This is a genomic window from Bifidobacterium myosotis (genome assembly GCF_002259745.1).
Taxonomy (GTDB): Bacteria; Actinomycetota; Actinomycetes; order Actinomycetales; family Bifidobacteriaceae; genus Bifidobacterium; species Bifidobacterium myosotis.
In genome coordinates, this window is sequence record NZ_MWWW01000011.1 from 57,672 (window position 1) to 109,408 (window position 51,737).

Sequence of the window (51,737 nt, forward strand, 5' to 3'; positions counted from 1 at the left end):
AGCCCGCTGGACATGACCGTGCTCTTCGAGCTCGGCGGCGTTGACCGTCCGGACCTCAAGTTCCGCCCGTTCGTGCCGACCACGAACCGTCAGATCGCCGAGGTCGAGTCGAGCCGCGCACAGGATATCTTCGCCGCGATCCGCGAGCGAGACATCCTGCTGCACCACCCCTACGACTCCTTCTCCACCTCCGTCCAGGCCTTTCTGGCACAGGCTGCTGCGGATCCTAAGGTTCTGGCCATCAAGCAGACGCTCTACCGAACCAGCTCCAACTCGCCGATCATCGACGCACTGATCGACGCCGCCCACGCGGGCAAGCAGGTGCTGGCCCTGGTGGAGATCAAGGCCCGCTTCGACGAGGACGCCAACATCGCCTGGGCCCGTAAGCTCGAGCGCGCCGGCGTGCATGTGGTGTACGGCATCGTGGGCCTCAAGACCCACTGCAAGCTCATCGAGGTGGTGCGTCAGGAGGCCGACGGCCTGCGTCGCTACTGCCATGTGGGCACCGGTAACTACAACCCGAAGACCGCCCGCGTCTACACCGACCTCGGTCTGCTCACCTGCGACCCGGTGGTCGGCCAGGACCTCACCCGCCTGTTCAACCAGCTGTCGGGCTACGCGCCGAAGTCCAGCTTCCACCGTCTGCTCGTGGCGCCGCGCACCGTGCGCTCCGGCCTCATCCAGCGCATCCGCCGCGAGGAGGACGCCGCCCGCGCCGGCAAGGAGGCCTGGATCAAGATCAAGGCCAACTCCATTGTGGATGAGAAGACGATCGACGCCCTGTACCGCGCTTCTCAGGCCGGCGTGAAGATCGACATCGTCGAGCGCGGCATCTGCGCCCTGAAGCCGGGCGTGCCGGGTCTGTCGGAGAACATCCGCGTGCGTTCGATCCTCGGCCGCTTCCTCGAGCACTCCCGCATCTACGCCTTCTGCAACGCGGACGGCCCGCAGATCGGCGAGGGCCCGGCCTCCGGCCCCGAGGTCTACATCGGTTCCGCCGACCTCATGCACCGCAACCTTGACCGTCGTGTCGAGGCTCTGGTGCGCGTGACCGCCCCGGAGCAGATCGACGAGCTCATCAAGTATGTGGATCTGCAGATGGCCGACTCCACCGTGAGCTGGCACATGCAGCCGGACGGCACCTACGTGCTGCACACCAAGGACGACGAAGGCCGTCCGCTGGTGGACAGCCAGGAGTACCTGATCCGCAAGCACCAGCGTCGCCCCAGCTCGCACAACTGATCGACGCGACTCAGCCGGCTACCGACCATGTGAACGCTCACGAGCGAACACTGCTACAGTGGTAACGGACAGAAACATGATGATGCCCGGTCTCCCGCCCAACCGCGGGGCCGGGCATCGTCGTTTTCAGGAATGAAACTACGTAGCGGCAGTGGGTTTTGCCCTACAATGACCAGTGATGGGTAGTCAACACATGAGACATGTCATAGAAGCCGCCGGCGGCCTGCTGTACCGGCGGAAGGCCGACGACGGCCGAAACGCACAATGGAACAGCCATCTCGATTCCCAATCCCCCTCCAACACCCCGAACACCCCCTCCAACGCATCCGCCACCCACACGAACCCCACTGCCACCAACACCTTCGCACCCCACGACGTCACGCCGACCTCCCCCTCCGGCACGGCTTCCCCCTCGCACGGCTGCACCGAAGCAGCCGACAACGTACTGAACCACATCGAACTGTGCATCGTGCATCGGCCGAAATACGACGACTGGAGCTGGCCGAAGGGCAAACTCGACCCGAACGAATCCGCGCGACACGCCGCGGTACGCGAGATCGGCGAGGAGACCGGCCTGCCGGTGGCGCTCGGCCCCTATCTGGGCGACGTGGAGTATCCACAGGCCGAGGAAGGCAGCAAACAGCGTCATACCAAGGATCTGAGCTCGGACACCAAGCGTGTGCAGTTTTGGATGGCCACGGCCATCAGTCCGATTGATAACCTCAAGCGCACGCAGGCGTTTGGTCCGGTGCATCGGGCCGACGTCGGCGAGATCGACGAGCTTGTCTGGCTCACCCCGGCCGAGGCGCGCAGGAAGCTCACCCATTCCACGGACCGCGACATCCTGGCCCTGTTCGTGGATCGCGTCGAGGAGGGGGCGTTGGACGCCTTGCCGTTCCTCCTCGTGCGGCACGGCAAGGCCGAGGCCCGGAAGCTGTGGAAGGGCACGGATGCCAACCGCCCGATCACGCCGCGCGGGGCCGCGGCGGCCTTCGCGCTCAACTATGAGCTCGCCTGCTTCAACCCCGTGCGCCTGACCACCTCGCCGTGGATTCGCTGCATGGAGACATTGCAGACGTTCTCCTGGCAGACCGGCCGACCCATGATCACCCTCGACCAGCTCACCGAGGACTCGTTCGCGCAGAACCCCGACGCGGCATGGGATTGCCTGTTCGGCGAGATCACCTACATGCTCGAGCGGCGCGAACCGACCGCTATCTGCATGCATCGGCCGGTGATTGGTGGTATGTTCGAGCATCTGCGGTCCTTGTGCGCCTCGCCCGCGCTGGGCAAACGCCTGATCGCCAAAACCCCATACATGCCGACCGGCACGGCGCTGGCACTGTTCGTCATCCCCACGCCGGACGGCCCGAAGATCATCGACATCCAGAAGGTTCATCCACTTGTCTACTAGACCGGCTTTCCCCGATTCCTCCAATTCCTCGGCCGCCGCGGCCGCAGCCCACGCCTCGCATGGCTCCGGACTCGGTCCGGGGTTCGGCTCATTGCGCTCCGCCGGCGCCGCGTTCAGCCCGGCGCGCATGGGCTCGATGCGCCCGTCGCGGCCGGCCCAGCTCGATCCGGCAGTGGCCGACGGGTTGGCCGGCGGCATGGACCCGCAGGCCATCAGCGAGATGAGTCATCTTTCGGCCGCGGCCCTGCTGGACCGCGTGCGGCACAGCGAGGACCCGGAAGTGGTACGACGGGTGCTGACGTTGGTGGAGACGGTCGGCGTGGATGAGATCGCCGAATTATGGAGCGACGCCGAGCCGGATTCGCTGCCCGGCGTGCTGTGGCGGCTGTACATGCTGCGTACGTGGATGAGGTTGAACCGTGACGCCATCGCACGGCTGTGGCGCGTGGGCGAACCGGTGGCCACCACGGCCTCCGCCATCGCCGGCGTCGATCAGGCGCCTACCGAGGATGACATCGCTCGTCTGGCCGATTCGATTCTGTCAGGCGCGTTCGTGGGCGACTTCGCGGTGGCGATGGAGCGCGCAGCGGCGTTCACCGATGTGGTGGCGTTGGGCCTGCGCGTGGAGGCACGACGGGTTGTCGAGCGGTCCACGGCGAATGGCGGGGTCTCGCCGGCCGATGAAAAGGCCGCGCGCGCCCAGGCCGCCAAGCTGTTGCACACCGGCGCGAACCTCATGTCCACCGCCCGCGCGTTCGAGCACGGGGCAAATCTGTGGCGCCGGGGCAAGCTGGAGTAACGGTTGCGACTGGCGGACCAATCCCGCTGATCTGTCGGCGGATTTCCTATACATTCCCGTACATTCCCGCCTACTGCCGCCTACAATCCGCCGTCCACCACTGGCGCACAGACAGCACGGCGGGTCCTCCGGAAGCAAAGCTCGCGAGAATGCTGTGTTCTGGACCATTTTCCTGCTGGAATCCGACCCAGACAGGCAGCGGCGAGGAACGTACGGCCCGTATAGCCCTCTAGAATGTCCCAATCATCAGTCAGAAGTCGCAACTATTCATGGCCGGCGAGCCGAACTCCCATCACGATCCGACATCAGACCGTCGAGTTTCGATGCCATCCTTGCCCGGCGAGCCCCGAAGAGGCAGCCGCTATACTGGTGAGTCGCGTCGGACCGTGCTTAAGCCCCGGGCTCCATTTATTGCCGCTGCGAGCGGCCCTTGCGCCGACAGGCGCTTTCGCGGTTCGGCGCTTTTCTTACTTCTTGATACGGTTTTCGACCTTGCGATGTGGGATATGCGCTTGATCATGCCCTTCTAGTCCGGGCCCCACGCGTATCCCTTTCTCTTCACGTCGCCACGCGGCCAGTCGTTGGCTCGCCAGCGATGCCACTAATGCTCAGCGTCACCGCGCGGCCACTTCATGGCCCGTCAGCAACGCCGAATGACATTCAGCGTCGCCACGCGGCCAGTCGTTGGCAGAGTTCCGACGCTGAGAAGCCTCCCAGCGTTGGAAATTCGCCAGTGCTTGGCTTCGCAGCGACGGTAAGGCCCGCAATCGTCATCGCGGAGCCAAGTAATGGCACGGCGACGACGGTAAGCAATCCCCCACCAACATGAACCAGCACCAAACGAATCGGCACCGCCACACCGCCACACCGCCACACCGCAACACCGCAACCCGCACAGCAACACCGCAACCCGCACAGCGGCACCGGCACCGGCTCGGATCGGAACCCAACCAGCAGGCGACACCGAATCCCGCGTAGCGGCAACAGTCTCACTTGCGGCATGCGGCATTCCGATGCGGTGTGCCGCATGCCGCAGTCAGATGCGACATGCAACGGACAACAGACGGATAACAGACGGACAATAGTCACTCGATTCCCAGATAGGCCATGGCATCAATGAGAGCTTCATCACAAAACCGCCGGTTTTCAGCGGACTTTCAGCCAGCATTAACGAGCACGTCAGACTGGGCCGGTTAGGCTCGGGGTATCAGAGGTTTCTTCAACGCCGTGCGGTGTTTCGGCGGCACGATTTCAAATACTTCACATCAGATATTTCAGGTATATCGAGGGGACAACCATGAAAACAATCACTCGTGCGGTCATCGCCGCGGTGGCGGGACTGGCCATCATCGGCGACGCATTCCTGCTGTTCGTCAAACCGCATCTGGCGCAGCAAGCGGCCTCCGGTAGCGGACTGTCTCTGGCCAGCGGCAACGACGCATCGGCTTCCGGCGGCAATGAATCGGGCAGCGCCTCCGGCAACTCCGGCAGCACCGGCACCGATTCCGGCTCAGGCGACAGCTCAAACGCCGGCACGAGCTCGGATTCCGCCGATTCGTCAAGTAGCTCCGCAGACACCGACGCAGACGCCAACAACAACACCGGCAACACCCTCAAGGACGGCACCTACACCAGCGTGGCCAGCCCGAACGCCTATGGCGAAATCCAGCTGCAGGTCAAGGTGGAAGGCGGCAAAATCACCACCATCACCACGGTAAAGGCACCGACCCACGGCCGCTCGCAGTCCGTCAACGCCCAGGCCATCCCGGAACTCACCGACCGCGCAATCAGTGCGCAAAGTTCGGACATCCAGTTCGTCTCCGGAGCCACCGAGACCTCCACGGCCTTCGTCAACTCGCTGCAGGACGCCATCAATCAGGCGCAGAACGCCGGCAACTGAGCAGCCCCGACAACAACCGACCGGCATCGTCCACGAATCCAACGAATCCGGCAATCCGCATCATCATGGCAACCATCCAAGCCCGAGTCATCCACGCGATGACCATCCCGTTCACCGTCCAGCTCGTCAGCGAGCGCCGCGACGCCACATACCTCGCCACGCTCATCGACGAGGTGACGCCGCAGATCGGCGCGTTCCTGCAGCATGTGGACGCCACGTTCTCCCCGTTCCGGCATGATTCGCAGGTCAGCGCCGCCCGCCGCGGCGATTGGTCCGGACTGCTGCGCGGCACACACAACGCACACGGCACCCAAGACACACGCGGCACCCGCCATCACGGCACCACAATCTCCCCCGACGGCGCCCGCCGGCCGCAATCCGAATTCGCCGAGGTCTACGCGCTGGCCCAACAGGCCAAGCAGCTCACCCACGGCCATTTCGACCCGATGCACGCAGGCGTCTACGACCCGACCGGCATCGTCAAGGGTTGGGCCATCGAGCGCGCACACGAACGGTTCCTCATGCCGCTCATCCGCTCCGGCCGGTGTGACGCGGCCGCGCTGGGCGGTGGTGGGGACATCCAGACCGCCGTGGCCGATGACAGCGACTTCACATGGCGCATCGGCGTGCAGAACCCGGACGACCCACGCAGCACGCTACGCACCGTCACCATGCGCAACGGCGGCATCGCAACCTCCGGCACCAGCCAGCGCGGCGAGCACATCACCCGCACCGCACACGACCTCAAACAGGCCACCGTCATCGATGATCACCTGACGTTCGCGGACATGTGGGCCACGGCCGCCGCCAGCGCCGGTGAGGCCGCCTTCCGCAACATCGTGGCGGGCAGTCCCACGGCACATGCCAAGTCCACAGCACAAGCCAAGCCCGCGACACTGCCCCATCCCACAGCCCAGTCCAATCTCATGGCCGTGTTCGTGCGGGCCGATGGCACCGTCACCGAACTGCATCCGAGCCAGACAGGACTATCATGACCATCCGGACCGTCAATCATCGGCCGGCCGGCTACTCCCGGCGCACCGGAACCCCGGTCAGCCCGCCGAAGAGCGCGCGACGGCACCCATCACACGATAACGGCGATGACTAACGGCCAGCACCCGCAACCGAAACCCCGTCATCGTGTAATCGCATGACAGCCCGTCACACGCCCGCCACGCACCCAGCCCGCCCGATTGCGACCGTGCCGCCGGTCGGCGGGCCGCATCACCGCTTTCCGATTCCACACCACACTGATAAAGACCGATAAAGGACCATCAATCATGAAACGCATAACCTCGAACATCGCCTTGGCATGGGCCGTGGTGCTGTTCATCATCCCGCTGCCGTTCCTGGCCACCCTCGTCGCCGGGTTCCCCTCGCTGTACAGCGATGCGTTGTTCGGCGCCGAGCTGGGCGTCGTCGCGTACACCTGGATGCTGGCCGCCGTCTATCTCGCGTGCCGCCCGCGCTGGGTGGACCGCACGGTCGGTCTGCCGCACATGTACATGATTCACGGCGTGCTGGCGATTCTGGCCATCATCCTCGCCTTCCTGCATCAGTCGCTGCTGCCGGGCGCGGGCGCGCTCATCGGGCTGACCGGCCATGCGGGCCTCTACCTATTCATGGCCGTGGCGGTGTGGTCACTGGTGTTCATGGCCAGCTGGCTCACCGCCAAGTTCCCGCTGCTCGCCCGCATCAAGCGCGGGCTGGAGCGGGTGTTCCGCCATGAGATGAGCGTCTGGCTGCACCGGCTTAATCTGGTGGCCATCGCGCTGATCGTGCTCCATGTGCACGTCATCGACTACATCGCCTCCATCAAGCCGTTCATCTTCCTGTTCGACGCCGCGACCATCGCCGTGTTCGCCTATTACGTGTGGAGTTCGGTGAACCGCCGCGCCTTCGCGCTGCGCGGCTGGGTGGCGTCGGTCCGTCCGCTCGCCGATAGGGTCACCGAGCTGCGCGTGACGTTCGGCAGCGGCGACCGCGAGCAGATCCGCTGGAATCCCGGTGATTTCGCGTTCATCGCCTTCCCCGGCAAGCGCGGCATGCACGAGTTCCACCCGTTCTCGCTGACGAACGCCTATCCCTCGCCGAACAGCACGTCGTTCGCCGCCGCGCGCACGCCCGGACCGATGGCCGCGAACACCTCCGCCGCGAACGGCACTGTCCTCACCACGCCGCATCCGGATGCTCCGGTGATGTCGTTCGCCATCCGCGCCGACGGTGATTTCACCGCACGCATCGCCTCGCTCAAACCGGGCGACGTCGTGCTCGTGGTGCCGCCGTACGGCCGGTACGCCGAATTCATCAGGGAGCATGACCGCACGCACGGCAATACGCATGGCACGGTTCCGCTGGTGCTCATCGGCGGCGGCATCGGCATCACGCCGCTGCTCGGCGTGCTCACCACGTACGCCGACGGTGCCCGGCCCGTCGACTTCCTATACACCGCCCGGTCGGAGAGGGACTTCATCTACCGCGACGAGCTCGAACAGTTCGGCCGCACCACGCCGTCCACGCGCATCCGTCTGATGGCGCAGCGACCGGACGAGGCGATTATCGCGCCGATGATTCGACCGCACGCCATCTACCTCATCGCCGGCCCGCAACCGATGATGGAGGCCGTGCGCGCCATCCTGTTCAGTCATGGCGTGGCCGCGGACGATATCTATTACGAGCCATTTGCGATGTAGGGGTTGTGGGCGCTAGGAGGTTGCGGACTCGCCTTCGTTTGGCTTCTGTTAGGGTTCCCCTCGGCCCCATTCCATCCTGCCTATGCTCCCCTCAGGAGGGGAGCCTTCTGGAACTGAGCCGGTCAGCTTAGGCTTTGGTGATGTGCAGGCCTTGGGCGAGTGGTGAGGCGGCGGGAGTACCGGCGCCGGTCGCAGCTCCCGACTCCGTCCCCGCGCCCGGCTCCAAGCCGAGCAATAGTGCGAGTACGGACACGGACGAGGCGGCGGACCAGGCTTGCGGATGGCACGCGGCCGGGTAGGGCGCCGGACCGGACTCCCCCTCGTCACCGGAATACAGCTCCGGAATCTGGTAACCGAACGTATCGGCCGCGCGGACCAGGCCCTCAGCCACGCGCAACGCCTCGGCCTCGTAGCCTTCGGCGCGCAGGCCGTTCATGACGATGGCGCTGTCGTGCGCCCAGACCGAGCCGCAGTGGTAGCTTTCCGGCCAGTATCCGCCGGCGAGCGCGCTCATCGTGCGCACGCCGTAGCCGGAGAGCATGTCGCTGCCGGAGAGCCGCTTGACCACGTCCGCGACACCGTCCGCATCCAGGATGCCGGTGCCGAGCAGATGGCCGATGTTGCTCGTGAGCGAGTCCACGGGACGCTTGTGCTTGTCGAGCGCGATGGCCGGGTATCGCCCGCGGCCGTCGTCCACCCAGAATTGTTCGTTGAAGCGGGTCTTGAGCTGCGCGGCCCAGTCGCGCCATTCGTCGGCGCCCGACCGGCCGAAACGGTCCAGCAGGTCGGCGCCGAGCACGGCGGCCTGATAGGCGTATCCCTGCACCTCGCACAGGGCGATGGGCCCTTCGGCAATGCTGCCGTCATTCCAGCGCACAGAGTCGCCGGAATCCTTCCAGCCCTGATTGCTCAGGCCGTGGCCGGTGCGGTCGATGTATTCGAGGAAGCCGTCGCCGTCGCAATCGCCCCAATCGCGCAGCCATGCGAGCGCGGCCTCGAGGTTGGGCAGCAGCGCGCGCACCTCGTCTTCGGGCGCTCCCCAACGCAGCGCCTCAGCGAGCAGGATAATCCACAGCGGCGTGGCATCGATGGTGCCGTAATAGAGCGGCGGCAGGTGCATGCCGTTGTCGAACGCGCCGCTTTGCACCAGCGGTTCCGCACGCAGTTCGTGCATAATCTTGCCGGGGTCGGCGTTGGTCTCCGGGTCGGATTCGGTGGCCTGGAAGTGCGCGAGCGTGCGCAGCGTGCCCATCGCGGTGCGCGTGGTCAGCGGCAGCATGAACCGGGCGGCCCACAGCGAGTCGCGGCCGAACAATGTGAAGAACCAGGGCGCGCCGGCGGCGAGGAACTCGTCGTGCGGCAGGGCGGGGATGGCCATGCGCAGACCGGCGAGATCGCGCAGCGACGTGTTGACCCAGTCGGCCACACGACTGTCCGCGGCGGTGACGGTGACGGCGCTCCACGGGCAGTCGGCGGTGGCCGCCGTGACGGCATTGGCTGCGGTGCTCACGGAGATCGTGAGGCCCACGGCGCTCCGGCCGCGCGCCGGCACGGTCAGATGCCAGGTGAACGTGCCGTTGAGCCCATTCGCGCTGACGATCGGGGCCAGAGCCGAATCGGGCATCACATCCACTGTGATGCCGCCGTAGGTGACGTGGAGCGCGGAAGGCGCATGCGCAGCACCGGGGATAGTACCGGTGGAAGCGGGAGCGGGAGTTGCGCCAACGCCAGCATTGTTCTCAGCACCATTAGTGCCATTGTCGCCACCAGCGACATCGGCGACATCATCGCTGGCGGCATGCTGGCCGCCGCCATGCGATACGGCGAGGACGACCTGACCGCTGCCGGCCGCCGCGGACGGCGACCCGCCCTTGATCTCCTGCATCGTGGCCATATCGAACCGCAGCGTCACAGCGAGATCGAGCTCGACGGGTTCGTCGATCACGCTGGCGATCTCGAACCGTTCGACGAGCGCGTCGGGCGTAAGCTCGCGGGTTTCGGTCACGCGCACGGACGGGTCCACGGTCGGCCCGTCGATATTGCGGGCGACCAGCGAGGTGACACTGCGGCCCTTGGCCGGTGAGGACCATGCGATCGGCGTCGGCACCTCGCCGTCGATGGCCGTGACGATGCGGGACAAGATGCGGGTATCGCCCACGTAGTAGCCGGCGAGGTTGGCTGCGCCCGCGTGGGGGCGCTCGGCGTCCACCGTACCGTCGGCCTCGGCCCACAGCTGGGCGGGCGCGGCGATTATCGGACGCATGTCGTGCATCCACGGCTGGCGGATCTGCTGGGATGTGGTCATAGTTGTTCTCCAAAAATCGAAAGTGGGATTGGTGGCGGGCGCGGCCGGAATAATTGGGGGGTTATTCCTTGACTGAGCCTTCTGAGCTGTTCATGATCTGCTTTTGGAAGATGAAGAACAGCACGGCCACGGGGATGGTCATCACGACGGCCGCCGCGAGCTTGACCGGGTACTGGTTGCCTGCGGACAGCTGGCCGCTGGCGAGCGAGGCGACGCCCTTAGTCAGCGTGGTCAGCGACGAGGACTGCGTGGAGACGATGAAGTGCGACAGCTCGTTCCACGATCCCTGGAAGGACAGGATCGAGATGGTCACCAGCGCCGGGCGGGCCATCGGCAGCACGATCGACCAGAAGATGCGGAAGGTGCCCGCGCGGTCGATCATCGCCTGCTCCTCCACGGACCGGGGAATCGATTCGAAGAAGTTCTTCATGATGAACACGCCGGCCGCGTCGATGAGCAGCGGCAGAATCATGCCCGCGTAGCTGTCGTAGATGCCCAGGCTCTTGATGATGAGGAACTTGGGGATGAGCAGCACCACCATGGGCACGCTCATCACGGCGAGCAGCATGCTGAAGATGAAGTTGCGGCCGCGGAAGTCGATGCGGGCGAGCGCGTAGCCGGCCAGCGAGTCGAAGAACACGCGGCCCAGCGTCACCACGATGGTCACGATGAACGAGTTCTTGAACCAGACCGGGAAGTCGGAGTTGAGGAACAGCTTGCGATAGGCGGCGGTCGTCCAAATCTCCGGCACGAGCGAGACGGGGTTGGCCGTGGCGTCGGCGTCGGTTTTGAACGAGGTGGCCACCTGCGTGATGAACGGCATGATGTAAATCAGCGCGATCACGGCGAGGATGAGGTACAGGATGACGCCGCTGTCGCGGAATCGCTTGAACCAGGAGACGTTCTTGGTGTCCGTGTTCATGTCAGCGGTCCTTTCCTGTGGTGGTGGCTGTGGTGGCGGCAACTGTGCTGCTGGCGGTGGCGGCGGCGGAATCGGCAGTGGGGCCAACACCGGACCCGGCAACGGCACCTGCGGTGGAGCCGGTGCCGACAGTGCCGGCGATACCTGCGGACGAGGTCGCGGCAGTCCCGGCCCTGGCCTTGCGGCTCACGCCCAGCGACATGATCTCGGCCTTGGTCATGGACCGGGCCTCCGCCTTCATGGCCTCGTAGTCGGCGCGCCTGCGACGGGACATCTTCTTGTCCTTCATCACCCAGCGCTGAATCCAGGTCATCACGATGATGATGACGAACAGGATGAAGGAGATCGCGGCGCCACGGCCCCACTCCTGACTGTTGAACGCCGCGCTGTACGAGAGGTACGCGGTGGTCAGCGTGGTCTTGGCCGGGCCGCCCTGGGTACCGGTGTAGATCTGGTCGAACACCTGCCAGGTGCCGATGATGCCGAGCGTGACGACGGTGAAGATCGTAGGCTTGAGCTGCGGCACGGTGACCTGCCACATCCGCTGCCACGGGGTGGCGCCGTCCATGATGGCCGCCTCCTCGGTGGCCTCGCCGATGCTCTGCAGCGCGGCGATGAACATAAGCATGAAGGTGCCGGAGGTGGTGAAGATGACCATGAGGATGATGGCGAACATCGCCACCGACGGGCCGGCCAGCCAGTCCCAGGCGCTCACGCCGAGGAAGCTGTGCTCGGTGAGCACGGCCGGGCCGTTCTTGATGCCGAACGCGCCGAGCAGAATGTGGATGATGCCCTGCGGGTCGTTGAACCAGTTCGGCCCCTTGACGCCGAACCACTTGAGCATGGCGTTGATCGGACCGGCGGCGTTGAACAGGAAGAGCCACAGCACGGTGATGGCCACTGAGCTGGTGACCGAGGGGAAGTAGAACGCGGTGCGGAAGAATCCGCGCGCCTTGAGGATCTTGCGGTTGAGCATCACCGCGAGCGCCAGCGAAAGCAGCGTCTGCAACGGCACCACGATGAGCGTGTACCAGGCGTTGTTGCGCAACGCCGTGCCGAAGTCACTCTGGGCGAGGCCCGGCGTGGTGAGCACGTCCGCGTAGTTTTCGGCGCCCACGAAGTTCACGTTGCCGCCGAACGGGGTGCCGCGGCCGGTCCAGTCGGACACGCTCACCCACAGGGCCATGAGAATCGGGACGAACAGGAAGACGCCGAGGATCACGATCATCGGCAGGCAGAACAGCCAGCCGGAGATCTCCTGGCCTTTACGGTCGATATGCTGGCGGGGTATCCTGCGCGCGCTCCCCTTGCGCGGCCGTCCTGCCTGTGATGCGGACATGCTTCAACTCCTTCGTTGATTGGCGTCTGGTCTAGGTCTAGGTTTTGGCTCTGGCCATTGCGGCGTCCCCGGCTTTCCCCTCTTCCCTCCGCCCGCTTTGGCGGAAGCGGAGAAAAGGAAAGCCGGGGACGTGGGCTACTCGCGGATTACTTCAGGATGGCCTCGAGGTTGGTCTGCGTCTTGTCGAGGATGGCCTTGGGATCGCCGGTCTTCAGGCCCTCGAGCTGGGCGTTGAGATCGGTGATTACGTCGGCCGCGCCCTTGGCGGTCGGCACGGTCACGGAGTACTCGAGACCGTCCATGAAGGCGCCGAGCTCGGGGAACTCGCCCTTCCAGGTGTCTGCGAGGGTCTTGGTGGCGGGCATGATGCCGAACGCCTTGGCGAAGTCCATCACCACGTCGTCGCTGGTCAGGTATTCGACCAGATCGATGGCGCCCTTCTGGTTCTTGCTGTCGGCCGCGATGCCCCAGCCGTTGGTGAAGTGCATGGTGCCCTGGCCGGCCGGGCCTTCGGGCAGCGGTACGACCTTGTACTTGACGTCCGGGTAGTCGGCGGAGAGGCCGCCGGTGATCCAGTTGCCTTCGATGGTCATGGCGGCCTTCTTGGAGCCGAAGGCCTCGCCGCCCCAACCGGTACCGAGGTCGGCGGCGTAGGCGACCGTGCCGGTGTCGAGCAGGTTCTTGACCTCGGTCAGGCCCTGGACGCTCGCGTCATCGCTGGCGATGGCCTTGGTGCCGTCGTCGGAGACCAGGCCGCCGCCCGCCTGCTTGAGGAACACGCCGACTCGGGCGTACTCGCCGTTGAAGGCCAGACCAACGTGGTCGTCGGCGGTGAGCTTCTTGGCCACCTCAGCCAGCTCATCCCAGGTCTTCGGGTAATCGGCGTCGGTCAGGCCGGCCGCGGACCACATGTCAGTGTTGATGACCAACTGCAGCGTGGAGACGTCCTTCGGGGCCGCGTACAGCTTGCCGTCGTAGGTGAAGGTCTGCAACAGGTTGTCGTAGAAGTCGCTCTTGTTCTCGAGCTGGTCGCCGTAGGCCAGCAGCGAGCCGTTGGAGGCGTAGCCGGCCAGCTGCTCGGGGGCCAGGTAGAACACGTCGGCAGGGTCGCCGCCGGCGAAGCCCTGCGAGAGCTGCTGGGCCATATCGTTGGCCACCTGCACGGTCGCCTTGGTGCCGGACTTCTCGGACCACGCCGCCACGGCATCCTTGACGGCCTTGGTCTCGGTGTCTCCGGAGGAGCCGATCAGCACGGTGAGCTCCTGCGAGCTGTCGCTGGTGGGGTTGTCGGAGCTGGCGGTGTCGTCGAAGCCGCTGCCGCCGCCGCAGCCGGCGAGCAGGGTCAGTACGGCCACCGAGGCCGCGGTCAGTACCGTGAGCTTGTTCCTGTTCCTCATCGTCGAGTTCCTTTCTGTTCGGGCGGGCGCCCGTTCATGTCTCCATTGCCACGTTGCCACTGAATCGTCATCGCGGTGTGCGCGGTCATGCAATCGCACGTTTGTCTGGCGCTCTGCCACCGTGATGGGCGACCGCCGTGACCCGCAATCGCCGGTATTCAGTTGTATTCACTTTATTAGAACGTTCAAAATTATTCCCATGCCGTCATTACGAGCCGATTACGCCCGCGCGTAGTGACCTGCAGTGACTTATGGGAGTCCGGAAGACCGCTCGCCGTCGCGCATCGCCTTCCGGAATTGTTACGTTCTAATCAGTGGTTACATCATAAACGACAACGCCGAAGTCTGTCAACTCAAGCATGTTTCAGGTACCATCATTAGAACGAACCAAATCACCGCAACGCACGGCAGGCACCGACGCCCGCCGGATGAAGGGACACGCCATGGTCAGCATCAAAGACGTCGCCCGGGACGCCGGTGTCTCGCCGCAGACCGTATCCAACTGCATCAACAACCCCTCCATCGTCAAACCGGCCACGCGCAAGGTGGTTCAGGCGTCGATCGCGCGGCTCAACTACACTCCCAACGCCTCGGCGCGGCGTCTGCGCACCCAACGCAGCAACACCATCGGCATCGGCATCGCGCCGGTCAGCTATTCCCAGGTCTACGACCGGTTCCTGCACGCGCTAGTCACCGAGGCGGACGCAAATGGCATCCGCGTGCTGCTGTACAAAACCGACTCGCAGCAGGACGAGATCCGCCAATTCGCGGCCCTCGCCGCCCGTGGCGACGTCGATTCCTTCGTCCTGACCGACACCACGCACGACGACCCGCGACTGGCCTGGCTGCACGAGCATCACCAGCCGTTCGTCCTGTTCGGACGGCCGTGGGGCTGCGGCGCGATGGACGATCCGTCGACACCGTGGGTGGACGTGGACGGCCATTACGGCATCGCCGAAATGACCCGGCATCTCATCCTGCACGGGCGCAAGCACATCGGATTCATCGGCTGGCCGGGCGTGTCGGGCACCGGCACGGATCGCTATCAAGGCTGGCGCGACACGATGCTCGACGCGCGGATGGTCAGCGGCGACGAACTCGGGCAACTGTATGAGGAGGCCAGCAACGACATCATCGCAGGACAGACCGCCTGCATCGCGCTGCTGGACCGGCGCCCCGACCTCGACGCCATCATTTGCGTGAGCGACACGCTCGCCGTGGGCGCCGCGACCGCGCTGCCCAACGACACGGACATCGTCATCACCGGTTTCGACGACACGGTCTCCTCCCGCTCGATGGGGCTGTCCAGCATCGCTCAGCCGCTCACCGAGAGCGCGCGCCACATCATCCGCATCACCCAGGAGCAGCTTGACGCGCCTGCGGCGGCCTTCACCGGAACGAATGACGGCGGCGGCGCGGCATCGACCGCCGACAGTCATTCGACCGGCGCTCCGGAGATAGTCGCGGGCGCGTATACCGGTAGCGGCTCGGACGGTGGCGGGCGTGGCGCATCCTCCACCTCGCCCGTCGCCACACCCGCCACTGCGGCCGCCACCGTGCCCGCCACCGTGATTGCCCGCGACGACCGGCACATCCTCCTCAAGCCGACCATCGTCATTCGGTAGGCCACCGGCGCCTTTTCGTCAGCGACCCCGCGGAGCGGCAGCACCGCGACCGCGCAACCCTGCACCCACATCAGCCCTCGCGCACCCCGCCTCCGAGGAGCGGCACCCGCCCGCATTCGGCATGACCGGATTCATGGACTACGCTTAGGAACCATGGAACTGCATGTTTTGAATCACCCGCTGGTCGAGCACAAGCTCACCGTCCTGCGCGACAAGAACACTCCTTCCTCCACCTTCCGCGAGCTCGTCTCCGAGCTTGTGATGCTCGAGGCCTACGAGGCCACGCGCGACCTGTCCGTCGTGTCCGTGCCGATTGAGACGCCGGTCGCGCCGATGACCGGCAAGAAGCTGGCCGAGCCGCGCCCGATCATCGTACCGGTGCTGCGCGCAGGTCTCGGCATGCTCGACGGCATGACCCGCCTGCTGCCCACCGCCGAGGTCGGATTCCTCGGCATGAAGCGTGACGAAGACCACCCCACCCAGCAGATCACCTACGCGAACCGCCTGCCCGACGACCTGTCCGGACGCCAGTGCTTCCTCATCGACCCGATGCTCGCCACCGGTGGCACGCTGGTCGCCGCCACGCATTACCTGGCCGAGCGCGGCGCGAAGGACGTTACGGCGATCAACATCATCGCCGCGCCGGAGGGCATCAAGTACGTCGAGGAGCACATCGACCCGTCCATCGACTTCAAGGTCGTGGTGTGCGCGGTCGACGAGAAGCTCAACGACAAGTGCTACATCGTGCCGGGGTTGGGCGACGCCGGCGATCGCCTCTACGGCGTGATCGACTAGTACGGGACACAACACTGTGCCACCGCAGACGATTTAGACCTCAAATCGGCCTGCGGGGGCACGGCCTGTGCCCCGGTAACCGCTTTATCGACGTTTTCCGGCTCCGGGGGCACACGGCCACGAATCAAAAACCGCATAATTACGCCGTTTTCACTTATCACGGCAATTCCGCCCAAAATAAGGGCGTGCCCCCGCAGCCCAAATTCATCTAATTTCCAGCTCCGGGGGCACACCATGCCGCGTCCCCAGCAGCGAATGCAGGTTTCCGCCCTCCCGCGGGAAGGGCACCAGTGGCGGGAACTTCAACCGGTCAAGGATTAGTTGCCGTCCTTCCGAGGGGAAGAACGGCAACGTGGTGGCCGCAGCGCCCGCCATGGCCAGACCTAGTCCGCCCCTCGGGGAAGGGCGGCAAGCATAATGGAGTCATTATGCAGATTGACATCATTGCGCCGGGACGTGTGAAGGAACAGTATCTGCGCGACGCCATCGAGGAATATTCGAAACGGTTGTCGCGCTACTGCCGTCTGAACATCATCGAAGTCGCCGACGAGAAGACGCCGGAACACGCCACCGACGGCGTCGAACGCCAGATCAAGGCCAAGGAAGGCGAACGTATCGCGAAGCATCTGCGTGATGGCGCGTTCGTCATCGCCTTGGCCATTGACGGCAAGCAGCTCTCCAGCGAGGAACTTGCCGCGAAAGTCGATGATCTGGGATTGCGCGGCGTGAGTCACATCCAATTCGTCATCGGCGGCTCGATTGGCTTGGATGACGCGATTTTGCGCCGGGCCGATTTCAAGTTGAGCTTCTCGAAGATGACCTTCCCGCATCAGCTCATGCGTGTGATTCTGCTGGAGCAGATCTACCGCGCCTACAAAATCAACGCCGGCGAGCCGTATCACAAATAAGTCACCAGTAAGCGGTGACGCAGGCGGCGGATGAGTATCCGTCGCCTGCGTCACCTGCCGCTATTGCGCCGTCGCCCTACCGCGCGTCGGGCACGAAAGCCTCGAAGATGTGGCGGTCGAAGTACTGGTCGCACTTGGCGAGCTCGTCGGAGCTGCGCACGGTCCACGACACGGCGGTGGCACCCATCGAACGCGTCAGACGGACCTGCGGCGAGGAGCCGCCGGTCCAGTCGTAGGCCACAAAATCAGGGCGCGAAAGCCAGTCGAACGCCAGCAGACCGGCGGCCCATTCGGCCGCACCGTTGCCCGACAGCGTGGCCGGGGCGCTCAACTGACCGCGGCACACCTCGGGATGGTGCTCCTTGTACCAGTTCACCGCGCCGGGGTGGAAGGACTCGATCACGTACGGGCCGCTGTACTCCTCAAGCAGTGCGTGGCCCTTCTCCATGAGCTCGACGCAGCGCTCGGTCCAAGCGGCGTTGTCGCTGAACTTGTACTCCACGATGAGCGGCGCGCGACCGGCCACCACCTTGAGCACGTCGGAGAACAGCGGCACATGCTGGTAGTAACCCTCGGGCGGGCGAGACGGCGTGACCACCAGCGGCGGGTTTTGTTCGGCGCCCGGCAGCGGCTTGGCCTTGAGGTCGCCGGAACGGCCGTTCGGGAACAGCGGGATGCGGGTCAGCTCGTCATAGGTGAGGTCTTCGATGCGACGCGGATCGCCGGCCACGCGCTTGAGATCGGCGTCATGCACCACAACGACCTGACCGTCAAGCGTGAGCTGCAAATCGAGTTCGATGCCGTAGCCCGCCTCGCATGCAGCGGCGAAGGCGGCCAGCGAATTCTCGGGGGCGAGTGGACCGGTCACATCGGCCGAGCCATAGCCGGCCTTAAGCGCCATCTTGCGGGCGAGTGCCACGTACTCACCGCTTTCGGCCATGGAGAGCGCGGTCGCGTCGGCTTGGGCGCTGGCGGGGCCGTCGCCCTGATACTCCTCAAGATCATCGGCGGAGACCAGGCCGGAACCGGCGTCGTGCAGGCCGCGATGCGCATACCAGACGTCGGGGATGGACGGCACGAAGTTGCGGCGCTTGTCATTGAACGTACGCGGAGCCACGGCCCACACGGCGGCACCTGCGGCAACCACGCCGGCCAGCGCCGCATTCCTCAAGAATTTCGACATAACGATCCTTCCGTTGCGGTGGTATCAGATTACCGCCGACGCCCTACGCGCGGGGCGCCGGTCCCACGAATGACTCACCTCGATTCTGTGCAAGGCGCTACATCCACTACATCGCCCGTTCCACATCCCTCGCCTCAAGACTCCGGTCTCCGCTCCAGGTTTCCAGCCGCAAACCCGCGAGCCGCGTGCAAGCCGCTGCGGCGCAGCGTCCCGATTACGCGGACAGGGCTTCGGCGAGCCACGCCGGAGTGGCGGAATCGGTGGGGTCCAATGCGCGGTCGGGATGGGTGGCGCGAAGCGGTGCCCAGCTGAAATCAGGCACCAATTCGGCTGCCGTGCATGGTTCCGGTGTGGGCCGCACGCGCAGCAGCCACGCGCAATAGCCGATGATCTGCTCAGGGTCAACGCCGCGAGCACGCAACGCGCCCATGTCCAGCGACCGTTCGCGTTTGGCGAGACGGCGGCCGGCCGCATTGTCGATGAGCGGCAGATGCACATATGCGGGGGCGGACGGCGAAGGCCAGTGCCCTGCGGAGGCCATGCCGAGCGTGCCGGGCCGGAATACAGACGACATCGCCGCGGGAATGCCATCGTTTGCATGTATAGGGCAGGTCGCGGTCTCACAACGTGGGGAGTTTTCATCAGGCGCGGATGATGCTCCCAGACCCCGGCCGTTGGCGTTCCATTCCGGTTTGAAACCGCCGGCAAGCAGGCAATGGCGAATCCACATCTGCAAGGCGGTGGAACGCAGCAGATCGCGGCCGCGCACGATGTCGTCCACACCCATGTCCAAATCGTCCACGACCACGACCAGCTGATAACCGAACAGGCCGTCGGCCCGGCGAATCACCGAATCGCCGATATCATGCGGCAAATCGTAGGTCTGCGGACCGTAGACGGCATCGTCGAACATGGCGGTCACGCCACGGATGCCGTCACCGCCGAGTGGCTGGCCTTCGTCATGTCGGTTGCCGCCAAACCCGCCGCAATCGGCCTCCCGATCAACCGGGCCACCTGCCGTTGCTGCCGCGATACCGGTAGCCGGCACATCGCCGGCCGTCATCGGCATAACAGGCATCGCAGCAGCGGGCTTGGCCGGGGCGGACAGCGCTATGCCATGCATCATCGGGGCAAGCTTCTTCTCCGGCATGGCAATACGAAGGGAATGCCGATCACCTCGGGCGAGTCGCTCGCGGACTTCGTCGGGGTGCTCGCGCAGCAATCGACGGCACGTTCCGGGATAGACCATGAAGCCATCGCCCTCGTTCGGGGCCGAGGCGGCGCGGATGTCGGCACGCGAGCAGAAGCACGGGTACAACACGTCCGATGCCTGCGGACCTTCGGCGCATACGCCGTCCGGCAGCAATTGTGAAACAATGTGTGAAACATCATCAGTATTCCGCGGAAGGTTCTGTGAAACATCTTCGGCATCGTGCATGTCACGTTGCGGCCTCTTGCATGAATCATGCAGGCCACTACCCGAAGTCCTCGCCGCGTCAGCCGGCAGGCGAGCGGCAACGTCCGACGCATCACCCCATTGCACCGATCGCAGGCATTCCAGCGCGTATATGTAACGCTCGGTGTTGCGCGACTGGTACAGCGGTTCGGCGTTATCCCAGTCGAGGCCGAGCCAGCGTAGATCGTCCATCATGAGCTGGTCCGCGCCAGCGATGACGCGTGGCTTGTCCACGTCCTCGATGCGCAGGAGCATGTGCTCGCCACGCGAACGGGCGGACAGCCACGCGGCCAGCATGGCATACACGTTGCCGATATGCATGCGCCCTGATGGCGTCGGCGCAAAACGTCCGGTCATCGATCTCCTCTCACCCCATGGCGGGTACGGCATCCACCGCGCGTGTTACCAGTATGCACCGCTCACGGCACGCGATGGTATGCGACAGTGCGACATCATGCGATGCCGGCCACGCCGACCACTGTTTTGCGGAGCACATGCATTATCCGCATAGTCTCCTCGTTTGAAGGCGCAGTGTCTTAAAGGTGCAATGTGTTTGGTAGCGCGACAATCATCAATCAAGCCCGCATAGCCCTACACTCGGAGGAGCCATGGCGCTCGCCCAAATGCCTTATCTTGCAGACACGCATAGCTTCCGCACCCGGCGCCGTCATACCATCACCGTCACGCGGGTCTCGGGGTTCGTGGACGATGCACATCATCGGCACTTGAGGCGCACGACCACATCCAATGCGCCAAGGCAAGCCCCATCTCGCCCTCGGCGTCATAGCCATGAATTGCTATCTGGCTTGTAAGGGGTACATTTCACCTGTCACGGTTAGCTATCTGCGTTGCAAGGGGTACATGGCGAAGTAGCCATCGACTCAAAAGCGCTCAATACCGTAGCCAAATCAGCCCTCATACTCGGGATATGAGGTTTAAGGTACCCCTTGCAACGCAGATAGCTTTTCAGGCAATCGGTGTACCTACCCCTTGCAAAGGAGAAAGCTCTTTTCCGCCAAGATTGACGCATCGGGACACCACATGGCTTATACCCTAGTGGTCCGTCTCTTCAATAATGGCTCTGTTAAACCAACTTTGACATACGAGGTAAGCCAGCTGGGTTGATTTCCCAAGGAAATCAACCCAGTCAAAACCACAGCTGACTAGTTCATGTCAATTCTGGTTTAACAGAGCCTAAATAATTGAGAGCTTCAGCTTTTTCTCTCCCTCAGTCAGCTTCGCTGACAGCCCCCTCACCAGAGGTGAGCCAACACCACTCAGACAATTACGAGACAGACCACTAAGGCCCATCTTGAATTGTCGGAGTGGCATTAACTCCCTTTGGGACGAGCTGACCTGCAAAACGGGTCCGCGGACAGTCAATCCGTCAATGAACGGCCTACAAACAATGGGACCGTGGATAAAACCACGGCCCCATTTATAAGTCCGTCAGCAACTTTGCAGTGGTATCAAGCAACACACAGCAACGTCACAGCGGCATTGCCGCAGCTATTAGCACTGCAGCACCGTTGCCGAACCTGCAACCGTCACTTATCCTCGGTGACCTTGTCCACGTTCACATCCGGGTCGTCGCCAACGATTTGGTCGCTGGCCCACGCGGAGAGCTCGAGGTGCTCGCCGCCGGTCTGGTCGACCAGCACGGTGTCGCCGTCGTGGACCTTGCCGGCCAGCAGCATGCGGGCCAGCTGGTCGCCCACCTCGGTCTGCACCAGACGGCGCAGCGGACGGGCGCCGTAGGCCGGGTCGTAGCCGGTGTTGGCCAGCCACTCGCGGGCGGAGTCGGTCACGTCGAGCGTGATGCGGCGGTCGGTGAGGCGCTGGGCCACGCCACGCACCTGGATGTCCACGATGCCGCCCAGCTCCTCGCGGGTGAGCGGATGGAACATCACGATGTCGTCCAGACGGTTCAGGAACTCCGGCTTGAAGTTCATGTGCACCGCGTCCATCACGGCCTTCTTCTTGGCGTCGGGGTCCATGTCCTCGTTCACGAGGAACTGCGAGCCGAGGTTGGAGGTCATGATGAGGATCGTGTTCTTGAAGTCCACGGTCCGGCCCTGACCATCGGTCAGACGACCGTCGTCGAGTACCTGCAACAGCACGTCGAAGATCTCGGGGTTGGCCTTCTCGACCTCGTCGAACAGCACGACGGAGTACGGGCGACGGCGCACGGCCTCGGTGAGCTGGCCGCCCTGCTCGTAGCCGACGTAACCCGGGGCCGCGCCGATCAGGCGGCTCACGCTCGCCTTCTCCATGTACTCGGACATGTCGATGCGCACCATGGCCTTCTCGTCGTCGAACAGGAAGTCCGCGAGCGCCTTGGCGAGTTCGGTCTTGCCCACGCCGGTGGGGCCGAGGAACAGGAACGATCCGGTCGGGCGGTTCGGGTCGGAGATGCCGGCACGCGAGCGGCGCACCGCGTCGGACACGGCCGTGATGGCCTCCTTCTGACCAATCACGCGCTTGCCGAGGTAGTCCTCCATGTGCAGCAGCTTCTCGTTCTCGCCCTGCATCAGGCGGCCGACGGGGATGCCGGTCCAGTCGGAGACGATCTCCGCCACGGAGTCGGCGTCCACGCGGTCCGGCACCATCGGCTCCTGCGCGGGGTCGGAGGAACCGGCGTCCTTGGACTCGGCGTCCGCGTTCTCGGCGGCGGCGAGTTCCTTCTGGATGGCCGGAATCTCGCCGTACAGAATCTTCGATGCCTCGGCCAGGTTGCCCTCGCGGGTGAACTTGTCCGCCTGCACGCGCAGGTCATCAAGCTTGGCACGCAGCTCGCCGACCTTGTTGTGCCCGGCCTGCTCGGCATCCCAACGCGCCTTGAGGCCGCTGAGCTTCTCACGAGTGTCCGCGAGTTCGGCTTGCAGCTTGCCCAAGCGCTCCTTGGATGCCGGATCCTCGGCCTTCTTGAGCTGCATCTCCTCCATCTCAAGACGGGTCACCTTGCGCTGCAGCTCATCGATCTCCTCCGGGGAGGAGTCGAGCTCCATGCGCAGGTGCGCGGCCGCCTCATCGACCAAATCGATGGCCTTGTCGGGCAGCTGACGGCCGGAAATGTAGCGGTTGGAGAGGGTTGCGGCGGCGACCAGCGCGTCATCGCCGATTGTCACCTTGTGGTGCGCTTCGTAACGCTGCTTGAGGCCACGCAAGATGGCGATGGTGTCCTCGACGGACGGCTCGCCCACGTACACCTGCTGGAAACGACGCTCCAGCGCCGGGTCCTTCTCGATGTTCTCACGGTACTCGTCCAGCGTGGTGGCGCCGATCAGACGCAGTTCGCCGCGGGCCAGCATCGGCTTGAGCATGTTGCCGGCGTCCATGGAGCCCTCGGCCGCACCCGCGCCCACGATGGTGTGAATCTCATCGATGAACGTGATGATCTGGCCGTTGGCGTTCTTGATTTCGTTGAGCACGCTCTTGAGGCGCTCCTCGAACTCGCCACGGTACTTCGAGCCGGCCACCATCGAGCCCAGGTCAAGGCTGATGAGCTTCTTGCCCTGCAACGTGGTGGGCACATCGCCCGCCACGATACGCTGGGCGAGGCCCTCCACAACGGCGGTCTTGCCGACGCCGGGCTCGCCAATCAGCACCGGGTTGTTCTTGGTACGGCGACTCAGAATCTGGATGACGCGGCGAATCTCCTGATCACGGCCGATGACCGGGTCGAGCTTGCCTTCCTTGGCGGCGGCCGTCAGGTCGGTGGAGTACTTCTCCAGCGCCTTGTACGAGCCTTCCGCGTCCGGGCTGGTCACCTTCGCGCCGCCGCGCACGCTGGGCACGGCCTTGCGCAGGGCCGCCGCAGTGACGCCGTTCTTCTCCAGAATCTCGGCCGACTGGTTCGGCTTGCTGGCCGCGATGCCAATGAGCAGGTGCTCGGTGGAGACGTATTCATCGCCCATCTGCTGCATTTCCTTCTCGGCCTGCGCGATGGCGGCGGTCAGCTGACGGCTGGCCTGCGGCTGCGAGGTGGTCGAACCGGACGCGCTCGGCAAGCCGACCAGCGCGTTGCGCACCGCAGCGCCGATGGCCTTCGCGTCGCCGCCCGCGGCCTCGATGAGCGAACGGACCACGCCGTTCTCCTGACGCAGCAGCGCATCCATGACGTGCAGGGTCTCGACCTGCGCGTTGCCGGCGGCGGAGGCGCTCTGAATGGCGTCGCCGACGGCCTCTTGGGCCATGGTGGTGAACTTCTGTTCCATAGTGTTCCTCCAAAAGTCTTCTTGTATGCCTGCCGCGGGCGCGTGCCGATGTGTACCGTGCGCACCGGCGTTTGCCGCGGTGTGCGCGGGTATCGGCGTGCCGGGATTCGGCTCGACACATGACCACGGCAGGCATTCGTGTCATGTTCTGACACTCTCAACCAGCCTGCGACCCATTCTATTCCCAAAACTTGAGTGAAGGAGACTCAAGTTTTGGGATTTGGTGGGCGCGTCCATCATGCGCACCGCCGCCGAGGCGGACGGCGAATCGCTCCTATACTCGCCACTGAGTCGTCGCGCGATTTGCCAGGCTGACCCGCCCATTCCGCAACCGGGCAGGCAAGCGCGACCGCGAAATACACGGGAATGAAGAGAAGAACATGATTTTCCAAGCCGGCGCGCTGCTGCTCGCCATCATCGGCCCTTACGCGCTCAAACATCTGCACGTCTTCGGCGAGCGCGACTACAAGGTGGCCCAGGGGCTGGTGTTCAACCTCACGCTGCCATGCGCAATCATCCTCTCGTTCGCCACGAACAAGCATGACATGCGCATGCTGTGGATCGTGCTGTTCGGTTTCTTCGCCTGCGCCGTGCCGCTGTTCATCGTGTATCTTGGCTCGCGCGGTGACGAGCGCAACTACCGCGCGTTCCAAATGCTCAACGCCTCGGGCCTGAACCTGGGCGCGTTCTGCCTGCCGGTGGTGCAGACGTTCATGGGCGCCTCGGCCGGACTGCCGATCATCATGCTCGACATCGGCAACGCCACGGTGGCGACGGCAGGCTCGCTCACGATTACACGCACACTGCTGAAAATGGATGGGAATTTCAAATCGCTGCCGTTGCGACTGCGGCTGCGCAACATCGCGCGCGATTTCCTGGGGTCGATCTCGTTCGACATCTACATGCTGATGCTGGTGTTCATGTTCGCGCACATCACGATTCCGCAGCCGATCGTGACGCTGATCACGCCGTTCGCCAACGCGAACGCCTTCTGCGCGATGGCCATGATCGGCCTCATGATGGAGATTCCGGACAATCGCAAGGACCGTATGGAGCTGTTGAAGGTGATCGGCTGGCGCGCGGTGTTCGGCGTGGTCATCGCCGTGGCAGCATGGTTCCTGCTGCCGTTCGACATGCGCATCCGCGAAATCATCGTGCTGGGCGCCTTCGCCCCGATCACGATCTTCTCCACCAAGTTCACGGACTCGCTCACCGGCAACGCCAAGCTGGCTGGATTCTCCCTGACCGTGACGGCCATCATCTCGTTGGTGGTGATGACCGCGCTGCACGCGGTGCTGCCGGGGGCGTGAGACGCGCAGGCGGCGTGACACGAGCAGCGCGCGACGGCCGCCCTCGGACGGCGGACAAGTAGAGAAAAGAATAGCCGCCACCCGTAGGCAGCGGCGTAATTCGGCGCTAGCGGTCTGTCCTCAATAATTGAGGGCTTCAGCTTTTCTCCCCCAGTCAGCTTCGCTGACAGCCCGTCCTGCAATTAAGGACGTACTGGCCCGCGAAGCGCGGTCTGAGGGGTAGTGCATTAATCAACGAACTTACGGCGTGGCTAGGCGCGCACGATCACGTTGCGCAGGTCGCCGATGCCCTCGACGTGGACGATGGTCTCGTCGCCGGGGTCGAGGTGACCGGAGGCGTTCGGCGTGCCGGTCATGATCACGTCGCCGGGCAGCAGCGTGGAGAACGAGGAGATCGCGGCGATCTGCTCCGGAATTCCGTGGATCAGGTTCGCGGTGGTGCCGGACGCCATCGGCACGTCCTCGCCGTTCAGGGTGAAGGAGATGTGGGCGTCACGCCAGTTGAGGTCGTCGCGCATCACGATCCACGGGCCAAGCGGGCAGGAGGTGTCGAAGCCCTTGGCACGGCTCCACGTCGGGTCGATGCCCTGCAGGTCGCGCAGGGTCACGTCATTGACGCAGGTGAAACCAAGTACGTAGTCCATGGCGTTCTCCACGGACACGTTCTTGGCGATGCGGCCCATCACCACGGCCACTTCCGGCTCGAAGTTCATGTCCTTGGAGCATGCGGGGTACACAATCGGGTCGTCCGGGCCGATCACCGAGGTGGACGGCTTGGTGAAGATGACCATGTTCTCCGGCGCGTGGGCGATTTCGGAGTGACCGGCCTCGTGCATGAACTGCACATGGGCCTCGTAGTTCTTGGCCAGACCGTATACCTTGGAGGGAATCACCGGGGCGAGCAGACGGACGCCGTCGGCGTCGAGCGCGTAACGGTTGCCGGTGGGCTTGACCTGATCGCCGGCCAGCGGGTGACCGTCCAGTTCGACGAGGTAGTCCTTGCCGTCGTTCTCATCCTTCTGCACGAAGGCGTAGCGCGGCGAATCATTGAGCGAAAAACGTGCAAGTCTCATGGTGCCTAGCGTACACCGGTTTAGCGCGCGCGGCTTTATGACTTTTCCGGCAGAAGCGGTCGTATGGCAAGCGAGCGGGGATGTTGGGCTTCGGGCTTCGGGTGTTGGGTTTTGGATTAGGGTTGGGCTCGTCAATCAATCATGGATTGGATCACTATAGGGGCTGACGGGTGCGGGGTTTGGCGTGCGATACCCAACACACTCAAGGCCATTCGGCCAGGCCTATGGTTGGGCATCGCACACCAAACCCCGCATCCTTCCGGCGAATGACTGCGCCGGTGCGCAAATCACTGCGAAGGAATTAGGTTATGTTAGACCAAAGTGTTGTTATTCGCGTTGTACGCATACCGTGTCATCCACCTTCATGACATGCCGGTGATGCTTGGACGCGAGTAATTGCAACGCTTCCAATAAAACCAACACTTTGGTCTAACAGTCCCAGGAATTACGCCTACTGTTCGGTCCAGGTCTGGTCGAAGAGAGACTGGCCGCTGGCGGTGTGCATGTAGACGCGCAGCGAAGCCTTGCCGCTGGAGGTCTTGCACATCGTGCCGAGCATGTCGGCGGTGGACTGGTAGGTGTCGCTCAAGCCAGAGACCGACGAGGCGATGGAGTCGCCCGCGGCGGCGTACTCGTCGCCGACCGTGTACTCGTAGACCAGCGTGTCGCCTTCGACGTGGTAGGAGAAGGTGATGCCGGAGCCGGACAGCGAGTCAACCTCGGACTGGACGGAGGACTTGAATTCGTCGGAGTCCACGAATGCCTGCACCGAGTCGTAGAGGCCATAGTCGCCGCTGGACAGGTCGTTTTCGGTGTCGTTGAGCGTGCTGTCCAGCGAGTTGTCGAGGTTGTCGAGGTCGGTGGAATCGGAGTTGGAGTCGGTGCTGGAATCGCCACCGGTGCTCGAGTCGGTTCCGGAATCGGACTGGCTGTATGAGGAGTCGGACTGCGCGTCCTGTATCGCCTTGTTCGCCATCGCGGCACTGCCCGCCAGTCCTACCACGACCAGAACAATCGACAGCACCATGCTGATGATGCTGATGACGATGCCGGCGGTGGCCAGACCCCTGCCCTTACCGCCCTGCTTCTTGATCTGGTTCAGGCCGATGATGCTCAGGATCAGGCCGATCACCGCGACGAAGAACGAGCAGATGAAGCCGGCGATGGCCAGGCCGTTGTACTTCTGGTTGTTGGGGTTGTACGGGTCGTCCGCCGGGGAGAGCGGCGCGTTGCCGCCGGTGCCGTCGCCGTTGCCGCCCGCGTATGGCGGGTACTGGCCGTACGGCGGGACGCCGCCCTGCGGCGGGAAGTTCTGTCCCTGCGGAGGCACGTCCTGTTGCGGAGCGTACTGTTGGGGAGCGTTCGACTGCGGAGCCGGGCCGGGATTGCCGTACGCGGGATTACCGTACACGGGATTGACCGGCGTTGCGCCTTGTGGCGGGACAGAGCCGTTACCGTCATACGCGGGAGCGCCGCTCACCGGCACGCCCTGCTGAGGGTAAGGGTTCGCCCCGTCCTCCGGCTGCTGCGAAATACCGTTTTGCGTGTACGGTTCGGCGTACGGTTCGCCCGCTGCCGGCTGCTGCGGCTGGGACTGCGGCGCAGAATCAGCCGGAGCGGCGGCCGGTGCATCGGGGGCGATGGAATAGGCCGCCGGGGTGGCCTTCAGCGCGGCCGATGGAATCGCCTCGGTTTCGGCGAATGAGGATACCACTCCAGGAACGCCATTGGCGGGTGCCGCATCCGCAGCAGCGGGGAATATCGAATTTGGTTCATGGTCGGACGATGGAATCGCCTCGGTTGCCGGCTCGGGCTGCGCGTGCGCGGAAGCCTCCTGCGCCGCCGCGACCGGCACCGCACCCAGCGGCGGCACGGCCAGTGTGGGCTGCTCGGTCGGGGTGAACGCTTGTGTGGGGGCGGCGTCGTCACCGGCAACAGTGGCAGCCGAGCCGACCGAGCCAGCCAAGCCGACCAAGCCAGCCGACGGCAGGGCCTGCGTGGCCTGCAGCGGCTCCTGTTGCAGAGACGGCAACGCCTGGGTTGCCGCCGCCCCATCGCCAGCCGTGGGCAGCGTTTGCGTCGCCTGTTCAGGCTGTCCGACGCCCGCACCGACCGGCAACGGCTCGGTGGAATTCGTCTCGATTGGTTTGGTTTCGGCAGCCCCGGTCGGAATCGGCTCGGTTGCATTCAGATCGGTTGCATTCGGGTCGGCCATGATGCGCTCCTTCTCATCCCGTGCCTACTGGTCAGGCACGTCCCCAACGCGCGCTACTTTGTGCGTTACTTCACATCGTACGCGCGCTTGGGCGGAAATACCTAGAAACTACGCCTCTTTACCATCTATACCCCCGATATTCAGGTACGGAGCCATCCTTGCAATCTATAGGGGGAACGAAGGGTTCCTCGCGAGGCATCATCGCACCGCAGCCCAATACGCCGCAGCCCAATACACCGGCCCAATACGCGGAGGACCAATCCCGGGAGAACTAATCCCGCCGGAACAGGTCGCGGGTGAAGACCTTGTCGGGTACGTCGGCGATGTCCTGATTCCAGCGGTTTGCCACGATGATGTCGGACTCGGCCTTGAACTGCGCCAAATCGTGCGTCACCGTCGAGCCGAAGAAGTCGGGCGCATCCAATGTGGGTTCGTAGACGATGACCGTGTATCCGCGCGCCTTGATGCGTTTCATCACGCCCTGGACGGCGGATTGACGGAAGTTGTCCGAACCGGATTTCATCGTCAGCCTATAGATGCCGATAATCGGACGAATCGAACGGTCACCCGAATGATGCACCATACGCGACGCCCGGTCGATGATCTCGTCCGCGATGAAGTCCTTGCGTGTGAGGTTCGCGGCCACGATGGCCTCGATGAGGTTCTGCGGCACCTTGTCGTAGTTGGCGAGCAGCTGCTTGGTGTCCTTGGGCAGGCAATAGCCGCCGTAGCCGAAGCTGGGGTTGTTGTAGTCACCGCGGATGCGCGGGTCGAGGCACACACCGTCGATGATCGACCGCGTATCGAGCCCACGCGATTCCGCATAGGTGTCCAGCTCGTTGAAATAGGCGACCCGCAGGGCAAGATAGGTGTTGGCAAACAGTTTGATCGCCTCGGCCTCGGTCAGGCCGACCACCAAGCTGGGAATGCCCGTGGTGCCATCCGGATTGATTCGCCCGCTCTCCTCCGGCGCCGCACCCTGAGCCAGCAGATCGACGAACGTGTGGGCTGCGGCGACGGCTGGCTCGTCATCCTGCGGAGCCCCCACAATGATGCGGCTGGGGTGGAGATTGTCGTACAGCGCATGGCCCTCGCGTAGGAATTCCGGGGAGAACAGGATGCGCCGGTCATGCAACCGTTCGCGCAACTGCTGCGTATACCCCACCGGAATGGTCGATTTGACGACAATCCACGCCTCCGGGGCATACGTACGCACGGCCTGGATGGCGGCCTCCACGCTGGAGGTGTCGAAATAGTTGCGTTTCGGGTCATAGTTCGTGGGTGTGGCGATCACCGCGTAATCGGCGTCCGCGTACGCCCGCGCCGGATCGAGCGTGGCCTGGAAGTTCAGCTGACGGTCGCCGGAAATGCTCTGACGCAGAAACGCGGTGATTTCTCGATCCACAATCGGGCTTACGCCCCGGCGCAGCATCGCCACTTTCTCGGGGACGATGTCCAACGCATGGACCTCATTGTGCTGTGCCAGCAACAACGCCACAGACAGTCCCACATAACCCGTACCGGCAACCGCAATCCTCATGCCCAATGCCCGCCTTCTCACAGCCACGGCACCCGCGGCCGCAACTTGGTTTTCAGCGTAGCATCGGGCCGCCGGGTCGAATGCGCCAGCCGATTAATCAGCGGTGAACGCCCGGAATACAATGGCCCGTTGGGTACTACCATAGCTTCTGTTGGTTCAATCTCTAGTTCAATCTCCCAGTGCAAGAAAACTCATCAAGCAAAAGCACCACATTCATGAAAAATGGCTCTCCTCGTTGTGAGGAGAGCCATTTGGCGGGGTTAAACGGGGCCTATTACTTGAGCACGTTGTCGCTCATCCTGTGCAGGAAGGCGGCCATGTCCTGACGGATGACCGTCTCACCCACGCCGAACGTGCCGTTCCCGTAGCCGGTGGACACGCCGGTCTTGGCCAGCCAGGCGATGTCATCCGCGTGCGGGGTATCCGCGGTCACGTCCGTGAACGCCTTGCCCTCGCCGGAGGGGGCGGTTGCCTGCTTCAGGTCGGCGAGCCTCTTGAGGAAGGCGGCCATGTCCTGACGCTGCACGCCGGCCGTGCCATCGAACGTGGTCACCCCATCGGTCGTGTAGCCGGAGGAGATCTTGTTGGACGCCAGCCACAGGATCTCCTTGTAGTGCGGCGTGTCCTTCGTCACATCGGCGAACGGGTTATTCGCCTTGGTCTCGTCGAACGCGGGGCTGCCCGCCAGACGGTACAGGAACGCCGCCATGTCCTGACGGTTCACCGTGCCGGCCGGGCCGAACGTGCCGTCCTTGTACCCGGTCGTGATCTTCTGCTCGGCAAGCCATTTGATATCCGCAGCATGCGGCGTCTGATCAGTCACATCAGAGAACGAACCCGGCGTCGACGGAGTCGTCTCCGAGCCCGAACCCTGAGACGAACGATCAAACGGCACAGCAATACCACTGCGGCCCGCCCAACCACCTGCAGCGACGCCACCGCTTGTCATTCGCCAAACCGCCACGCCGCCGATCTTCGGGTTGTCGAACATCCTGGCGACTACCGCACGAATCTTCTCCGGGAAGGGCCGCGTCACCGTCGTGTCAGTCGGCTCCTCGAACTTCAGATCGTTCACATCCACTGCGAAATCCATGCCTACCTGCGGGTTGTCCCAATCCGGATCGTCGCAGACACCGCCCATGACACAATTCATGAGCGCACCGTCACCAGACGAGTCAGCAGGAAGAGGAATCACCTCGAAAGTATCCATCTCCCAATCAGCGCCAGGGCCCACGGAAACCTTCTGCGAGAAGGTAAGCTTGTCGACCCCATCCTTGGTGATGGGGTTCGGCGACACCGTGAAACCCTCTTCCTGCGTCGGAATGAACGGGTCGTCCGGCTTGTACTCGAAGGCGTTCGCCGTCACGGCACCCGCCATCATCATGCCCAACGCCGCCAAACCGGCGACAAGAGCCCTACCCAAATACTTCATCGTGTTCTCCCTTCAGGACCTCTGATCCAGGTCCGATCGGACGAAGACGAAATCGTCTTCACATAAAACGCAACACCCCCCCCCGAGACAAGAAATCCGGGCGGCGAAAATGTTTGATGGACCATTCAGCAGCCCTTGCCGTCCCGGTATCTAACCGCCCTCAAGTACGATAGTGCGCATGAGTCATGCCGCATCAACGCCCGCAATAATTCCCCAGCATATTCTGGTGACCGGTGGAGCCGGATTCATCGGAGCGAACTTCGTGCATTGGGTGGCGCGCAATCATCCGGCGACCCACATCACCGTTCTGGACGCTTTGACATACGCCGGCAAACGGGAAAACCTGAGCGAAATCCCTGCCAATCAGCTCACGTTTGTGCGTGGCGATATCTGTGATGCCCCGCTGGTCGAATCGTTGTTCACCGGCACGTTTGGACCGACGCCGATTGACGCCATTGTTCACTTCGCCGCGGAATCGCACAACGACAATTCCATCCTCGACGCCGCCCCATTCCTTCGCACCAATGTGACCGGCACCTATGTGCTGCTCGAGGCCGCCCGACGCCATGACGTCAGGTTCCATCACATCAGCACCGACGAAGTGTACGGCGATTTAGCACTCGACGATCCGCACAAATTCACCGAGCAAAGCCCGTATAACCCGTCCAGCCCGTATTCGGCGTCCAAGGCGGCCAGCGACCATCTGGTGCGCGCATGGCACCGAACCTACGGGCTCAGGGCCACGATCAGCAACTGCAGCAACAACTATGGTCCCTATCAGCATGTGGAGAAGTTCATACCCCGCCAAATCACCAATATTCTCGCGGGAATCCGGCCCAAGTTATACGGCCAGGGTCTTGCCGTGCGCGACTGGATCAGCGTCGAAGACCACTGCAGCGCCATCTGGACGATTCTCACGCAAGGCCGAATCGGTGAGACCTATCTCGTAGGCAGCAACGGCGAACGCAGCAACATTGATGTGCTCCGTATGATCCTCGCCCGCATGGGCCGTGACCCGGATGATTTCGATCACGTCAACGACCGCCCCGGCGGCGATGTGCGGTATGCCATCGATGCCACGAAGATCGAGACCGAGCTTGGATGGCATCCGAAATACACAAACTTCTCGACGGGGCTCGACGAAACGATCGATTGGTATCGCACGCACACCGATTGGTGGATGCCCGACAAGACGGCCACGGAAGAAAAATACCGCCGACAAGGACACTAGCTACCACCAATACGACCGGAGGGTCGGATGGATTCCATCCGACCCTCCGGTCGTATTATGCGGCTACTGCGCGCCCAGACGATCACTTGAGCACGTTGTCGTGCATGCGGTGCAGGAACGCGGCCATATCCTGACGCAACACCGTGCCGCCCACACCGAACGAACCATCCGGATAACCCTCGGTCACGCCCGTCCTCGACAACCAGGCGATATCCTCGGCATGCGGGGTCGCCCCGTTCACATCCGTGAACGACTGCGCCTTGCCCGACGGATCCTTCGCCTTCCCGTACTCCGCGAGACGATGCAGGAACGCAGCCATATCCTGACGATAGACCGGCGTCAGACCCTGGAACGAGAGCGTGCCGTCCGCATTCCTGTAACCCGTGGTGATGCCCGTCGAATACAGCCACAGGATCTCCTTGTAGTGCGGAGTCTCCGCGGTCACGTCAACGAACGGGTTCTCGGCCTTCGTCTCATCGAACCTCGGGGAACCGGCCAGACGATACAGGAACGCAGCCATATCCTGACGATTCACCTCAGTGGCCGGACGGAACGTCACCGTGCCATCCGCCTCCTTCCAACCGGTGGAGATTCCCTGATCGGCAAGCCACAGGATGTCCTCGTAATGCGGGGTCTTGTCCTTGATCACATCAATGAACGGGGACTTAGTCGGCGCAGGATCAGGACTCGGAGACGGCACAGGCGTCGGAATCTTCGCCCACACCGCATACAGCGTGATGTTGCTCGTCACCGCGTCCTCGGCCGGATCAAACGGCGTAGTCACGTTAGCATCTTTATACCAAGTGACCGTGTACCCAAGCTTGGTCGGCACATTCTGGACCTTGTCACCGTTGACGACTTCCTCCCAGCCCAACAGGGACTGATCAGCGGCATCACGGTAGGTTACGCCGTACGTGGCGCCCTCCGTGTCATTATCGACATTACCGACGTACGGCCGAGTGTTGGCACCGAACTTGTTTGCGTTCTCTGTGCCCTGATATTCGGTGTATTTGAGATCATCGTCAGTCTTGACACCGTTCTTCACCACCACTCCATTGGCACTATTGAACGTGTTATTTTTGATATCGACGTTCTCCTGGGGAGCAGACTCACTACCCCAATTCTGGGTACGAAGATAAACACCAATATTCCCCGATCCGAACGTATTACCAATGATGTCGATATTCTTGGCACCGCCCCAGAAATCAATTAGAGCACCGCCCGTGGCACTTCCACCTGCGGCAAGCTGATTGCCGGAAACGGTGACGCCGTCAACACCGACCTTGCCACCCTTGTCATACGAAACAAGGAAGACACCTTCACTAGACGCTCCCTTGTGGGCGACCATTGTGTTGCCGGAAATCACGGTGTTAGTGATGCCAGGAACCGCGTCATTAATCTCGTTGGACAAATGGATGGCGATGTGATAGCCAGCGGTCCCATCAATGTCGAACGTGTTGTTCGTAATCTGTGTGCCGTCAACCTTCGCGTTCTGGTTCGGGAACACGTAGACGCCCATTGCCTTACCGGAAATCATGAAGGCGTCGGCGGTTATCATGAATGTATTATTCGTGATTTTTACATTGCTGGCAGCGGAGATATATATGTTCGCGGACCATCCATTCATCTTCGACGTGCTATTGAGCACGAACTTCACGTTCTGAATAATCGAATCAGAAGCTTTCTCGGCAAGCCTAATCTGTCCATTGAGCGCGTAGCCCTGACCATCAAGGATAATCTTCTTGTTGATTGCCATGACGCTGTCCAGCGTGATGCTAGACAAAAGCTGGACCGTATCTCCATCCTCTGCATCCTTGATTGCGTCAGCTAAGCTCACGTACGTGACCAGAGCATCGCTGTCAGACTTCTTGACACCAGCGACGATGCCCTGCGAAGGGCGGGAAGCGTCGACCTTGTCCGGCTTGGTGATGGTCAGACCACCCGACGGCACACTGCCCTTCTCGAAGCCGTATCCAGTGTCCGTGCCGGTGAAGTCGTTGCCGCCCACCTTAATGTCAGTGCTCGTCGTGTTCTGGCCGGGCATTGCGCCGGAGCCGACAGCCTGCGACAGGTTGGTGAACGTGTTGTCAGTGAACGTCAATCCCTTGACACCCTGCACATAGATGCCGGTCGCGTTACTCTTCGTCTCAGCCGTTGCCGAAACAGTGTTACCGGTCACCGTGAGGTTGGTGATGCCGTAGTCGTTTCGCCCACCAGACGCATCGATGAAGACAGTCTGGCCCTTGTTTGAAGCGGCGCCGGTGACTTTCATCGTGTTGTTTGCGACCGTGACGTCAGTCACTGTATTTTCCTGACCGGTCAGGTAGATCGCCGTGCGATTATGGTTTTTCGCGGCCGTAGGGTAATTGAACGTATTGTTGCTGATGGAGACTCGAGCGGAGCCCTTCTGCACGTAGACGCCGTAGTAACCGGTCACCGCAGCATTTTCGGCGATGCCGAACGCGTTGCCTTCAATCTTGACGTCACCGGCACCCTGTACCGAAACGCTCGTGTTGGAACCGGCGGCACCCGTCAGAGAGAACGTCATGCCCTTAATCGTCGCACCATCGTGGACCGTCATCGTGCCGGAATATACAGCTCCATTCACGGAGGTCACGGTAATCTTCTTATCGACACGGACGGTGGATTCGTCCGAGTTGGCCGTCAGTGTAACCGTCTCGCCGGCCTTAGAGGCGGCCAGTGCGGCGGAGAACGTCGGATATGAAGTGGTTTGACCGTCAGGCGACGTCACCGTAGCGACGTTAGCCACAGCATCGGCCTCGTTCGCACCATCGGCATTGGCATTGACGTCAGCATTACCCTGCGGCTGGTTGGTGGTCTGCTGGGTGGTGGACGGCTCCGGTTCGGGAGCCGCGTTCGCAATCGGCGTCACAGCCAGCGAACCCAAAGTGCATACTGTTGCGAGCAGCGCAGCCGAACGGCGCGCCATGGAATGATTCTTATCCGGCATCCCGCCTCCTTATCTCTCTAAGTGGAATGGACTAGAACCGATAATCCTTTGAATCATTTTACCCCCGAAGACGCTTTTCGGGGGTTACCCCCAAGATATGGCGAAGGGTGGGAATCATCCGAGAACGGAGCTCAGCAGAAGAAAGGGGCGGATGAGAGCACTCCCATCCGCCCCTAAGCGCCTTTCACGCAGGCGCAGCAGAAATTTGTTGCATCGCTTCAGCACGTTGTCATGCATGCGGTGCAGGAACGCAGCCATATCCTGACGAATCACCGGACGCAGACCGCTGAAGGTGCCGTCCACGCGCTGGACAGCTCTCCCCTCAGTCAGCTTTGCTGACAGCTCTGCAATTAAAGACGAACTACGTTCGCACTTTATTAGCTCGACTGTCGTCTCGCACATTGCCTACAAACAGCTCTGCTGTTTGCTTTACGGCAATGTCCTCAGAGAGGGGAGCCGACCGTAAATGGCTCACTTCGCCAGCAACGGCGCGACCTGCTGCTCGTAGGCGGTCAGGGCGGTGTCGATGACGTTGTGCATGTCGTAGTACTTGTACGTGCCGAGGCGCCCGCCGAAGACGACCTTCGGCTCGGCGGCGGCCTTGGCCTCGTAGCGGGCGTACAGGGCCTTGTCCTCGTCGGTGTTGATCGGATAGTACGGCTCGTCGCCGCGCTCGGCGAACCGGCTGTACTCCTCCCACACCACGGTTTTGTCCGGGTTCTGCGACTCGCGGCGCTCCGGGTTGAAGTTCTTGAACTCGATGGCGCGCGTGTACGGCACGTCCGCATCGGAGAAGTTCATCACCGGGCAGCCGAAGTGGTCCCCCTCGTCGTAGCGGACCTCCTTGAAGTCCACCGTGCGCCACTTGAGGTCGCCGAGTTCGTAGTCGAAGTAGCGGTCGACCGGGCCGGTGTAGACGACCGGCACGCCGGCGGCGAGCAGCGCCTTCTTGTTGTACGGCTGCGTCTCGTCGAAGAAGTCGGTCTTGAGGGACACGGTGATGCGCGGGTCGTCGATCATGCGCTCCATCCACTTCGTGTAGCCGTCCGTGGGCAGGCCCTCCCACGTGTCCTTGAAGTAGCGGTTGTCGTAGTTGAAGCGCACGGGCAGACGCTTGATGATCGACGCCGGCAGCTCGGAGGGATCGGTCTGCCACTGCTTGCCGGTGTAGTTCTTGATGAACGCCTCGTACAACGGGCGTCCGATGAGCTGGATGCCCTTGTCGTTGAGGTTGGCCGGGTCGGTGCCGGCCAGCTCGCCGGCCTGCTCGGCGATCAGCGCCTGCGCCTGGGCGGGCGTGTAGTGCGCGTGGAAGAACTGGTTGATGGTGCCCAGGTTGATCGGCAGCGGGTATACCTCGCCGTCGTGCGTGGCGTAGACGCGGTGCACGTAGTTGGTGAACGTGGTGAAGCGGTTGACGTAGTCCCACACGCGCTTGTTGGACGTGTGGAACAGGTGGGCGCCGTACTTGTGAATCTCGGCACCGGTCTCCTCGTCGAAGTAGGAGTAGGCGTTGCCGCCGATGTGGTCGCGCACGTCGATGATGTGCACGCGCGCGCCCGCGTGCTCGACCGCCTGCTGGGCGACCGTCAGGCCGAACAGGCCCGCGCCGACGATCACCAGATCCGGATATTCAACAGTGCTTGCGGAATCCGCTGCGGAACCAGCCATGTGCAGTAAACCTTTCAATCCCTATGTTCGATTCGGGTCCATTTTAGCGGCAGGACCGACGGAGAGTCGCCGCATAGCGCGGCAATGAGGCATGATATCCACGATTCGGCCGTCGATGCCACGGATCTTAGACAGGCGTAAGGGGCAGCGGGATTCCTCCCGTCTGCCCCTTACTTATTGCTTACCTGTCCGCTCTGCAGACCGCAGACCAAGACCGACAGCACAAATGCCAATGGTTCAGTCAAACCAGCTAAACCGATCAGCCAACTTGGTGCGTGAACACATTATCGACATTGGTCCCGTTGTCGGACTTCACCGTCTCCGTCAACGTGTTGGTTGCCGAATCATAGGTGAGAGTCCTGACCGACGCCCACTTCTGATAGTCAGTGTCTCCGGCTTGCACATCCGTGCCGGCCGTAGGCGTCAACGTCAGAGTGTTCCCGTCGGACGTTACCGCATACGTGGTCAGGAATGTGTTGTCATGGCCCTTACCGAAAAGGTTGACATTGCCGTCAGCGGTGTTTCCATTGAAGACCAAGGTCTCCGTTGTGACGAATTCACCGTTGCGCGTCTGGAACTTGTACGTACCGGACGGCATTACAGGCTCCGAGGGCTTCGGGTCACTGTCCGGAGCCGGAGGAAGAGCGTTGGTCTTTATGCGGTGGAGGAAGGCGGCCATATCCTGACGCTGCACGGGCTGGCCGACGCCGAACGTGTGGTCCGGATAGCCGGTGGAGATGCCGGTCTTGGCCAGCCAAGCGATGTCTTCCGCATGTGCGGTCGAACCGTTCACATCGGTGAACGTAATGCCGGCACCGGACTCGGCGGGGCCACCGAACTTGCCGGCGAACCGATGCAGGAACGCGGCCATATCCTGACGCTGCACCATCTTGCCGACGCCGAACGTGCCGTCCGCGTAACCGGTGGAGATGCCGGTCGAAGCCAGCCACCAGACTTCCTTGGCGTGTGCGGTGTTCTCGTTCACATCGGAGAACCGGGCCTTGTCCTCGGCGGACGGGGTGAAGGACGGGTTGCCGGCCAGACGATACAGGAACGCGGCCATATCCTGACGCTGCACCTGCTGGCCCACGCCGAAGGACCCATCACCGTAGCCAGTGGAAATGCCGGACGAGGCCAACCACTCAATATCCGAGGCATGAGCCGTGCCGTTGTTGACGTCGGTGAAGGACCCCTCGCTGAAGCTCACGTTCCACGTACCGTTACCTCCCGAACGGCGTTCCAAAGTGCCCGGCAGCACGGAAACCGTGATGGTCTGGGCGCTGTTGGTCGAATTGCGCACGCCCAGCGTCTCCGAGTCGGAGCCCCGCGGGATGTTATACACGGGGTTCACGCCGCCGACGTTCTGCGGCGCTCCGGTCAACGCGCAGACGCGGTTGTAGATGGAATCGACGCTGGCGCCCGAATTGCCGTTTTTAATCCAATCGACCGCGGTCTGCCCACGGTGGTTGGCGTCCCAGCGGAATCCGCCGGAGAACGAGTGAACGGGCGCATCCCCGCCGACACCGCCGTTGCTCTTGTCGTGGATGATCAGCGAATCGGCCTGATCCGCGGGGACCCCGTCCTGATGCACGGCAAGGGTGAACATGCGCCACAGCGAGATGTCATCGTCATCGGCGTTCGACACGGTCACGGACAACGCCCTGCCCGGCTGCAAAGTGTACCGGTAGGTCACGTAATAGCGGGTGTCGGTGTCATAACGGCCGCCGGCATCATCAAGCGTGAGGTTGTCGGAGGTGCCGTTCACCGCATCGCGCACCGGACGCTCCGCGATAGCCGGAGTATGAAGGAAGCTCTGATAATCCCCAGCTGTGCTGCGGTAGTAATCCACGGCTGCGGCGAGCTGCGCGTTGGCGCGGAAAGCCTCCGTAGAATCGTCCGCGACCGCCTGACCGCTCATCAACGCGCCGGACGTCAACGCCATAGCCGCGGCCGCGACGACTCCAAACACACGTTTCACGGTTACCGGCAAGGAATACATTGATTGCGAATGTGTGACCATAATGCACCTTCTTCTCTGCTGGGATATGCACACAATCACCATGGTAATCCCGACCGACGCTTCCCACCAGATTCCACAATGGGGCATGATGCCTAGGCCGACGTCCGTCATAACGCTTTAGCGGCTCTGCCGCATTCAAATCAGCCGTTCATGAATATTGCCTGAATTATCTATGAACGACCGCTCAACACGCGATGGGGAACATGCGGACGAAACACCACCATCACTAGACTGAATTCAGTGATGTATACCTGCATCACTGAGATAGCGATACTCATCTTTCGAGAAGAAGGAAGGTACTGTGATGAAGCGCATCAGCAAAGCCATCGTCGCGCTCGGCGCCGCGTTGGCAATGGTAATGGGGGGGGGGAGTCAGCGTAGCGCAAGCTGACGAGTACCCGTCGTATTCCACCAGCAATGTGAAGGTTTCGGAGATTGGCTCCCACACGGCGAACGTGACGTTTGATTGGAGCATCACCGGCACGACCACCGATCAAATCAAGAGCGTCTGCTTCGTCGTTCCGGTGGTACGCACCACTTCCATAACGCCGATTGAGAACCGCAAACTCCCTTATGCCTTTGGGGGACCATCCCCTTACAACTGCAGCAATGGACTTGACGACTCCGATCTCACCGACATGAGCCCGCAGGATGCCCAGGCTGCCTATGACAAGGTGTATGGTGTGCATGATGATGATCTCACGCTCCCCGACGAAAACGGCGGACAGTACGTCGCGGCCAAGATTTCCGGACAGAGCTACTACCGGTACTATTCTAAGTCTTGGGATGGCAAGTCGCTGAGCGGTACCTTCTCTGCACCCGTCATTGGGCTGCTGCCCAACAGCACGTACGGCAATTCCTCATCCGACGCCCTCAGCACATTCGAGCAACTCTGGGATCAGGGCGTTCGCCAGACGACGCCTGTTGATATCCGCTCCATGAGCGTAGGCCTGCAAGTGGAACTGAAAAACGGATCATTCATCTACTTCGGAATGGGCAGTTCGCAGGTTCCTGATTTTACGACGACTGCCGAGCCGGCGGGTCCTACCGACGATAAGCTGACGTCGGACACGAAGGACAAGATCCACAGCGATAACGCAGGCAAAGTCGAGGCCGGCAAGTCCGCGCGCATCTACATCAACGACCTTAAGGAGAGCTGCAAGGTCGACGACGCGTCCTGCTTCTGGTACGGCTACATCTACTCCGAGCCGACTAGGCTCGTCAGCGCGAAGTCCGGCGGCCCCGAACTGCCAATCCAGAAGGATGATGCAGGCAAGTACTACGTGGACGCGTTCATCCCCGACGGCTTCTCCGGCGAACACAAGATCGCATTGACCGACGAGACGGGCACCCTGCAGGGCTGGACCGACGTGACGGTGGACCGCGGCCAGACCAGCCCGTTCACGGACGTGATCAAGGGCAAGACCCCGCACTTCGACGAAATCCTGTGGCTGGCCGACCAGGGCATCTCCACCGGTTGGAAGCAGCCGGACGGCACCACCACGTTCGCCCCCGAAGCCGACGTGAACCGCCAGGACATGGCCGCCTTCCTGTACCGTCTGGCCGGTAGCCCCGAGTTCGACGAGACCAAGGCGAAGAACCCGTTCGCGGATGTCACGGAGAAGACCCCGCACTACAAGGAGATCCTGTGGCTCGCGTCCACGGGCATCACCACCGGCTACACGCAGGCCGACGGCACGGTCCGCTTCGAGGGCCTGGCCGGCGTGCAGCGTCAGGACATGGCCGCCTTCCTGCACAGGCTCGCCGACTACACCAAGGCCCCGGCCCCGACCGGCGAGGGCAAGTCGTTCACCGACGTGGACGAGAAGACCCCGCACGCCGAGGACATCGCCTGGCTGGCCAAGACCGGCGTGACCACCGGATATGAGGACGGCACATTCGGCGGAAGCCGCATCGTGATCCGCCAGGACATGGCCGCCTTCCTCCAGCGCATGAAGACCAACGTCCTCAAGTAGCATCTGATAGGTGCTGACTCGTATCAGTTGGATTAGAACCCCGGCCTTGGTCGGGGCTCTTCTTTTGTGTCCCCCCCCCCGATTAGTTTCTCATTATGAGGAAGCGTTCGGTTTCCGAAGGAGGGGGTGTGCAGGCCGGGTCCTGCCGCGTTGAGGAGTTTAGGGCAAACGGTAGTGCTCGTCTTGTATGCCTTTCGAAGTCGAAAGGATTCGATATGCAACATATAAGCAAGGTGCTTGTCGCGTTTGCAGCGGCGGCAGCCATGGCGCTCGGCACGGCCGGCACCGCACAGGCTGCTGACGATAATTACAACGCGGACGTGACGTATTCCGTCAGCAATGTTAATGTTTCGAACGTCAAGGCCGACAGCGCCGAGGTCACCTTTGATTGGAATATCAGCGGTACGACCGCGGATCAGATTAAGAGTGTTTGCCCAGTCATAGCTGTACAGCGATTCACTTCCATGACGCTGCTCGAACAACGTAACGGTGGAGTCGGCTACGGACCTTGGGATGTTCAGTGCCCCACGAAAGCTGAGGCGTCTCAGGATGACGTCAATAACACTGCACCTAAGGAGTGGGATCTGACACTCTGGGACGCTAATCAGGCACCCTACACAGCCGCAAAATACTCTGGACAGGACTACTCCTACTCCTATCCTTCTGACACGAGTTGGGATGGCAAATCGCTAAGCGGCAAGGCCGATTTGCGGCTGGACGGCCTTCAGGCCGACAGCCTTTATGGCAACACCAAATACGATTTCCCGGGTGACGGTATTGTCAGCAAGTTCCATGAGCTCTGGGAGAACGGCGTTCGCGGTAAGACCCAGATTGATGTTCGTCTGCTGCTCGCTGGCCTGCATATCGATATGAAGGACGGCTCAGCCGTGTACTTCTCCACCGGTGCGGCCAATGTTCCCGATTTCACGACCGCAAAGAGCGATAACGGCAACGGCGGCGAGAACGGCGGTAATACTACTGTTTCCCCATTCTCTGATGTAACGGATGCGACTCCGCATGCTGCGGATATCAAGTGGCTGGCCGACCAGGGCATCTCCACCGGTTTGAAGCAGCCGGACGGCACCACCACGTTCGCCCCCGAAGCCGACGTGAACCGCCAGGACATGGCCGCGTTCCTGTACCGTCTGGCCGGTAACCCCGAGTTCGACGCCGCGACCGCGAAGAACCCGTTCGCGGATGTCACGGAGAAGACCCCGCACTACAAGGAGATCCTGTGGCTCGCGTCCACGGGCATCACCACCGGCTACACCCAGGCTGACGGCACGGTCCGCTTCGAGGGCCTGGCCGGCGTGCAGCGTCAGGACATGGCCGCCTTCCTGCACAGGCTCGCCGACTACGCCAAGGCCCCGGCCCCGACCGGCGAGGGCAAGTCGTTCACCGACGTGGACGAGAAGACCCCGCACGCCGAGGACATCGCCTGGCTGGCCAAGACCGGCGTGACCACCGGATATGAGGACGGCACATTCGGCGGAAGCCGCATCGTGATCCGCCAGGACATGGCCGCCTTCCTGCACAGGATGAGCGACAACGTGCTCAAGTAATAGGCCCCGTTTAACCCCCCGTCAAATGGCTCTCCTCACAACGAGGAGAGCCATTTTTCATGCCTAATGCTTCGCCTCACGCTTCTTGTCTGCGGCGAAAATCCTGCCCCACGTCTTGAGCGAAGGCAGGTCGTATGCGCGGTATTCCGCAGACAGCCGCTTCCAGTCGCGTAGAATCCGATTAACCAGACGGTAGCATTCCACCATGTTTCGGCGGAACAATGGGTCGTTGCGCTTCAACCAGGACACGGAATTGCCATCCGGAGACGTAACCAAAGCTGAACGCACATGGCCGTTCGCAAGCCACGTCCACCAGTAGGAATCCTGCGCGGGAATGGCCAGATCTGGGCGCTCGGCATTCGACGCATCCTCCCGTGAGAGGAAACTCGCCGCGGCCGCCTTCAGGGCACTCTTGGCCTTGAACTTCCTCGACCTAGGGTGACGCCGCGCGGAAACATACTCCCGCTGGGCTTCTGGGAAGTCCTCGAAACTCGGCTTGCCCTGCGCATCCGGGAATCCAGCGCGAAGCTCGCGAATCTCCCCCAGACGAGTCGGGAACGAGTCCACAATATACTGCGGGCCGCGCAGGATATCCCGCAACGCCTCATGACGCAGCCGCATAGCCGAATAGATGAATCGCATGCCCAGCACGGCATCGCCATACATGCTTTCGAACAGCATGGGCTTGAACGGGCGGTCCGGCTGCAACAGCAACGCGGCGATCCACCGGTTGCGCACGAAGAAATACTCCTCCCACGTACGAGACGGGTCCTTGCTGTGCCATGCCTGATGCCATACGGCTACGCCGGGCAGTCCCACCGTGGGGAATCCAGCCCGCTTGGCGCGCATGCCGTATTCGATGTCATCAAATTTGATGAACACCGGCAGCGACAACCCAATGGTCTTCAGCGCCTTCACGGGGATCAGGCACATCCACCAGCCGTTGAAGTCCTCGTCGATGCGCTGATGGCGTTCCGAGGCGTCGCGCAACGGCTCGGCGGCGAAATCATGGTTGTAGCCCAGTTCCAGCGAGGGCTTCATCCACATGCGCTGCCAGTCGAACCGCTCGCCCTGTGTATACAGCATGGTGCGATTATCCAAATGCAACATGCCGCCGCCCACCAGCAACGGCTTGAACGCATAATCGGCGAACTGCACGGCACGGAGAATCGATTCCGGCTCGCTGATGGCATCGTCGTCCAGCAGCAGGCAGTACGAACTGGTTCCAGCCTCCACGGTTTCGTACATACCACGGGAGAAGCCGCCCGATCCGCCGAGATTGCGCTGTTGGATGTACGTCAGCTGGCGGCCGAGATCCTTGGCCACCCCGTCGAAATCAGCCTGATTGCACACATGGTCGGTCCCTTGATCGGTGCAGTACACCGTATCCAGGCGCTCGCGCAGAGCCGCAGCCCTGCTGATGGCCTTCAGCTGGTTCAGGCAGTAGGGCGCGCGGTTGAACGTGGCGATGGCGATGGACAACGTTGTCCTGACCTTGGCCGTTCGACGGGCGACCGGCACCTGCCATGCGGCGTCGCGCACCTCCAGCCCGGAACCATGGGCGGCCGCTTCGGCGTCGAACCAGAAGAAGCCGCCATCCATGAGGTCGACCATGGGGATTTCGACCGATATCTGCTGCCAGTCGTCGGCAGTGTTTTCCTCATCACGAGTGCCGCCGGAGACGCCGCCGACATTCACCGAGCCGGCGGGGAAGAACAAACCGCGACCGTTGGACCGGTACAGCAGCACCCGGCCGGCACCTCGCGCTTCAGCGACGAAACGCACCGTCTCCACGTTCGTCCAGCGCCGCCAATACCCGGCAGGGAAGGCGTTGAAGAACGTGCACAGCGAAGTCCGGGAGCCGGCGTTCACCTGCAGTCCCGTGCGGTCCACAAAGGCAAAGGAATCATTCGTGGCGCCGGAAGCCTTGCCGCCGGTCAGACCGCGGCGAATCACACGCTGGAAAGAGGACTGGTTCATGCCGCCCAGATTGAGCTGCTCCATATCGATGCGCGGATCCAACAATGCATCCGACAGCATGGGCTGCGTCCAATCAAGCGCGTACAGCGGCCATACCTGATCGACGTCCTGAGTCGGGTAGACGACGCGGACGACACTCTCCCACTCACCGTCGCTCATATCATCTCCTATTTCTTTATGAGGCTCCATATGAGACATACGAACACTGTACGGTTGACGCCCAACAAAGCCCGGTTAGCGCTGCCGTCATTTTCAGGGTGGCATTCAGGGAATATTCAGGGACACGTCAGGTGGAGACGTTCGCCTACTATGACTACGTACGTGAACAGCAGGTTAACAGGCGGTGTCATGAGTAGGAAACGGACGGTGAGGCAAGGTCAGGTCGCGAAGGGGCAGCCCAAGAACACCCCCGCGGCTCCCATAGCAAATCCAGCGCCTGCATCCGCCGCATCATCCGCACAGCGACAGTCGCTTCACACCACCACGGCATCTGATTGGGGCGCCGCGTTCAGCTCGCTTCAAGCCGACTATGTTCCTGGCGACCTGTCAACGCTCTTCAAGGATTGGCGACAGCGCGTCGCACGACCCTTCCGAGCCATCGGCAAAGCGTTCCGGTGGATATGGCAGGGGTGGCCTCCATTCGCCCATGTGCTGCTGTATGTATTGGTGTTCACCCTCGTGACGGCATCCTCCGTGTTCGTACTCCATCTGGGCGTGCATACGGTGGATAACTTCCAGTACGCAGTCGAATTCGTCTCACAGATGTGGGAGCAACGGCACTTCCAGTTCCTGTTCAACTGCATCATCGCGGGCCTGATCTATGCGTTTCTGGTGTTTCTCATCAACCGGTTCTGGTTGGCGACGGCGGTGTACATCATCTTCATTGCCGTCTTCACCGCCGCGAACTACTTCAAGATCCTGATGCGCAACGAACCCGTCATCCCCGCGGACTTGACGTTCCTCAATGGCAACGCCACGGAAATCGCATCGTTCCTGCCGAACGGCTCCGAGGGACTGGTACGGAACATCATCATCACGCTGGCCATCATCACCGGCGTACTGGTGCTGTTCCATATTCTCGACAGTCGTAAGGCCATCATCACATCCGCGAAGCACAAGGGCCTTGCCTGGTCGGCGCGCATACTGCTTACGTTGGCTCCGGCACTATGCATCGGCTTCCTCGGCGGCACGCTTGGCGCGCAGAATTCCTGGACCTACTCCACCGCGCAGAAGGTCTTCTCCGATACGCCTTTCCTGTGGAACAGCTTCGCCGACGCCTACACGAACGGGCCGCTGGTCAACTTCGTACGACTGATGTACAACAAGGCGATGAACGAACCCTCGGGGTACAGCAAAGCGACCATGCAGGCCATCGCCGAGAAGTACACTGAAGAGGCGAACACCATCAATACCGACCGCACGGAGAACATGACGGACAGCACCGTCATCATGCTGCTCTCGGAGAGCTTCTCCGACCCCACCCGCGTGCCGGGCGTCACGTTCGACAACGATCCGATGCCCAATATCCGCACGCTGAAAGGCACCACGACTTCCGGCCTGATGCTCTCCCCCGGTTATGGAGGCGGTACGGCCAACATCGAATACCAGTCGCTCACCGGCATGAGTGTGATCAATTTCAACCCATCGATGTCCGTGCCATACCAGCAGCTTGTGCCGAGCCAGAAATGGGCGCCCACCTTCAACCAGATCTGGAACGACGCCTACGGCGAGGACGGGTCCGAGGCGTTCCACCCGTATTACAAGGGCATGTACCTGCGCGACACGAACTACAAAAAGTTCGGATTCTCGAAATTCTGGACGCTGCAGGAGCCCAACGTCATCACCCATCAGGGGGTTCTCGGCACTTCGCCGTATGTGAGCGATGAGCAGACATACCAGAACGTTTTGGACAGCGTCAACAAGCAGGATGGGCAGCATCCGCAGTTCCTGCAGGTGGTGACGATGCAGAACCACATGCCGTATACGGACTGGTATCCGGACAACGAGTATTTCGCCACAGACACCTCCGGTCTCCCCGATAGCGAGCGCTACCTCATCGATACGTACACGAAGGGCGTGAGCATCACCGATCAGGCGACCGCCGATTTCCTGGAGCAGCTCGACCAAGTCGACCGCCCGATCACCGTGATCTTCTACGGCGACCACTTGCCGGGCATATACGAAACGGCCAATTCGGATGCGAACAACGCCGTGACGTTGCACGAAACCGACTACTTCATCTGGTCGAACAAGGCATCCTCCTCGGCAGGGACGAAACTGCCCGCGGAGGAGACCGCCTACACGTCCTCCAACTACTTCATGTCGTTGGCGGCGGAGCATATGAACGCCAAGGTCTCCCCCTTCCTCGCCATGCTCACCGATCTGCGCGAGGAGGTGCCGGCCATGAACACGCTGATTGCGGAAGCCGGCGGCATCGGCACCGGTCAGGCGACGTATCTGGATGCCAACGGCAATCAGATCGACGTTTCCAAGCTCTCCGGCAAGGCGCAACAGTTGATTGAGGATTACAAGATGGTGCAGTACGACATGACCGTGGGCAAGGGGTACCTTAAGGATTATGGATTCGTGGAGGTGCCGTCCGCCTCCGGTAAATCCTGAGCACGAGAACTTCCGCACTGGTGGTCCCGCACTGGTGATTCCCAGCCCATAATCCTTGCTCATCCGGCGCTCCGCTCGTAGGAAGCCTCCCATGTCTGCCTGGTGAGCATAGTCCCGCGCCCACCCGACGCTCCGGCACAAACGTTCACCCTCGGCGTCTACGTCAAACGCAGGCCGACCGGCATTAATGTGGTTGAATGGCTCGCGTTTGGATTGATGACCTGTGGCTGAAAAACGATAACGGAGTTCCACCTTCCTCGACCGCGAAACGATCACTCTCCGCGGTCAGCGATCCGTTCAAGGCGCAGGTTCCCGACGGCTGGCGATCGTCCCGATACGGGAAAGGCAGACGCTGGCGATGCCGTTGGTACACCTTCGAGCAAGGCACGCGCCGGCAGCACTCCAAATCGTTCGACAAGCTGTCGGATGCGGAGACATTCCAGGCGGCCATGGAGGACGACGTGCGCAGCGGACGGTACGCCGACCCCAACGACGCCCGCAAGCCGTTCCGCGACATAGCCGAGATGTGGCTGCGTTCCAAGAATCAGGTCAGCGAAGGCGTCCGCGCCAGGTATGAATGCGAATTGCGCGTCTACGTCAACCCCAAATGGGCGGATACGCCCATAGGGTCAATCGGCCTTGATGACATCGCATCATGGGTGAGTGAGCTGTCCACCGGGAACTATCCCGTGGCGCTGTCGGCGGATCGGGCCCCGCGAGCGCTGTCCCCCAGATCGGTGAAAAGCATCGTGAAGGTGGTGTTCGCCGGCATTCTGGATTATGCGGTGAAAACGCATTACCTGACCCGCAATCCCGCACGGGATGTGGAGATACCCAAAACGGAATATCGCGATTTGATTTTTCTGGATATCCACGAGATCGAGGCGCTGGCGGCCGCGGCCGAAACCGTCGGGCGCCCCGTGGACGGGCTCATCATCCGGTTCCAAAGCTACGTGGGCACGCGAATCAACGAATCGTTCGCATTGCAGGTGGGCGATCTGGATCTGGAGCATCGCAAGGCGCGCATTCGACGTACTTGGAAGAACAGTGCCAAAGCGCAACGGCTCGGTCCGCCGAAATCCGGCAAGCCGCGTACCGTCGCCATTCCGAAGTTCCTCATCGCGGCGCTCAAAGCGCAAATCAAAGGGCAACCGGAAACCGCATACGTGTTCAGGGCCTTGCGGGGCGGGCACATCAATGACCACAACTGGAGAAGGAAGGTCTGGCATAAGTCCGTGGAATTGGCAGGGCTGCAGGATGTACCGGGACTTACGCCGCACAGTCTCAGGCATTCGTATGCGGCGATTGCCATCAAGGCCGGGGCGGACGTGAAGATCCTTCAACGGCAGATGGGCCATGCCTCGGCGAGCCTGACGCTTGACGTATACGGGTTTCTGTTCCCGGAGCGGCTGGAACAGGTCGCGGACGCCATCGATACGGAGCGGAAGGCGGCGCTGCTCACCAAGAAGTAGCGGTGCCCGCTCTCCCAGCCGCGCATAATCTCCCCATCCACACACCTCTGCGCATACGACAGTCCGCTGTCCATTGCGGACAGGGCGGGAGCGAGAGGATAATCGCATATTGGCATACATCAGTCATTTCCGAAGGAAGGCATTATGAACAGCACCAGGCACATAGGCCGTGCAGTCGCAGGCCTCATCGCCGCGACGGCCATGATGTTCGTCGGAGTCCCGGCATCATATGCCGCAGATGACGCCGGTCTCAACAACAGCATCGAAGCCGCAACCACCGTCGCGCCGAACACCAAGGTCTCCGGCGTATCCGGCTTGACACCCCGGTATTACAAGGTCTCGTTGCCGAGCGCCGGCTACGTGCAGTTGAAGATGACGAACAGTCAGGGCCTCAGCGCCGCCAAATGGAACGTCCAGATTCAGGACGCAACGGCGAAGACGATCGCCGCGGAAGTATGGAACGCCGATGTGCTCTCCCATGAGGGCAGCCGAGTGGGTCTCGCTGCCGGCGACTACTACGTGAGCATCGACCCTCTTGCCGCCGCCGCTCTTACGTACGAGCTGACCATCAATTACACCGCAACCGATTCGTGGGAGAGCGAGCCGAACAACGATCTTGCCAGCGCCGATACCATCAGCGTCGGGAAAGCCGTCAACGGCACGTTCACCAAGACCCTGTTGAGCAACGACAACCCCAACTTCGTTGACGACGACTGGTACAAGCTCACTCTGTCGGCCGACAGTCGTGTGGCTGTCTCCATGACCAACGAGCAGCGTGACCTCGCAACGCTGAATGTGCAGCTGCTCAACAACAAGGGCGATGTGATCATGGCCTACCCGTGGCTCGCATCCAGCACCGAACATACGGCCGATTCCGTTGGACTCTCGAAGGATACCTATTACATCAAGGTCTCCGGCGCTTCCGAAGGCCTTCAGTACTCGCTGGCCGTGGATAACGCTTCGGTTTCCACCGCTACGGTGACGTTCGACACGCAGGGCGGCAGCAAGGTTGAGGCCCAAACCGTGGCGAAGGGCTCCACGGTGGATCGTCCGACCGATCCGACGCGCGCCGGCTACGTATTCGCCGGCTGGTACACCGAAGCAAATGGCGGGCTGCAGTTTAACTTCGACGCTCCCGTCAAGCGCGATACCACGGTGTATGCGCACTGGAACAAGGCCACCGCCTCGTACACCTTCATCGACGTGAACGAGCTCACGCCGCATCATGAGGACATCCAGTGGCTGGCGGACACCGGCATCTCCACCGGCTGGGAGACGGATAGGGGCCGTGAGTTCCGCGGCATGAGCCCTGTGGTGCGTCAGGACATGGCCGCGTTCCTGTACCGTTTGGCCGGCAGCCCGGAATTCGACGCATCCAAGGCGAAGAACCCGTTTGCCGACGTGACCGAGAAGACCGACCACTATAAGGAAATCCTGTGGCTGGCCAGCACCGGTATCTCCAAGGGATACACCGCCGAGGACGGCACGGTAACGTTCGGCGGCATGAACCCCGTGGTGCGTCAGGACATGGCCGCATTCCTGCACCGCCTCGCCGACTACCAGCAGGCCAATCCGAAGCTGGGCGACAGCATCGACTTCGCGGACGTGGATGATGCGACGCCTCATAACGCGGATATCGACTGGCTCGCCCGCACCGGCGTCTCCACCGGATACGACGAGGACGGCGTCATGAAGTTCCACGGCGACTGGCCCGTGTTCCGTCAGGACATGGCCGCGTTCCTGCACCGCATGTACGACAACGTGCTGAATTAAGAGGTTTACGGTTCGACGGCTTTTATGGTTCCGCTGTTCCGCTGTTTCACTGAGAGGACTCGCGCGTGCGGGCCCTCTTTGTGTTGGGTAGGTGTTGGTTGCTGAGGTTGGTTGCCGGGTTAGGCACATGCATGCCGTCGTATACCGACAAATTGCACGCAATTCCTCTTTCGAATTCGCCCTCCTCTAGAACTTCTAGGACCTACCTAAGAAACGCCAAATGCACTTAAGTTGGCGCATCCTTTGGGCGACAAAGGATGCCAGCCATCGTGTCTGCATCGTGTCCATATGTATCGGGACACGCAATTCGGCAGTCATTCCCGCGACACCCAAATTGAGGCCAGCTCAACCGATAGGCGCTACCGGCATCGTGTCCCGTCGTGTCCAAACGCTATTTCGGGCATCCTTCGACCCGTCAAACTCCATATTTATCAGTCACTGCCCTACTCCGTCATTTGCTCGAACCTATAGCCCTAGAAGAAAGGTTCCAGATTATGACTGGAAACACTAAGGTTTGGCGCGCGCCGCTCGCCGGCCTCGCCTCCGTCGCGATGATCGCGACCATGGGCGTGGCGGCCAGCACGGCCAACGCCGTGGACGAGTTCGGAGGCAATGGCCCCCAGTATCCGGACGTGACGGTCACGCTGGATGCCAACGGCGGCAAGTTCGACTCATCGCTGTCGTCTGATTTCGTGGA

32 protein-coding genes (1 of these 32 only partly in view) are annotated in these 51,737 nt (G+C 62.2%); 17 read left to right on the plus strand and 15 right to left on the minus strand.

The features are described 5' to 3' along the window. The 6 genes from BMYO_RS05660 to BMYO_RS05685 all read left to right on the plus strand — a co-directional run. On the plus strand, positions 1-1,242 hold the 3' portion of the coding sequence (locus BMYO_RS05660) for an RNA degradosome polyphosphate kinase (RefSeq protein ID WP_094667546.1). Its footprint begins 996 nt before the window's first position; only the last 1,242 of its 2,238 coding nucleotides appear in the window; its start codon lies beyond the left edge, outside the window; it ends in the stop codon at positions 1,240-1,242. Between the two features lie 193 nt (positions 1,243-1,435). Next, entirely contained in the window at positions 1,436-2,656 is a 1,221-nt protein-coding gene (locus BMYO_RS05665) for an NUDIX hydrolase (protein WP_169834064.1), read from the plus strand. Then, positions 2,646-3,455 (plus strand): hypothetical protein, encoded by an 810-nt coding sequence (locus BMYO_RS05670; RefSeq protein WP_094667548.1) that lies wholly within the window; start codon positions 2,646-2,648, stop codon positions 3,453-3,455. The genes BMYO_RS05665 and BMYO_RS05670 overlap by 11 nt, the downstream gene beginning before the upstream one ends. A 1,297-nt stretch (positions 3,456-4,752) precedes the next feature. Then, a complete protein-coding gene (locus tag BMYO_RS05675; protein WP_094667549.1) occupies positions 4,753-5,355 on the plus strand; it encodes an FMN-binding protein in 603 nt (200 codons plus the stop codon). A gap of 65 nt (positions 5,356-5,420) precedes the next feature. Further along, positions 5,421-6,350, plus strand: a complete 930-nt coding sequence (locus BMYO_RS05680; protein WP_094667550.1) for an FAD:protein FMN transferase — start codon at positions 5,421-5,423, stop codon at positions 6,348-6,350. Between the two features lie 285 nt (positions 6,351-6,635). Further along, positions 6,636-8,048: a ferric reductase-like transmembrane domain-containing protein gene (locus BMYO_RS05685; RefSeq protein WP_094667551.1), complete on the plus strand. Its 1,413-nt coding sequence runs from the start codon at positions 6,636-6,638 to the stop codon at positions 8,046-8,048. A 127-nt stretch (positions 8,049-8,175) separates the two neighbouring features. Here BMYO_RS05685 and BMYO_RS05690 read toward each other — a convergent pair whose 3' ends face one another. The 4 genes from BMYO_RS05690 to BMYO_RS05705 form a co-directional block, all read right to left on the minus strand. Continuing rightward, entirely contained in the window at positions 8,176-10,353 is a 2,178-nt protein-coding gene (locus BMYO_RS05690) for a glycogen debranching N-terminal domain-containing protein (RefSeq protein WP_143249122.1), read from the minus strand. A 61-nt stretch (positions 10,354-10,414) separates the two neighbouring features. Next, positions 10,415-11,275, minus strand: coding sequence for a carbohydrate ABC transporter permease (locus BMYO_RS05695; protein ID WP_094667552.1), 861 nt, complete (start codon positions 11,273-11,275; stop codon positions 10,415-10,417). 1 nt (position 11,276) lies between these two features. Continuing rightward, complete coding sequence (locus BMYO_RS05700) at positions 11,277-12,614, minus strand: carbohydrate ABC transporter permease (protein ID WP_094667553.1); 1,338 nt, start codon at positions 12,612-12,614, stop codon at positions 11,277-11,279. 146 nt (positions 12,615-12,760) lie between these two features. Further along, entirely contained in the window at positions 12,761-14,011 is a 1,251-nt protein-coding gene (locus tag BMYO_RS05705; protein ID WP_094667554.1) for a sugar ABC transporter substrate-binding protein, read from the minus strand. Positions 14,012-14,454: 443 nt separating this feature from the next. On the opposite strand from BMYO_RS05705, the gene BMYO_RS05710 reads away from it, so the two are divergent. The 3 genes from BMYO_RS05710 to rlmH all read left to right on the plus strand — a co-directional run bounded on the left by BMYO_RS05710 (position 14,455) and on the right by rlmH (position 17,339). After that, entirely contained in the window at positions 14,455-15,636 is a 1,182-nt protein-coding gene (locus BMYO_RS05710; RefSeq protein ID WP_094667555.1) for a LacI family DNA-binding transcriptional regulator, read from the plus strand. 153 nt (positions 15,637-15,789) lie between these two features. Continuing rightward, positions 15,790-16,431, plus strand: a complete 642-nt coding sequence (gene upp / locus BMYO_RS05715) for a uracil phosphoribosyltransferase (protein WP_094667556.1) — start codon at positions 15,790-15,792, stop codon at positions 16,429-16,431. Positions 16,432-16,859: 428 nt separating this feature from the next. Then, on the plus strand, positions 16,860-17,339 hold the full coding sequence (gene rlmH, locus BMYO_RS05720) for a 23S rRNA (pseudouridine(1915)-N(3))-methyltransferase RlmH (RefSeq protein ID WP_094667557.1): 480 nt from the start codon (positions 16,860-16,862) through the stop codon (positions 17,337-17,339). 76 nt (positions 17,340-17,415) lie between these two features. On the opposite strand, the gene BMYO_RS05725 is transcribed toward rlmH, so the two are convergent. The 3 genes from BMYO_RS05725 to clpB all read right to left on the minus strand — a co-directional run bounded on the left by BMYO_RS05725 (position 17,416) and on the right by clpB (position 24,195). Then, positions 17,416-18,522, minus strand: coding sequence for a glycerophosphodiester phosphodiesterase family protein (locus tag BMYO_RS05725; protein ID WP_094667558.1), 1,107 nt, complete (start codon positions 18,520-18,522; stop codon positions 17,416-17,418). 214 nt (positions 18,523-18,736) lie between these two features. Continuing rightward, positions 18,737-20,335, minus strand: a complete 1,599-nt coding sequence (locus BMYO_RS12120) for a glutamate--tRNA ligase family protein (protein ID WP_420807293.1) — start codon at positions 20,333-20,335, stop codon at positions 18,737-18,739. A gap of 1,190 nt (positions 20,336-21,525) precedes the next feature. Then, positions 21,526-24,195 (minus strand): ATP-dependent chaperone ClpB, encoded by a 2,670-nt coding sequence (gene clpB, locus BMYO_RS05750; protein WP_094667559.1) that lies wholly within the window; start codon positions 24,193-24,195, stop codon positions 21,526-21,528. Between the two features lie 380 nt (positions 24,196-24,575). Between clpB and BMYO_RS05755 the strand changes: the two genes are divergently transcribed. Continuing rightward, on the plus strand, positions 24,576-25,505 hold the full coding sequence (locus BMYO_RS05755) for an AEC family transporter (RefSeq protein ID WP_094667560.1): 930 nt from the start codon (positions 24,576-24,578) through the stop codon (positions 25,503-25,505). 251 nt (positions 25,506-25,756) lie between these two features. Here the strand turns inward: BMYO_RS05755 and BMYO_RS05760 are convergent, their stop codons facing one another. The 4 genes from BMYO_RS05760 to BMYO_RS05775 form a co-directional block, all read right to left on the minus strand. Further along, entirely contained in the window at positions 25,757-26,578 is an 822-nt protein-coding gene (locus BMYO_RS05760; RefSeq protein ID WP_094667561.1) for a fumarylacetoacetate hydrolase family protein, read from the minus strand. Between the two features lie 451 nt (positions 26,579-27,029). Further along, positions 27,030-28,793 (minus strand): DUF4854 domain-containing protein, encoded by a 1,764-nt coding sequence (locus BMYO_RS05765; RefSeq protein ID WP_094667562.1) that lies wholly within the window; start codon positions 28,791-28,793, stop codon positions 27,030-27,032. A 271-nt stretch (positions 28,794-29,064) separates the two neighbouring features. Further along, positions 29,065-30,333, minus strand: a complete 1,269-nt coding sequence (locus BMYO_RS05770; protein WP_094667563.1) for a nucleotide sugar dehydrogenase — start codon at positions 30,331-30,333, stop codon at positions 29,065-29,067. A gap of 274 nt (positions 30,334-30,607) precedes the next feature. Then, positions 30,608-31,765 (minus strand): S-layer homology domain-containing protein, encoded by a 1,158-nt coding sequence (locus BMYO_RS05775; RefSeq protein ID WP_094667564.1) that lies wholly within the window; start codon positions 31,763-31,765, stop codon positions 30,608-30,610. 178 nt (positions 31,766-31,943) lie between these two features. Between BMYO_RS05775 and rfbB the strand changes: the two genes are divergently transcribed. Beyond that, positions 31,944-32,996, plus strand: a complete 1,053-nt coding sequence (gene rfbB, locus BMYO_RS05780) for a dTDP-glucose 4,6-dehydratase (protein WP_094667565.1) — start codon at positions 31,944-31,946, stop codon at positions 32,994-32,996. Between the two features lie 82 nt (positions 32,997-33,078). Here rfbB and BMYO_RS05785 read toward each other — a convergent pair whose 3' ends face one another. The 3 genes from BMYO_RS05785 to BMYO_RS05800 form a co-directional block, all read right to left on the minus strand. Further along, positions 33,079-35,967, minus strand: a complete 2,889-nt coding sequence (locus tag BMYO_RS05785) for an S-layer homology domain-containing protein (RefSeq protein ID WP_094667566.1) — start codon at positions 35,965-35,967, stop codon at positions 33,079-33,081. A 471-nt stretch (positions 35,968-36,438) separates the two neighbouring features. After that, positions 36,439-37,638, minus strand: a complete 1,200-nt coding sequence (glf, locus tag BMYO_RS05795; protein WP_094667568.1) for a UDP-galactopyranose mutase — start codon at positions 37,636-37,638, stop codon at positions 36,439-36,441. A gap of 259 nt (positions 37,639-37,897) precedes the next feature. Then, on the minus strand, positions 37,898-39,580 hold the full coding sequence (locus tag BMYO_RS05800) for an S-layer homology domain-containing protein (RefSeq protein WP_158216953.1): 1,683 nt from the start codon (positions 39,578-39,580) through the stop codon (positions 37,898-37,900). A 533-nt stretch (positions 39,581-40,113) separates the two neighbouring features. Here BMYO_RS05800 and BMYO_RS05805 point away from each other — a divergent pair. Together BMYO_RS05805 and BMYO_RS05810 are read left to right on the plus strand one after the other, a co-directional pair. Next, positions 40,114-41,634 (plus strand): S-layer homology domain-containing protein, encoded by a 1,521-nt coding sequence (locus tag BMYO_RS05805; RefSeq protein ID WP_143249123.1) that lies wholly within the window; start codon positions 40,114-40,116, stop codon positions 41,632-41,634. 215 nt (positions 41,635-41,849) lie between these two features. Continuing rightward, on the plus strand, positions 41,850-43,196 hold the full coding sequence (locus BMYO_RS05810; protein ID WP_158216954.1) for an S-layer homology domain-containing protein: 1,347 nt from the start codon (positions 41,850-41,852) through the stop codon (positions 43,194-43,196). A gap of 63 nt (positions 43,197-43,259) precedes the next feature. On the opposite strand, the gene BMYO_RS05815 is transcribed toward BMYO_RS05810, so the two are convergent. Next, positions 43,260-45,335 carry a glycosyltransferase gene (locus BMYO_RS05815; RefSeq protein ID WP_233428175.1) on the minus strand — a complete coding sequence of 692 codons (2,076 nt, stop codon included), beginning with the start codon at positions 45,333-45,335 and terminating at the stop codon, positions 43,260-43,262. 207 nt (positions 45,336-45,542) lie between these two features. Here BMYO_RS05815 and BMYO_RS05820 point away from each other — a divergent pair, with 207 nt between their 5' ends. The 4 genes from BMYO_RS05820 to BMYO_RS05835 form a co-directional block, all read left to right on the plus strand. Further along, entirely contained in the window at positions 45,543-47,795 is a 2,253-nt protein-coding gene (locus BMYO_RS05820; RefSeq protein WP_158216955.1) for an LTA synthase family protein, read from the plus strand. Between the two features lie 197 nt (positions 47,796-47,992). Continuing rightward, entirely contained in the window at positions 47,993-49,267 is a 1,275-nt protein-coding gene (locus tag BMYO_RS05825) for a tyrosine-type recombinase/integrase (RefSeq protein ID WP_094667574.1), read from the plus strand. Positions 49,268-49,411: 144 nt separating this feature from the next. Next, on the plus strand, positions 49,412-51,040 hold the full coding sequence (locus BMYO_RS05830; protein ID WP_094667575.1) for an InlB B-repeat-containing protein: 1,629 nt from the start codon (positions 49,412-49,414) through the stop codon (positions 51,038-51,040). Between the two features lie 494 nt (positions 51,041-51,534). After that, a partial coding sequence (locus BMYO_RS05835; RefSeq protein WP_143249124.1) for a hypothetical protein occupies positions 51,535-51,737 on the plus strand: 203 nt, incomplete at its 3' end.

Coding starts and splice junctions, on each gene's coding strand:
- BMYO_RS05830 (WP_094667575.1), top strand. CDS start 49,412: ATGAACAGCACCAGGCACATAGGCCGTGCAGTCGCAGGCCTCATCGCC.
- rlmH (WP_094667557.1), top strand. CDS start 16,860: ATGCAGATTGACATCATTGCGCCGGGACGTGTGAAGGAACAGTATCTG.
- BMYO_RS05825 (WP_094667574.1), top strand. CDS start 47,993: ATGGCTCGCGTTTGGATTGATGACCTGTGGCTGAAAAACGATAACGGA.
- BMYO_RS05705 (WP_094667554.1), bottom strand. CDS start 14,011: ATGAGGAACAGGAACAAGCTCACGGTACTGACCGCGGCCTCGGTGGCC.
- BMYO_RS05775 (WP_094667564.1), bottom strand. CDS start 31,765: ATGAAGTATTTGGGTAGGGCTCTTGTCGCCGGTTTGGCGGCGTTGGGC.
- BMYO_RS05710 (WP_094667555.1), top strand. CDS start 14,455: ATGGTCAGCATCAAAGACGTCGCCCGGGACGCCGGTGTCTCGCCGCAG.
- rfbB (WP_094667565.1), top strand. CDS start 31,944: ATGAGTCATGCCGCATCAACGCCCGCAATAATTCCCCAGCATATTCTG.
- BMYO_RS05765 (WP_094667562.1), bottom strand. CDS start 28,793: ATGGCCGACCCGAATGCAACCGATCTGAATGCAACCGAGCCGATTCCG.
- BMYO_RS05815 (WP_233428175.1), bottom strand. CDS start 45,335: ATGAGCGACGGTGAGTGGGAGAGTGTCGTCCGCGTCGTCTACCCGACT.
- BMYO_RS05665 (WP_169834064.1), top strand. CDS start 1,436: ATGAGACATGTCATAGAAGCCGCCGGCGGCCTGCTGTACCGGCGGAAG.
- BMYO_RS05690 (WP_143249122.1), bottom strand. CDS start 10,353: ATGACCACATCCCAGCAGATCCGCCAGCCGTGGATGCACGACATGCGT.
- BMYO_RS12120 (WP_420807293.1), bottom strand. CDS start 20,335: ATGACCGGACGTTTTGCGCCGACGCCATCAGGGCGCATGCATATCGGC.
- BMYO_RS05760 (WP_094667561.1), bottom strand. CDS start 26,578: ATGAGACTTGCACGTTTTTCGCTCAATGATTCGCCGCGCTACGCCTTC.
- upp (WP_094667556.1), top strand. CDS start 15,790: ATGGAACTGCATGTTTTGAATCACCCGCTGGTCGAGCACAAGCTCACC.
- BMYO_RS05675 (WP_094667549.1), top strand. CDS start 4,753: ATGAAAACAATCACTCGTGCGGTCATCGCCGCGGTGGCGGGACTGGCC.
- BMYO_RS05770 (WP_094667563.1), bottom strand. CDS start 30,333: ATGAGGATTGCGGTTGCCGGTACGGGTTATGTGGGACTGTCTGTGGCG.
- BMYO_RS05800 (WP_158216953.1), bottom strand. CDS start 39,580: ATGGCGTTGACGTCCGGCGCGTTGATGAGCGGTCAGGCGGTCGCGGAC.
- clpB (WP_094667559.1), bottom strand. CDS start 24,195: ATGGAACAGAAGTTCACCACCATGGCCCAAGAGGCCGTCGGCGACGCC.
- BMYO_RS05785 (WP_094667566.1), bottom strand. CDS start 35,967: ATGCCGGATAAGAATCATTCCATGGCGCGCCGTTCGGCTGCGCTGCTC.
- glf (WP_094667568.1), bottom strand. CDS start 37,638: ATGGCTGGTTCCGCAGCGGATTCCGCAAGCACTGTTGAATATCCGGAT.
- BMYO_RS05695 (WP_094667552.1), bottom strand. CDS start 11,275: ATGAACACGGACACCAAGAACGTCTCCTGGTTCAAGCGATTCCGCGAC.
- BMYO_RS05680 (WP_094667550.1), top strand. CDS start 5,421: ATGGCAACCATCCAAGCCCGAGTCATCCACGCGATGACCATCCCGTTC.
- BMYO_RS05685 (WP_094667551.1), top strand. CDS start 6,636: ATGAAACGCATAACCTCGAACATCGCCTTGGCATGGGCCGTGGTGCTG.
- BMYO_RS05755 (WP_094667560.1), top strand. CDS start 24,576: ATGATTTTCCAAGCCGGCGCGCTGCTGCTCGCCATCATCGGCCCTTAC.
- BMYO_RS05700 (WP_094667553.1), bottom strand. CDS start 12,614: ATGTCCGCATCACAGGCAGGACGGCCGCGCAAGGGGAGCGCGCGCAGG.
- BMYO_RS05810 (WP_158216954.1), top strand. CDS start 41,850: ATGCAACATATAAGCAAGGTGCTTGTCGCGTTTGCAGCGGCGGCAGCC.
- BMYO_RS05725 (WP_094667558.1), bottom strand. CDS start 18,522: ATGTCGAAATTCTTGAGGAATGCGGCGCTGGCCGGCGTGGTTGCCGCA.